The 55,834-nt window shown below is 72.8% G+C and carries 58 protein-coding genes (2 of these 58 cut by a window edge); 18 read left to right on the top strand and 40 right to left on the bottom strand.

The genetic code is table 11. The annotated features are described in order from the left end of the window. On the bottom strand, positions 1-72 hold the beginning of the coding sequence (locus tag L1785_RS17070) for an ABC transporter ATP-binding protein (RefSeq protein WP_236090491.1). Its footprint begins 1,716 nt before the window's first position; only the first 72 of its 1,788 coding nucleotides appear in the window; it begins with the start codon at positions 70-72; its stop codon lies beyond the left edge, outside the window. 99 nt (positions 73-171) lie between these two features. Here L1785_RS17070 and L1785_RS17075 point away from each other — a divergent pair, with 99 nt between their 5' ends. Both L1785_RS17075 and L1785_RS17080 read left to right on the top strand, forming a co-directional pair. Next, on the top strand, positions 172-609 hold the full coding sequence (locus L1785_RS17075; RefSeq protein WP_372461880.1) for a DUF3817 domain-containing protein: 438 nt from the start codon (positions 172-174) through the stop codon (positions 607-609). A gap of 297 nt (positions 610-906) precedes the next feature. Next, positions 907-1,620, top strand: coding sequence for a YceI family protein (locus L1785_RS17080; RefSeq protein ID WP_236090492.1), 714 nt, complete (start codon positions 907-909; stop codon positions 1,618-1,620). Between the two features lie 86 nt (positions 1,621-1,706). On the opposite strand, the gene L1785_RS17085 is transcribed toward L1785_RS17080, so the two are convergent. The 4 genes from L1785_RS17085 to L1785_RS17100 all read right to left on the bottom strand — a co-directional run bounded on the left by L1785_RS17085 (position 1,707) and on the right by L1785_RS17100 (position 5,971). Next, positions 1,707-2,234, bottom strand: coding sequence for a GNAT family N-acetyltransferase (locus L1785_RS17085; protein WP_236090493.1), 528 nt, complete (start codon positions 2,232-2,234; stop codon positions 1,707-1,709). 46 nt (positions 2,235-2,280) lie between these two features. Further along, positions 2,281-3,051, bottom strand: a complete 771-nt coding sequence (locus L1785_RS17090) for a hypothetical protein (RefSeq protein ID WP_236090494.1) — start codon at positions 3,049-3,051, stop codon at positions 2,281-2,283. Continuing rightward, positions 3,048-5,024, bottom strand: coding sequence for a PrsW family glutamic-type intramembrane protease (locus L1785_RS17095; protein WP_236090495.1), 1,977 nt, complete (start codon positions 5,022-5,024; stop codon positions 3,048-3,050). Before L1785_RS17095 ends, L1785_RS17090 begins: the two co-directional genes overlap by 4 nt. 68 nt (positions 5,025-5,092) lie before the next feature. Then, positions 5,093-5,971: an SURF1 family protein gene (locus L1785_RS17100; protein ID WP_236090496.1), complete on the bottom strand. Its 879-nt coding sequence runs from the start codon at positions 5,969-5,971 to the stop codon at positions 5,093-5,095. Between the two features lie 200 nt (positions 5,972-6,171). Here L1785_RS17100 and L1785_RS17105 point away from each other — a divergent pair, with 200 nt between their 5' ends. From L1785_RS17105 to L1785_RS17125, 5 genes are read left to right on the top strand one after another with little or no spacing between them, the layout of a single operon-like run. Continuing rightward, positions 6,172-8,673, top strand: a complete 2,502-nt coding sequence (locus tag L1785_RS17105) for a phosphoketolase family protein (RefSeq protein ID WP_372461881.1) — start codon at positions 6,172-6,174, stop codon at positions 8,671-8,673. Between the two features lie 10 nt (positions 8,674-8,683). Further along, positions 8,684-10,834, top strand: a complete 2,151-nt coding sequence (gene pta / locus L1785_RS17110; protein ID WP_236090497.1) for a phosphate acetyltransferase — start codon at positions 8,684-8,686, stop codon at positions 10,832-10,834. Next, positions 10,831-12,051 carry an acetate/propionate family kinase gene (locus tag L1785_RS17115; RefSeq protein ID WP_236090498.1) on the top strand — a complete coding sequence of 407 codons (1,221 nt, stop codon included), beginning with the start codon at positions 10,831-10,833 and terminating at the stop codon, positions 12,049-12,051. Before pta ends, L1785_RS17115 begins: the two co-directional genes overlap by 4 nt. Further along, positions 12,048-13,004 (top strand): DUF4031 domain-containing protein, encoded by a 957-nt coding sequence (locus tag L1785_RS17120; protein ID WP_236090499.1) that lies wholly within the window; start codon positions 12,048-12,050, stop codon positions 13,002-13,004. The genes L1785_RS17115 and L1785_RS17120 overlap by 4 nt, the downstream gene beginning before the upstream one ends. Before the next feature lie 53 nt (positions 13,005-13,057). Beyond that, positions 13,058-13,675: a SanA/YdcF family protein gene (locus L1785_RS17125; protein ID WP_236090500.1), complete on the top strand. Its 618-nt coding sequence runs from the start codon at positions 13,058-13,060 to the stop codon at positions 13,673-13,675. 31 nt (positions 13,676-13,706) lie between these two features. On the opposite strand, the gene L1785_RS17130 is transcribed toward L1785_RS17125, so the two are convergent. The 3 genes from L1785_RS17130 to L1785_RS17140 form a co-directional block, all read right to left on the bottom strand. After that, a complete protein-coding gene (locus L1785_RS17130; RefSeq protein ID WP_236090501.1) occupies positions 13,707-15,344 on the bottom strand; it encodes a succinic semialdehyde dehydrogenase in 1,638 nt (545 codons plus the stop codon). Between the two features lie 99 nt (positions 15,345-15,443). Further along, positions 15,444-15,965: a GNAT family acetyltransferase gene (locus L1785_RS17135; protein ID WP_236090502.1), complete on the bottom strand. Its 522-nt coding sequence runs from the start codon at positions 15,963-15,965 to the stop codon at positions 15,444-15,446. Next, positions 15,962-17,086: a GuaB3 family IMP dehydrogenase-related protein gene (locus tag L1785_RS17140; RefSeq protein ID WP_236090503.1), complete on the bottom strand. Its 1,125-nt coding sequence runs from the start codon at positions 17,084-17,086 to the stop codon at positions 15,962-15,964. Before L1785_RS17140 ends, L1785_RS17135 begins: the two co-directional genes overlap by 4 nt. A gap of 200 nt (positions 17,087-17,286) precedes the next feature. On the opposite strand from L1785_RS17140, the gene L1785_RS17145 reads away from it, so the two are divergent. Both L1785_RS17145 and L1785_RS17150 read left to right on the top strand, forming a co-directional pair. Continuing rightward, positions 17,287-18,009, top strand: coding sequence for an exonuclease domain-containing protein (locus L1785_RS17145; RefSeq protein ID WP_236090504.1), 723 nt, complete (start codon positions 17,287-17,289; stop codon positions 18,007-18,009). Between the two features lie 73 nt (positions 18,010-18,082). Beyond that, the gene (locus L1785_RS17150; RefSeq protein WP_236090505.1) at positions 18,083-19,645 is read left to right on the top strand and encodes a carboxyvinyltransferase; all 1,563 of its coding nucleotides are present in this window, start codon (positions 18,083-18,085) and stop codon (positions 19,643-19,645) included. An 87-nt stretch (positions 19,646-19,732) separates the two neighbouring features. Here L1785_RS17150 and guaB read toward each other — a convergent pair whose 3' ends face one another. Further along, entirely contained in the window at positions 19,733-21,259 is a 1,527-nt protein-coding gene (guaB, locus tag L1785_RS17155) for an IMP dehydrogenase (RefSeq protein ID WP_236090506.1), read from the bottom strand. Positions 21,260-21,327: 68 nt separating this feature from the next. Then, positions 21,328-22,527 carry a MerR family transcriptional regulator gene (locus L1785_RS17160; protein WP_236090507.1) on the bottom strand — a complete coding sequence of 400 codons (1,200 nt, stop codon included), beginning with the start codon at positions 22,525-22,527 and terminating at the stop codon, positions 21,328-21,330. Between the two features lie 191 nt (positions 22,528-22,718). Here L1785_RS17160 and L1785_RS17165 point away from each other — a divergent pair, with 191 nt between their 5' ends. Next, positions 22,719-23,006 carry a WhiB family transcriptional regulator gene (locus L1785_RS17165; protein WP_236090508.1) on the top strand — a complete coding sequence of 96 codons (288 nt, stop codon included), beginning with the start codon at positions 22,719-22,721 and terminating at the stop codon, positions 23,004-23,006. A gap of 223 nt (positions 23,007-23,229) precedes the next feature. Here L1785_RS17165 and groES read toward each other — a convergent pair whose 3' ends face one another. After that, positions 23,230-23,526 (bottom strand): co-chaperone GroES, encoded by a 297-nt coding sequence (gene groES / locus L1785_RS17170; protein ID WP_236090509.1) that lies wholly within the window; start codon positions 23,524-23,526, stop codon positions 23,230-23,232. A gap of 375 nt (positions 23,527-23,901) precedes the next feature. Between groES and L1785_RS17175 the strand changes: the two genes are divergently transcribed. After that, complete coding sequence (locus tag L1785_RS17175) at positions 23,902-25,164, top strand: class I SAM-dependent methyltransferase (RefSeq protein WP_236090510.1); 1,263 nt, start codon at positions 23,902-23,904, stop codon at positions 25,162-25,164. Beyond that, the gene (locus L1785_RS17180; protein ID WP_236090511.1) at positions 25,161-26,318 is read left to right on the top strand and encodes a glutamate--cysteine ligase; all 1,158 of its coding nucleotides are present in this window, start codon (positions 25,161-25,163) and stop codon (positions 26,316-26,318) included. Before L1785_RS17175 ends, L1785_RS17180 begins: the two co-directional genes overlap by 4 nt. Positions 26,319-26,469: 151 nt before the next feature. On the opposite strand, the gene L1785_RS17185 is transcribed toward L1785_RS17180, so the two are convergent. Continuing rightward, entirely contained in the window at positions 26,470-27,090 is a 621-nt protein-coding gene (locus tag L1785_RS17185; RefSeq protein ID WP_236090512.1) for a malonic semialdehyde reductase, read from the bottom strand. Between the two features lie 183 nt (positions 27,091-27,273). Between L1785_RS17185 and tsaD the strand changes: the two genes are divergently transcribed. Further along, positions 27,274-28,317: a tRNA (adenosine(37)-N6)-threonylcarbamoyltransferase complex transferase subunit TsaD gene (tsaD, locus tag L1785_RS17190; RefSeq protein WP_236090513.1), complete on the top strand. Its 1,044-nt coding sequence runs from the start codon at positions 27,274-27,276 to the stop codon at positions 28,315-28,317. A 6-nt stretch (positions 28,318-28,323) separates the two neighbouring features. Here the strand turns inward: tsaD and L1785_RS17195 are convergent, their stop codons facing one another. From L1785_RS17195 to L1785_RS17230, 8 genes are all read right to left on the bottom strand, one after another. Beyond that, entirely contained in the window at positions 28,324-28,851 is a 528-nt protein-coding gene (locus L1785_RS17195) for an HAAS signaling domain-containing protein (protein ID WP_372461882.1), read from the bottom strand. Between the two features lie 30 nt (positions 28,852-28,881). Further along, a complete protein-coding gene (locus L1785_RS17200; protein ID WP_236090515.1) occupies positions 28,882-29,241 on the bottom strand; it encodes a PadR family transcriptional regulator in 360 nt (119 codons plus the stop codon). An 80-nt stretch (positions 29,242-29,321) separates the two neighbouring features. Further along, positions 29,322-30,143: a sulfurtransferase gene (locus tag L1785_RS17205; protein WP_236090566.1), complete on the bottom strand. Its 822-nt coding sequence runs from the start codon at positions 30,141-30,143 to the stop codon at positions 29,322-29,324. Positions 30,144-30,199: 56 nt separating this feature from the next. After that, positions 30,200-30,895, bottom strand: coding sequence for a ribosomal protein S18-alanine N-acetyltransferase (rimI, locus tag L1785_RS17210; protein ID WP_308113364.1), 696 nt, complete (start codon positions 30,893-30,895; stop codon positions 30,200-30,202). Beyond that, positions 30,892-31,611 carry a tRNA (adenosine(37)-N6)-threonylcarbamoyltransferase complex dimerization subunit type 1 TsaB gene (tsaB, locus tag L1785_RS17215; protein ID WP_236090516.1) on the bottom strand — a complete coding sequence of 240 codons (720 nt, stop codon included), beginning with the start codon at positions 31,609-31,611 and terminating at the stop codon, positions 30,892-30,894. The genes rimI and tsaB overlap by 4 nt, the downstream gene beginning before the upstream one ends. Positions 31,612-31,676: 65 nt before the next feature. Further along, positions 31,677-32,234 (bottom strand): tRNA (adenosine(37)-N6)-threonylcarbamoyltransferase complex ATPase subunit type 1 TsaE, encoded by a 558-nt coding sequence (gene tsaE, locus L1785_RS17220; RefSeq protein WP_236090517.1) that lies wholly within the window; start codon positions 32,232-32,234, stop codon positions 31,677-31,679. Beyond that, complete coding sequence (alr, locus tag L1785_RS17225) at positions 32,231-33,544, bottom strand: alanine racemase (protein WP_236090518.1); 1,314 nt, start codon at positions 33,542-33,544, stop codon at positions 32,231-32,233. Before alr ends, tsaE begins: the two co-directional genes overlap by 4 nt. A 2-nt stretch (positions 33,545-33,546) precedes the next feature. Beyond that, positions 33,547-34,482, bottom strand: a complete 936-nt coding sequence (locus L1785_RS17230) for a pseudouridine synthase (protein ID WP_236090519.1) — start codon at positions 34,480-34,482, stop codon at positions 33,547-33,549. Between the two features lie 56 nt (positions 34,483-34,538). Between L1785_RS17230 and L1785_RS17235 the strand changes: the two genes are divergently transcribed. Continuing rightward, entirely contained in the window at positions 34,539-35,030 is a 492-nt protein-coding gene (locus L1785_RS17235) for a glutathione peroxidase (RefSeq protein WP_236090520.1), read from the top strand. Positions 35,031-35,059: 29 nt separating this feature from the next. Here the strand turns inward: L1785_RS17235 and L1785_RS17240 are convergent, their stop codons facing one another. Then, a complete protein-coding gene (locus tag L1785_RS17240) occupies positions 35,060-36,109 on the bottom strand; it encodes a Fic family protein (protein ID WP_236090521.1) in 1,050 nt (349 codons plus the stop codon). A gap of 122 nt (positions 36,110-36,231) precedes the next feature. After that, positions 36,232-36,765 (bottom strand): MarR family winged helix-turn-helix transcriptional regulator, encoded by a 534-nt coding sequence (locus L1785_RS17245; protein WP_236090522.1) that lies wholly within the window; start codon positions 36,763-36,765, stop codon positions 36,232-36,234. Positions 36,766-36,814: 49 nt separating this feature from the next. Between L1785_RS17245 and L1785_RS17250 the strand changes: the two genes are divergently transcribed. After that, positions 36,815-37,540 (top strand): SDR family NAD(P)-dependent oxidoreductase, encoded by a 726-nt coding sequence (locus L1785_RS17250; RefSeq protein WP_236090523.1) that lies wholly within the window; start codon positions 36,815-36,817, stop codon positions 37,538-37,540. Between the two features lie 213 nt (positions 37,541-37,753). On the opposite strand, the gene L1785_RS17255 is transcribed toward L1785_RS17250, so the two are convergent. Next, complete coding sequence (locus tag L1785_RS17255; protein ID WP_236090524.1) at positions 37,754-39,529, bottom strand: bifunctional ADP-dependent NAD(P)H-hydrate dehydratase/NAD(P)H-hydrate epimerase; 1,776 nt, start codon at positions 39,527-39,529, stop codon at positions 37,754-37,756. Between the two features lie 87 nt (positions 39,530-39,616). Here L1785_RS17255 and L1785_RS17260 point away from each other — a divergent pair, with 87 nt between their 5' ends. Further along, a complete protein-coding gene (locus L1785_RS17260; protein WP_236090525.1) occupies positions 39,617-40,648 on the top strand; it encodes an LLM class F420-dependent oxidoreductase in 1,032 nt (343 codons plus the stop codon). Positions 40,649-40,789: 141 nt separating this feature from the next. Here L1785_RS17260 and L1785_RS17265 read toward each other — a convergent pair whose 3' ends face one another. Together L1785_RS17265 and glmS are read right to left on the bottom strand one after the other, a co-directional pair. After that, complete coding sequence (locus L1785_RS17265; protein WP_236090526.1) at positions 40,790-41,140, bottom strand: holo-ACP synthase; 351 nt, start codon at positions 41,138-41,140, stop codon at positions 40,790-40,792. 277 nt (positions 41,141-41,417) lie between these two features. Continuing rightward, positions 41,418-43,307, bottom strand: coding sequence for a glutamine--fructose-6-phosphate transaminase (isomerizing) (gene glmS, locus L1785_RS17270; RefSeq protein WP_236090527.1), 1,890 nt, complete (start codon positions 43,305-43,307; stop codon positions 41,418-41,420). Between the two features lie 98 nt (positions 43,308-43,405). On the opposite strand from glmS, the gene coaA reads away from it, so the two are divergent. Further along, positions 43,406-44,401, top strand: coding sequence for a type I pantothenate kinase (gene coaA, locus L1785_RS17275; RefSeq protein ID WP_236090568.1), 996 nt, complete (start codon positions 43,406-43,408; stop codon positions 44,399-44,401). Positions 44,402-44,404: 3 nt separating this feature from the next. Here the strand turns inward: coaA and L1785_RS17280 are convergent, their stop codons facing one another. From L1785_RS17280 to rplM, 4 genes are all read right to left on the bottom strand, one after another. Further along, entirely contained in the window at positions 44,405-45,115 is a 711-nt protein-coding gene (locus L1785_RS17280) for a DedA family protein (RefSeq protein ID WP_236090528.1), read from the bottom strand. Between the two features lie 194 nt (positions 45,116-45,309). Then, positions 45,310-46,671, bottom strand: a complete 1,362-nt coding sequence (gene glmM / locus L1785_RS17285) for a phosphoglucosamine mutase (protein WP_236090529.1) — start codon at positions 46,669-46,671, stop codon at positions 45,310-45,312. Positions 46,672-46,891: 220 nt separating this feature from the next. Then, positions 46,892-47,377, bottom strand: a complete 486-nt coding sequence (rpsI, locus tag L1785_RS17290) for a 30S ribosomal protein S9 (protein ID WP_236090530.1) — start codon at positions 47,375-47,377, stop codon at positions 46,892-46,894. Between the two features lie 39 nt (positions 47,378-47,416). After that, a complete protein-coding gene (rplM, locus tag L1785_RS17295) occupies positions 47,417-47,866 on the bottom strand; it encodes a 50S ribosomal protein L13 (protein ID WP_236090531.1) in 450 nt (149 codons plus the stop codon). Positions 47,867-48,352: 486 nt separating this feature from the next. On the opposite strand from rplM, the gene L1785_RS17300 reads away from it, so the two are divergent. After that, the gene (locus L1785_RS17300; RefSeq protein WP_236090532.1) at positions 48,353-48,766 is read left to right on the top strand and encodes a DUF5709 domain-containing protein; all 414 of its coding nucleotides are present in this window, start codon (positions 48,353-48,355) and stop codon (positions 48,764-48,766) included. Positions 48,767-48,783: 17 nt separating this feature from the next. Here the strand turns inward: L1785_RS17300 and truA are convergent, their stop codons facing one another. The 11 genes from truA to L1785_RS17355 all read right to left on the bottom strand — a co-directional run. Further along, positions 48,784-49,698, bottom strand: a complete 915-nt coding sequence (gene truA / locus L1785_RS17305) for a tRNA pseudouridine(38-40) synthase TruA (RefSeq protein ID WP_236090533.1) — start codon at positions 49,696-49,698, stop codon at positions 48,784-48,786. Positions 49,699-49,761: 63 nt separating this feature from the next. Continuing rightward, positions 49,762-50,523 (bottom strand): ROK family protein, encoded by a 762-nt coding sequence (locus tag L1785_RS17310; RefSeq protein WP_236090534.1) that lies wholly within the window; start codon positions 50,521-50,523, stop codon positions 49,762-49,764. 161 nt (positions 50,524-50,684) lie between these two features. Beyond that, on the bottom strand, positions 50,685-51,200 hold the full coding sequence (gene rplQ, locus L1785_RS17315; protein ID WP_236090535.1) for a 50S ribosomal protein L17: 516 nt from the start codon (positions 51,198-51,200) through the stop codon (positions 50,685-50,687). A 66-nt stretch (positions 51,201-51,266) separates the two neighbouring features. Next, a complete protein-coding gene (locus L1785_RS17320; protein ID WP_236090536.1) occupies positions 51,267-52,277 on the bottom strand; it encodes a DNA-directed RNA polymerase subunit alpha in 1,011 nt (336 codons plus the stop codon). Between the two features lie 164 nt (positions 52,278-52,441). Further along, positions 52,442-52,846, bottom strand: a complete 405-nt coding sequence (gene rpsK / locus L1785_RS17325) for a 30S ribosomal protein S11 (protein ID WP_236090537.1) — start codon at positions 52,844-52,846, stop codon at positions 52,442-52,444. Between the two features lie 66 nt (positions 52,847-52,912). After that, positions 52,913-53,287, bottom strand: a complete 375-nt coding sequence (gene rpsM / locus L1785_RS17330) for a 30S ribosomal protein S13 (protein WP_236090538.1) — start codon at positions 53,285-53,287, stop codon at positions 52,913-52,915. A 157-nt stretch (positions 53,288-53,444) separates the two neighbouring features. Continuing rightward, the gene (gene rpmJ / locus L1785_RS17335; RefSeq protein WP_009740505.1) at positions 53,445-53,558 is read right to left on the bottom strand and encodes a 50S ribosomal protein L36; all 114 of its coding nucleotides are present in this window, start codon (positions 53,556-53,558) and stop codon (positions 53,445-53,447) included. A gap of 125 nt (positions 53,559-53,683) precedes the next feature. Beyond that, positions 53,684-53,905 (bottom strand): translation initiation factor IF-1, encoded by a 222-nt coding sequence (gene infA / locus L1785_RS17340; RefSeq protein WP_024286981.1) that lies wholly within the window; start codon positions 53,903-53,905, stop codon positions 53,684-53,686. Positions 53,906-54,238: 333 nt separating this feature from the next. Next, complete coding sequence (locus tag L1785_RS17345) at positions 54,239-54,652, bottom strand: hypothetical protein (RefSeq protein WP_236090539.1); 414 nt, start codon at positions 54,650-54,652, stop codon at positions 54,239-54,241. Between the two features lie 76 nt (positions 54,653-54,728). Next, the gene (locus tag L1785_RS17350) at positions 54,729-55,625 is read right to left on the bottom strand and encodes a type I methionyl aminopeptidase (protein WP_236090540.1); all 897 of its coding nucleotides are present in this window, start codon (positions 55,623-55,625) and stop codon (positions 54,729-54,731) included. 3 nt (positions 55,626-55,628) lie between these two features. Next, positions 55,629-55,834: the final stretch of an adenylate kinase gene (locus L1785_RS17355; RefSeq protein ID WP_236090569.1), read on the bottom strand. It continues 352 nt past the right edge of the window; the window shows 206 of its 558 coding nt (coding positions 353-558); its start codon lies off the right edge, out of view; the stop codon is at positions 55,629-55,631.

Below are 55,834 nucleotides of genomic sequence, written 5' to 3' on the forward strand. Positions count from 1 at the left end.
CTGCCAGGTGAGCAGCCGGGTCGCGGACGTGAGCGGCGGGGTGCCGGGTTCCGGCGGAGGGAGGGGGCGCACGTCGACAACGGTACGAGCCGCCACTGACACGGAGCCACGGATTATCCACAGGACGTGCGCCACGCCGGCGCGCGCCCGCGCGGGCATATCCTCGGACACGTGACAGCAGAGAACCGGACCCAAGCGCCGGCCCCGACCGATGGCCCGACCACGGGCCCGAGCGCGGAGGCCGCCGCGACCGCCATCCGCAAGGCCCGCGGCGCCGTCTCGCGCTACCGCTTCATGGCGCTCGTCACCGGCGCCATGCTCCTGGTGCTGTGCGTGGAGATGGGCATCAAGTACGGCGTGGGGGCCGTCACCGACGTCTCCGGCGTCGTCCCGTTCATCGCGTGGGTGCCGTTCGCGCACGGCTGGATCTACGTGCTGTACCTGGTCACGGTCGCAGACCTGTGGTCGAAGATGCGCTGGGGCTTTGGCCGACTGGTCACGATGGTCCTGGCCGGCGTCGTCCCGGTGATGTCGTTCGTCCTGGAGCGCAAGGTCCACGCCGAGGCCGGGACCAAGCTGGCCGCCCTGGAGCAGCGCTACCTCGCCTGACCCGGACGCGCCCATGGCGCGCCGCCCTGCCGCCCTTGTGTCGCCGAGGCCGTGTCACCTGGAGTACACGTTGTGCACTCGAGGTGAGCGCCCGGAGTCACAACGACTCCGCCTCGGCAGCGCCGGGGACGATCTCGATCCGTTGAACCACAGCGCCGTGGATGCCGTTCTCAGGCTGGGAACGACATCCATGTCGTTTTCGCGTCGGGAAGTTCACTGACGTTTGCCAGGGACTTCTCAGACTGACAGAGCAGGCTGTACGCGCTCGTCAAACATTCAACCAAGCAGGAGGCGCCAATGTCAGCACCAGCCCCCGCCGACCCCACTTCGACGCCCGGCCGCCGCCCGGGCCGCATCATCGTCTGGGCGATCGTCGCCGTCGTCGTCCTCGTCGCGCTCGTCTTCGGCGCCACCCGTCTCTACGCGAGCCAGCAGACGGGCGACGACGTCGCGGCGCCCGCCGTCGGCACCGAGGCGCCCGTGACCGCCGAGCCGGACGAGCTCGACGGCACGTACACCGTCGGCGACGGCTCCGAGGCCGGCTACCGCGTGGACGAGGTCCTCGCCGGCCAGGACGTCACGGTCGTGGGCCGCACCCAGACGGTGACGGGCTCGGCGACGATCGCCGAGGGCCAGCTCACCGAGGCCACGATCGAGGTCGACATGGCGAGCATCGAGACCGACGAGTCGCAGCGCGACGCCCAGTTCCAGAGCATCCTCGGCACGGGCGAGTTCCCCGCCGCGACGTTCGAGCTCGCCTCGCCCGTCGACGTGAGCGCCGTCGCCGACGGCGAGACCATCACGGTGGAGGCGCCTGGCACGATGACGATCATGGGCACGTCGCAGGACGTCACGGCGACCCTCCAGGTCCGCCTCACGGAGGGTGGCGCCGAGGTGAGCGCCCAGATCCCGGTCGTCTTCGCCGACTACGGCGTCACGGCCCCGGACCTCGGCTTCGTGACGGTCGAGGACGACGGCTTCGTCGAGGCGGAGCTGACGCTCACCAGCTGAGCGTCTACGCACGCCGGAGAGGCCGGTGCGCCCGCCCGGGCGCACCGGCCTCTCGGGCAGCACCGGTCACTCTGCGCACGGCCCGCTCAGGCGAGGGCCATCTCCAGCTCCGCCCCGACCGACGCCTCCACCCGCTTCCCGGTCAGGACGAACCCGCACCTGCGGTACGCAGCCTGCGCGCGACCGTTGTCCTCGTGCACGTGCAGCCGTACGTCGTCCAACCCGAGCGAGCGCGCCCACGCCACCGCCTCGGCGAGCAGCGTCTCGACGACGCCGGTCCCGCGGTGGCGAGGATCCACGTAGACGCCCACCAGCGACGCCCGTGCGCCCCGCGCTGCGTTCCCCGGGTCGTCGGACCGGCCGGCGGAGCTCACCAGCACGGTCACCGTCCCGACCCAGTCCCCGTCGACGACCGCGACGACCTGGCACGCGGCATCCCCCGCGGCGGCGCGCGCGGCGCGCTCCTGCCAGAACGCGTCGGGCCGCGCGAGCGCCTCCTCGTACGAGTCCACGAAGGCGATCGCGGCCACCTCGTCCTGCAGCGCCCGCAGCCGCAGGTCCCTGACCTGCTGCCACTCGTCGGCGCGCACACGGCGGACCACAGGTTCGCTCACGCGGCGCGTCGTGCCACCGCAGCGCTCGCTTCCCGTCGGTGGACCGTCATGCCGCCGGCCCCGGGCCCCGCAGGTCGCTGAGCGCGGCGGCGAGCCCGGGGCCGAGCAGCGTGACGATCTCCTCCCCCGGCTCGCCCGGGTACGGCAGGTTCTCCACGAACGACACCCGGACGAGCTCGTCCACCGCCGGGTCGCTGCCGAACGCGGCCTCGACGTGGTCGAGCACGGACCGGACCTCGGCCGCCGGGTCGTCGGGGACGGGGCCGGCTTCCGGCGACGGGTCGCCCGTCAGCAGCCCCACCTCACGCTGCACCACCTCGCCGAGGAAGGGGTGCGCCAGCACGATGTCGTGGTAGCCGTACCGGTTCTCGTCCGCGAGCCGGCGGAGCGCCGGGACCGCGGCGACGAGCCCGGCCACGAACGCCTCGACCGCCGCGGGCTGCCGCACGTCCCGCTGCGCGTCCAGAGCGGTCCGCAGGCCCGGCCCGAGCGCGCGGGTGACGTGGTCGTGCTCCTCCCCCGGCGACGGGTAGTGCACGAGCACGTCCTCGATCACCCCGTCGACGTCCAGGTCCGTGCCTCGCCACTCCTCGAGGACGTCGCCCATCACGACGATCACGCCGGCCACCGCGGCGTCCCCGTCCCGCAGGCGCGCGAACAGGTCGCGGGCCGCCTCGGCGACGGTCCAGGCAGCCGGGTCCAGCGGCGGCAGCCCGGCCTCGGACGCGAGCCACTCGCGGTCGCGCGCGGCGGCGTCCGCCAGCCCGGGCACCACGGGGACGAGCGCGGCCAGCAGCCGCTCGGTCGACGTGCTCACGGCACCTGCCTCAGGATCTCGCGCAGCTCCGTCTGGAGCTGCCTGGCCCAGGCGACGTCCGCCCGGGTGGCTGTCTTCTCGTTGGCTCGCAGCCAGTTGTTGAGCCCGTTCAGGATGTCCCGCGACTTCTGGACGTGGTCCTGACCGTGGGTCGCCTGACCGCTGCGGATCTCCCAGCGTGCCGCATCCATCGTGGTCCCGTCACCTGCACGGCGCGGGTTGTTCGAGCCCTTCCACAGCTGGTCCACGATGTTGCGCAGCTTCCAGTTCCGCACCTGCGGCTTGGGCCGGGGCGCCGACGGCGGAGGCGGCCCGCCCCCTGAGCCCGAACCGGACCCGGACCCGCCCGACGAGCCGCCGCCCCCAGGGCCGACCGCCTGCGCCAGCAGGATCCCGGCGAGCCCGAGCGTCGTCGTGACCCCGAGCGCTGTGGTCAGCGTGGGGACGAGGATCACGCCGCCCGTGGACAGCACGACCAGCCCGGCGGGCGGGAAGAAGATCAGGCCCGCGAGGATCAGGGCGATCCCGCCGTACAGCAGCAGGTCGCTCAGCGCGTCGAGCACGTGGAAGTTGGACACCACCGCGTCGTCCGGACCGGTGCCGCCCAGCCACGCGACGACGGCGAGCAGGCCCGCGCCGAGCGCCCCGGTCCCCACGGCCAGGCGGAACCCGACGTGCCCGAGGTGAGCTCCGTCGTCGGACCGGAGCGCCGGGCGCAGCGCCCGGACGAGCGCGACCTGCTGCCAGACGAGCCACGCCATCCCGACGCCGAACAGGACCAGGACCACGGGGAACCCCGGGCGCACCCCGAACCCGAAGGCGAACAGGGCCGGCATCAGCAGCACGAGCCAGACGAGGAGCGGCCACCACCGGCGGAGCAGGTCGCGCGGCGCGGCACCCCTGGTCAGGGCGGCGACGGGGCGCACCCGCGCCCACGCCTCGCGCGTGGCGCTCGCCCGCACCCGGCCGGCGAGGTCGCGCGCCCCGTCGAGGACCGCGTCGGGCAGCGGCCCGCCGTCGCCCGCCTCGAGCAGGACGGCCCGCCGACGGCGGACGAACCGCCACGCGACCAGCGTGCTCCAGCCGGGCCGCAGCCCCGCGTACCGGAGCAGGTCGCGCGCGTGCAGGCCGTCCAGGAGCTCCGGGTGGGCGGCGGCACCCCGGCGCAGGACGCGCAGGTCGTACCAGGCCGCCAGGGCGAGGGCGAGCACCGGCCACAGCCCGCGCAGCCCCTGGGCGGCCACGTACGGGGCGGCGGCCAGGTCGCCGAAGAACGAGGTGCCGGACCCCGAGATGTCGTAGTTGGTGGCGGCGTGGTCGGCGCACGCGAGCACGAACGGCAGCGCGCCCCACAGGCGGGCAGGCCCGCGGGAGCGCAGGAACCAGCCGACGCCGAGGCCCGCCAGCGCTGTCCACACCAGGTGGTGGAACGGCTCGACGCCCCCGTCGAAGCCCAGGAGGCCGCCCTGCGAGACGGGCGAGGGCAGCCATTGCCCGGACGCGACGGCGGGCGTGGGCACGTACGGCGGGGCGAGGCTGGGGAAGAGCCACCCGTCCGGGGTCGCGATCGCCCGGCCCGGCTCGTCTCCGAACCGCATCAGCGCCTCGAGCAGGCCGAACCCCGCGCCCAGCCCGGCGCCGAGAACGAGATGGTCGGACAGCCCCCACTGCAGGCGCGTGCGCACGTGCCAGGCCACCAGCACGAGCGGGACGATCTTGACCGCCTCCTCGATCACCGGGTCCACCGTCCAGGACGCGACCTGCACGACCTCGTACAGGGAGTCACCGGTGATCGCGGCGCGGGTCCGCGTGTACGCGAGCTGGAGCACCACGGACAGCGGCCCGCAGAAGTACAGCCCCGTCCCGAGGGCGAGCAGGTGCGCGCCGAAGGCGGTGGTGCGGGTGAAGGACGTGAGCACGCAGAGCTGGAGCACACCCCAGGCCGCGGCGAAGACCAGCGCGAACGCGAGCACCCCTCGATCCTGGGGGGCCTGGGCCCGACACGCCAGGGACCCCGGCGGCGTGGCGGGCGATCCGGGTGTCAGCCCGGCAGGCCCGCGATGCCCGTCCCGGGGTCGTCGGCGCGGCCGCCGCGCCGGCCGCCCGCCATCTCGTCCCGCACGAGCCGCACCCACAGGACGACGGCGAACCCGCCGAACACCCACCACTGCAGGGCGTAGAACGCGTTCTGCAGGTTGACGTCGCTCCCGCCGTCGATGACCGGCCGCGGCAGCTGGCCGAGGCCGTCGGAGGTGGGCGAGGCGACCAGGTAGCCGGAGTAGATCGGCCCGCCCCACTCCTGGACGAGAGCGCCGAGGGCGATCCGGTCCACCTGCCCGTCCGGCAGGGGTGCGGCGTCCGACGTCGCCTCGCCGGCCTGCAGCCAGCCGGTGACCCGCACCTCGCCGGACGGCACGTCGACGGGGCTGGTGGCCGACGGCACCCAGCCGCGCACGACGGCCACGACGGGCGCGCCGGACAGCCCGGCCCACGAGTCGCCGCCCGTCCCGTCGTCGGACACCCGCAGGGGGGTCAGCACGAGGTAGCCGGTGCGGCCGTCGAGCGCGCGCCCGGCCACGAGCCGCTGGCCCGCCGCCTCGTAGGTGCCGGTCACCCAAGCCTGCCGCCCGACGAGCTCCCCGGGGAACGTCTCCTGCGGCGCCAGCAGCTCGCCGAGCGCCGCCGGCCCGGTGGCCGCCGCCTCGGCAGCCTCCTGCTGGGCCGCGAGCGCCGCACGTTCGTACGCGCGGTCGAGCTGCCACACGCCGAGCCGCCCGCAGAGCGCGGCGGCGAGGAGGAGCAGCACCAGGATCCCGAGCAGGCGCGGCCGGCGTGCCACCTCCCAGAAGGTCCGGCGCCCGCTGCCCGACGGCGCGGCAGGCGCCCCGGTGGACGTCACGGACACAGTCGGAGAAGGCATGACCTCACGGTAACCGCGCGACCCGTCCGCGACAGAATCCCTGCCGGAATCCCCTGGTCGAGCGGGCAGCTTCGTCGACCTGACAGCCCGGCAGATCGACGTCACCCCGGTAGCCTGGTGCACCGCGGCCCGATCTGATGTCGAATGAAAGACGCAGCCATCCAGGCCGCACACCCTGGCGACAATCAGGAGCGTGTGTGATGACGACGACGACCGTCCCGAGCACGACCGAGAGCACCCGAGGCACCGCCTGGCGCGCGATGGGCGCCGCCGAGCCGAGCGTCGAGGCGCTGGAGCGGATCGACGCGTGGTGGCGGGCGGCGAACTACCTGTCCGTCGGGCAGATCTACCTGCTCGACAACCCGCTGCTCCGTGAGCCGCTGACCCGGGACCACGTCAAGCCGCGCCTGCTGGGCCACTGGGGCACCACGCCGGGCCTGACCTTCCTCTACGCGCACCTGAGCCGGGCGATCAAGGAGCGGGAGCAGTCCACGGTCTACGTCACCGGTCCGGGCCACGGCGGCCCCGGCCTCGTGGCGAGCGCGTACCTGGAGGGCACCTACTCCGAGACGTACTCCGACATCACCCCCGACGCCGAGGGCATGAGGCGCCTGTTCAAGCAGTTCTCGTTCCCGGGCGGGATCCCGAGCCACGTGGCGCCGGAGACGCCGGGGTCGATCCACGAGGGCGGCGAGCTCGGCTACGCGCTGTCCCACGCGTACGGCGCCGTGTTCGACAACCCCGACCTGCTGGTCGCGGCGGTGGTGGGTGACGGCGAGGCCGAGACCGGCCCGCTCGCCACGTCGTGGCACTCGAACAAGTTCGTCAACCCGGCGCAGGACGGCGTCGTGCTGCCGATCCTGCACCTCAACGGGTACAAGATCGCCAACCCGACGGTACTGGCCCGCATCAGCCACGACGAGCTGCACGACCTCATGGTCGGCTACGGCCACAAGCCGTACTTCTTCGAGGGTGGGTACGACGACTCGGAGTCGGACATCGACTGCCACCGCCGCTTCGCGAAGCTGCTCGACGAGGTGCTGGACGAGATCGCCGCGATCAAGGCCCGCGCGGCCGAGGGCGACCTGACCCGCCCGATGTGGCCGATGATCGTGTTCAAGACGCCCAAGGGCTGGAGCGGGCCGGCGACGATCGACGGCAAGAAGACGACCGGCTCGTGGCGCGCCCACCAGGTGCCGCTCGCGAACGCGCGCGACACGAAGGAGCACCTGGCGGTGCTCGAGAGCTGGCTCAGGTCCTACCGGCCGGAGGAGCTGTTCACCGAGGACGGCAGCATCCTGCCGGACATCGCCGCGCTCACCCCGACCGGGACCCTGCGGATGAGCGACAACCCGCACGCGAACGGCGGCCTGCTCCTCAAGGACCTGCGCCTGCCCGACTTCCGCGACTACGCGGTGGATGTCCCGGTGCCGGGCGGCAGCGTGTCGGAGGCGCCGCGTGTGCTGGGCACCTACCTGACGGACGTGGTTCGCCTGAACCCGACGAACTTCCGCATCTTCGGCCCGGACGAGACGGCGTCGAACCGCCTGCAGGCGGTGTACGACGTGACGGACAAGCAGTGGAACGCGGAGTACCACAGCCCCGAGGTGGACGAGCACATGGCTCGGGCGGGCCGCGTCATGGAGATGCTGTCCGAGCACCAGGTGCAGGGCTGGCTGGAGGGCTACCTCCTGACCGGTCGGCACGGGCTGGTGACGAGCTACGAGGCGTTCATCCACATCGTCGACTCGATGTTCAACCAGCACGCCAAGTGGCTCAAGGTGACGAACCACATCCCGTGGCGCCGTCCCATCGCGTCGCTCAACTACCTGCTGTCGAGCCACGTGTGGCGCCAGGACCACAACGGGTTCAGCCACCAGGACCCGGGCTTCATCGACCACGTGGTGAACAAGAAGGCCGAGATCGTCCGGGTGTACCTGCCGCCGGACGCGAACACCCTCCTGTCCACCTACGACCACTGCCTGCGCAGCCGCCAGTACGTCAACGTGGTCGTCGCGGGCAAGCAGCCGGCGCCGAACTTCCTGACCATGGACGAGGCGGTCGCGCACTGCACCCGGGGCCTCGGCATCTGGGAGTGGGCCGGCACCGAGGTCGCGGGCGAGCAGCCGGACGTGGTGCTCGCCGCTGCCGGCGACGTGCCGACCCTCGAGGTCCTGGCCGCCGCCGACATCCTGCGCCGTGAGCTGCCGGGCCTGAAGGTCCGCGTGATCAACGTGGTGGACCTGATGCGCCTGCAGGACGCGAAGGAGCACCCGCACGGCCTGACGGACAAAGAGTTCGACGGCCTGTTCACCACGGACCGGCCGATCATCTTCGCCTACCACGGCTACCCCTGGCTGATCCATCGCCTCACCTACCGCCGCAACGGGCACACGAACCTGCACGCCCGCGGGTACAAGGAGGAGGGCACCACAACGACCCCGTTCGACATGGTGATGCTCAACGACATGGACCGCTTCCACCTCGTGATCGACGTCATCGACCGGGTGCCGTCGCTGGGCAGCGCCCAGGCGGGCCTGCGCCAGAAGATGATGGACGCCCGCCTCGAGGCCCGCGCGTACACGCGTGAGCACGGCGAGGACAAGCCGGAGGTGCGCGACTGGGTGTGGCCCGACGCGCAGGACCGGTCGGCCTCGGAGCAGGTCGCCGCGACGCTCGGGACCGGTGGCGACAACGAATGACGAGGACCGAGTGACAACGACGCGCAGCATCGTCATCGCCTCCCCCGAGGGCGAGAGCGGCAAGTCGACGATCGCGCTCGGCGTGCTCGACCTGCTGGTCCGTCAGGTCCAGCGGGTCGGGGTCTTCCGGCCGGTCTCGCGCGTCCCGGCGGGCAGGCTGCCCGACGCCGACGCCGACGCGGCGCCGGGCAACGGGACGGGCGGCGCGAGCGAGCGCGACTACGTCCTGGAGATGCTCCTGGAGCACGACGGCGTCGACGTGCGGTACGAGGACGCCGTGGGCGTCACGTACGAGGACGTGCACGCCGACGCCGAGGCGGCGCTGTCCCGGATCGTGGCCCGGTACCACGCGGTGGCGGCGCGGTGCGACGCCGTCGTGGTCCTGGGCTCGGACTACACGGACGTCGCCGGCCCCACGGAGCTCGCGTTCAACGCGCGCATCGCGGCCAACCTGGGCGCTCCGGTGCTTCTGGTCGTGTCGGGCCGGGAGCGCACGCCGGAGGCCGTGCGGGCGCTCGCCGAGGTGAGCCTCGCGGAGCTGCGCGCCCACCACGCGCAAGCGGTGGGCCTCGTCGTGAACCGCTGCGACGCCGACGGCGACGCGGTCCGGGCAGAGCTGGCCGCGGGGCTCGCGGACGGTGCCGACGGCAGCCTGCCCGTCTGGACCATCCCCGAGGAGCCGTTCCTCATGGCCCCGACCGTCGCGCAGCTCCTCGAGGCGGTCGACGGCGAGCTGGCGCTCGGCGACCCCGAGCTGCTCGGGCGCGAGGCGCTCCAGGTCCTGATCGGCGCCATGAACTTCGAGCACCTGCTCGAGCGGCTCACTGACGGCGCGGTGGTCATCACGCCGGGCGACCGCACCGACATCCTCGTGGGGCTGCTCGCCGCGCACGCGGCGCCGTCGTTCCCGTCGCTCGCCGGGATCGTGCTCGGCGGCGGCTTCTACCCGGAGGGCATGGTCGCCGAGCTCGTCACGGCGCTCGACCCGAAGGTCCCCGTGATCCGCACGAAGCAGGAGACGTACCGCGTGGCGCGCGCGACGGCGAAGACGCGCGGGCGCGTGTCGCGGACCTCGACCCGCAAGATCGACACCGCGCGCGCCCTGTTCGAGCGCCACGTGGACGGCGCCGAGCTGGCGGCGCGGCTCGACGTGCCGCCGCCCGAGGTCGTCACCCCGCTCATGTTCGAGTACCAGCTCATCGAGCGGGCGCGGGCCGACCGCCGGCACGTCGTCCTGCCCGAGGGGGACGACGACCGCATCCTGCGCGCCGCGTCCACGGTGCTGGCCCGCGGGATCGCGGACCTGACGATCCTCGGGGACGAGGTCACCGTGCGCGGCCGCGCCGCGGCGCTCGGCCTCGACCTGTCGGGCGCGACGGTCATCTCGCCCACCGACCCGGTCTACGTGCGCCGCTTCGCCGAGGAGTACACGCGGCTCCGCGCCCACAAGGGCATGACCGTCGAGCGGGCGAGCGAGATCGTCACCGACGTGTCGTACTTCGGCACGATGATGGTGCACCTCGGCCTCGCGGACGGCATGGTCTCGGGCGCCGCGCACACCACGGCGCACACCATCCGGCCGTCGTTCGAGATCATCAAGACGGCTCCGGGCGTCTCGGTCGTGTCGTCCGTGTTTCTCATGTGCCTCGAGGACCGCGTGCTCGTGTACGGCGACTGCGCCGTCATCCCCGACCCCACGTCGACCGAGCTCGCCGACATCGCCGTCTCGTCCGCCGCTACCGCCGCGCAGTTCGGGGTGTCGCCACGCGTCGCGATGCTGTCGTACTCCACCGGCTCGTCCGGGTCGGGCGCCGACGTGGACAAGGTGCGGGCCGCGACCGAGCTCGTGCGGGAACGGGCTCCCCAGCTGTCCGTCGACGGGCCGATCCAGTACGACGCCGCGATCGACGCCTCCGTCGCGGCCTCCAAGCTGCCCGACTCGACCGTCGCCGGGCGCGCGACCGTCTTCATCTTTCCGGACCTCAACACCGGCAACAACACGTACAAGGCCGTGCAGCGCTCGGCCGGGGCGGTGGCGGTGGGGCCCGTGCTCCAGGGCCTGAACAAGCCCGTCAACGACCTGTCCCGGGGAGCCCTCGTGCAGGACATCGTCAACACCGTGGCCATCACGGCGATCCAGGCGCAGGGAGCCGCGCGATGACCGCCGCGTCGTCGGGCACCGTCCTGGTTCTGAACTCCGGCTCGTCCTCGCTGAAGTACCAGGTCGTCGCGCCGAGCTCGGGCGAGGTGCTCGCCTCGGGCATCGTCGAGCGGATCGGCGAGGGGAGCGGCCACGTGAAGCATGTGGCCCACGGCGCGGTCGTCAAGCGGGAGCAGCCCGTCGCCGACCACGCCGAGGCTTTGCGGCTGGTGCTCGCCCTCTTCGACGAGGCAGGGCCGTCTCTGGCCGACGCCGGGGTCCGGGCCGTGGGGCACCGCGTGGTGCACGGCGGTGCTCTCTTCTCGGCGCCGGTCGTGGTGGACGACGCCGTCGTCGAGGAGATCCGCTCCCTGATCCCGCTCGCACCGCTGCACAACCCGGCGAACGTGACGGGCATCGAGGTGGCGCGCGAGCTGCTCGACGTGCCGCACGTCGCCGTGTTCGACACCGCGTTCTTCGCGTCCCTGCCGCCCGCCGCCGCGACGTACGCGATCGACGCGAAGGTGGCCGCCGAGCACGGCGTGCGACGGTACGGCTTCCACGGGACGTCGCACCAGTACGTGTCGGCCGCGGTCGCCGCGCACCCAGCTGTGTCGTCCCGGACGGTCGGCAGGCCCGGCCCGCTGCGGCAGGTCGTGCTTCACCTGGGCAACGGCGCGTCGGCGTCGGCCGTGCTCGACGGCGTCGCGGTCGAGACCTCGATGGGGCTCACGCCCCTGGAGGGGCTCGTCATGGGCACCCGTTCGGGCGACCTCGACCCGGCGATCGTGTTCCATCTGGTCCGCAACGCGGGCCTGTCCGTCGACGAGGTGGACACGCTGCTCAACAAGGGTTCCGGCCTCAAGGGGCTCGCGGGGGTCAACGACATGCGCGAGCTGCAGGGGCTGATCGCCTCCGGCGACTCGCAGGCGGCGCTCGCACTGGAGGTGTACCTGCACCGGCTGCGCAAGTACGTCGGGGCGTACGCCGCCGTGCTCGGCGGGGTCGACGTGCTCACGTTCACGGCGGGCGTCGGCGAGAACGACGCCCGCGTGCGCGCCGGGGTCGTCGCGGGGCTCGGGTTCCTCGGGCTCTCGGTGGACCCGGCACTCAACGACGAGCGGTCGAGCGAGGCGCGGGTGGTCTCGCCGGACGGGTCGGCGGCGCTCGTGATGGTGGTGCCGACGAACGAGGAGCTGGCGATCGCCCGTCAGACCCTGGAGCTGGCCCGACGGTGACCGTCCTCATCGACCCGCCGGCCTGGCCGGCGCACGGCACGCACTTCTCACACCTCGTCTCGGACACCTCCCTGTACGAGCTGCGGACCTTCGCCCGCGCGGCCGGCGCCCCGGACCGCGCCCTGGACCTCGACCACTACGACGTGCCCGCCGAGCGGTACGACGATCTCGTCGAGGCGGGCGCCGTCCCGGTGGACGGCCGCGAGCTCGCGCGACGCCTCGGCGCCTCCGTGCTGCGGGTCTCCGGGGCGGAGCGGGGCCGCGCGTCGCGCGCCGCCCTCGCGGCCCGCTGGTCGACCCTCGGCCCGGCGCCGGAGGGGTCGCCCGCGCACGCCGCCGCCCCCGAGGCCTGGGCAGCGGCGGGCGAGGACCTCCTGAACCGCTGGCGCGAGCCGCACCGCGTCTATCACACGCGGCTCCACCTGGCGCAGGCGCTCGACGCGCTCGACGTCCTTCTCGGCGATCTCCAGGCGGCCGGGACTCCCGTCGACCCACTGACGGCCTGGCAGGCGCGCGTGGCGCTGTGGTTCCACGACGCGGTGCACGACGGCGAGGCCGGCCGGGACGAGCAGCGGTCGGCGGACCTGGTGCGGACGCTGCTCGGGCGGCCGACGTCGGGCGGCGTGCTCGACGAGGTCGCCCGGCTCGTGCTCGTGACCACCGACCACGACCCCGCGCCGGGCGACCTCGCCGGCGCGCTGGTGAGCGACGCGGACCTGGCGGTGCTGGGGTCGCCGCCGCGCACGTACGAGCGGTACACGGCGCAGGTGCGGGCGGAGTACGCCCACGTCCCGGAGGTGAGTTTCCGGGTCGGGCGCGCCGCCGTGCTGGAGGGCCTCCTGGCGGGCGGCCCGCTGTTCCGCACCCCGGCGGGGGCGGAGCGCTGGCAGGCCAGCGCCGAGGCGAACCTGCGCGGGGAGCTGGCAGACCTGACCACCCCGATGCCGGGATAGTCACTCCGTCCGGACAGACCGACGACCTCGCGGCAGGCGGTAGCGTGCCCGGCGTGGACCTGACCCGCGTGCGCACGCCCGCCCTGATCACCGCCGGGGCCCTCACCCTCGCCTTCGTCGTCCCCGTGACCTGGGTGCAGGCCGTCGGGCAGGCGCGCGTCCGAGCGCGCGTCGCCGACGTGGAGAAGGTCGACGCGATCGTCGTGCTCGGCGCGGGCCTGCGGCCCGACGGCACGCCGTCGACGTTCCTGCGCCGCCGGGTCGACGCGGCCGCCGAGCTGTACGCGTCGGGCGTCGCACAGACCGTCATCCTCAGCGGCGACGCCCACACCCGCTCCGACGGCACGACCTACGACGAGCCCGCCTCGATGCGCGACCACATCGTCGGCCTCGGTGTGCCCGAGGCAGCGCTCGTCCTCGACCGGGAGGGCTTCGACACGACCGCGACCTGCCGCCGCGCCGTCTCGGTCTACGGCGCGACGACGGCCGTCGTGGTCACCCAGGACTACCACCTGCGGCGGACGCTCTACTCCTGCGCCGAGGCGGGGCTCGACGCCGTCGGCGTGGGCGTGGGCGCGCGCAGCGAGCGCCTGCTGCACTGGGCGTGGTGGCACGTGCGCGAGCTGCCGGCGAGCTGGAAGGCCGCGGCCCGGAAGGTCATCGGGGCCTGAGCAGGACGCCTCGGTCAGGAGGGCCGCAGACTCATGGCATCCGCAGGCGCCGCATCACGTCCAGCGCTGCCGTGAGCACGCGGCTCGGGGTCTCCCCGCCCGCCCCGTAGAGCCGGTCGACGCCGAGGCCCAGGCGGGCGCCGCGGTCGACGACGACGGTCTGCGTCTCGGTGAGCGCGTCGATCGACGCTGCCCCGTGCCGTCGGCCCAGGCCGGACGCCTTGGTGCCGCCCATCGGCGCGGCCACGGAGGACCAGGTCATCGCGTAGCCGTCGTTGATCGCCACGGTCCCGGTCTCGATGCGGGTGGCGAGCCGGCGCCCGTGGCCGACGTCCCGCGTGTAGACGGAGGCGTGCAGCCCGTACTCGCTGTCGTTGATCGCACGCAGCGCCTCCTCGTCGGAGGCCACCCGGGTCACGGCGACGACGGGCCCGAACGTCTCCTCGCGCGTGCACAGGGCGCCGGCGGGGACGCCGTCGAGCACGGTGGGGGCGTAGAACCAGGGCCCGATGTCGCTGCGGTGCACGCCGCCGGCGAGCACCCGCGCGCCGCGCGCCAGCGCGTCGTCGACGTGGGCCACGACCTTGGCGAGCTGCTCAGCGGACGCGAGCGAGCCGACGTCGGCCGTGTAGTCGAGGCCGGCGCCGAGCCGCAGCGCTCGGACCGCGGGCACGAAGGCGGCGAGGAACTCGTCGGCGACGTCCTCGTGCAGCACGAGCCGCTCCGCGGACACGCAGAGCTGGCCGGAGTTGCCGAAGCACGCCCGCAGCACGGACGGGACGGCCGTGGCGACGTCCGCGTCGGCCGCGACGTAGAGCGCGTTCTTGCCGCCGAGCTCGAGCGTGGCGCCGACCAGCCGCTCCCCCGCGCGCGCCGCCACCCGGCGCCCCGTGGCGGTGGACCCGGTGAACGCGACGTGGTCGACGTGCTCGATCAGCTCCTGGCCGACGTCCGCGCCGCCCGCGACGACCTGGAACAGGCCCGCGGGCAGCCCGGCGTCCTCGAGAGCCTCGGCCGCCCAGAGCGCGGTGAGGGTGGTCTGGGGGTCCGGCTTGAGGACGACTGCGTCGCCTGCCAGGAGCGCGGGCAGCGCCTCGGCGAGCGCCAGGGTGAGGGGGTAGTTCCACGGCGCGATGACGCCGACGACGCCGACGGGCCGGCGGTGCACCCGCACGCCGGTGAGCAGCGGGAGGCTGCCGGGGACGCGCCGCGGGGCGAGGTAGCGAGGCCCGCGCACGGCGTAGTGCCGGGCCACCTGGGCCACGTCGGCGACCTCCTCGAACGCGGAGCGGCGGGCCTTGCCGGTCTCCATCTGGACGAGGTCGAGCACGTCGGACTGGCGCTCCAGCACGATGCGGCCGAAGCGCCCCAGGACGCCGGCGCGCTCGCGCACGGGCACGTGCGCCCAGGACCGCTGCGCGGCGCGGGCGCGCTTCGCCGCGAGGGCGACGTCGCCGGGCGAGGACAGCGGCAGCGTGGCGAGCGGCGCACCCGTGAACGGGCAGATCGAGCGGTGGGTCCCCGCCTCCTCGGCGGAGGAGATCCGTGCGATCAGCGGTGCCACGACGTCGGGCTCCAAGAGGTAGGTGGCCTCGGGGTGCTCGGGGTCGATCAGCCCGCCGACGGCACCCCGGCTCGCGGCCTCGTTGCCTGCTGTGTCGTCGATCATGGCCGTCACCATACGCGCAAAATCCAGCGTCATGCTGAGCACCACAGACGAAACTTCGTTACCAGTGAATGTCTTTCACGCGACACGCAGGTGACGTGCTCAGAACCAGCGTCCCAGGACCGTCGTCTCCTGGTCGGCATAGCCGAGTCGCTCGTAGAAACCCACGACCTTCGCATTCGCCGAGCGCACCATGAGCTGGACCTTCCGCGCCCCCCGCGCGGCCAGCCACGCCTCACCGGCCACCACCGCGGCGCGGCCGAGCCCGGCGCCCTGGCGGCCGGGCGCGACCGCCACGTAGTAGAGCCAGCCGCGGTGGCCGTCGTGACCGGCCATGACGGTCGCGACGACGGCGCCCTGCTCGGTGCCGTCCTCCTGCGTCCCCTCCGCGGGCGCCTCGGCGTGCGCGACGAGCACCGTCGAGGTGTCACCGGCGCGGGCATCCGCGAGGTCCACGTACGGGTCGTTCCAGGGCCGCGTCAGGCCGCACTCCTGCCAGAGCGCGACGACCTGCTCGACCTCGGCGTCCGCGATCTCGCGGAACGTCAGCCCGCCCACGGCGAGCCCCTCCTCGGCGACGACGCCGCCCGGGGCGCCCGGGACGACGTCGGACGCCGAGCTCATCGAGGCTGGTACGGCGAGACGACGACCTCCACGCGCTGGAACTCCTTGAGGTCGGAGTAGCCCGTGGTCGCCATCGCGCGCTTGAGCGCGCCCACGAGGTTCAGCGTGCCGTCCGCCTGCTTACCCGGGCCGAAGAGGATCTCCTCGAGCGTGCCGACCGTGCCGACCTCGACGCGCTCGCCGCGCGGGAGCTGGGAGTGGTGCGCCTCGGGACCCCAGTGCCAGCCCTTGCCCGGCGCCTCCGAGGCACGGGCCAGGGCCGCTCCCACCATCACGGCGTCGGCGCCGCACGCGACCGCCTTGACGACGTCGCCCGACCGGCCCACGCCGCCGTCGGCGATGACGTGCACGTAGCGGCCGCCCGACTCGTCGAGGTAGTCGCGGCGCGCGGCCGCGACGTCCGCGACCGCCGTCGCCATCGGTGCGTGGATGCCCAGGCTGACGCGCGTGGTGTGCGCGGCGCCGCCGCCGAAGCCGACGAGGACGCCTGCGGCGCCCGTCCGCATGAGGTGCAGTGCCGCGGTGTAGGTGGACGCTCCGCCGACGACGACCGGCACGTCCAGCTCGTAGATGAAGCGCTTGAGGTTCAGCGGCTCGGCGTTGCCGCTCACGTGCTCCGCGGAGACGGTGGTGCCGCGGATGACGAAGAGGTCCACGCCGGCGTCGACGACCGTCTTGTAGAACTCCTGCGTGCGCTGCGGCGTCAGCGCTCCCGCGACCGTCACGCCCGCGCTGCGGATCTCACGCAGGCGCTGCGTGATGAGCTCCTCCTTGATCGGCTCCGCGTAGATCTCCTGCATGCGGGCGGTGGCGGCGTCGGCCGACAGCCCGGAGATCTCGGCCAGCAGCGGCTCGGGCGACTCGTAGCGGGTCCACAGGCCCTCGAGGTCGAGCACGCCGAGGCCGCCGAAGCGCCCGAGGGCCACGGCTGTGGCCGGGCTCATCACGGAGTCCATGGGTGCCGCGACGATCGGCAGGTCGAAGTGGTACGCGTCGATCTGCCACCCGACCGAGACGTCCTTCGGGTCGCGGGTACGGCGGGACGGCACCACCGCGATGTCGTCGAAGGAGAAGGCGCGCCGACCGCGCTTGCCACGTCCGATCTCGATCTCGTTGCTCACCGGGACAGCCTACCGACCCGCGCTGCCCCGGCGTCGGTTGTCACGGTATGTCAGCGCTCACGGCTACCCTCTCCTGCGGTTCCGCTCCGGGCGCGTGCCTCGTTCCTCGGCCCCCACCCTGCGCTGCACCTTTCGTCGATGTCAGTGGCGGATGGAAGAGTGCGTCCCGGACGGACCGGACCGAGGGAGAGGAGCGCACCATGGACAGGACCTGGATCCGGATGCCCCTGCTGGGATTCGACACGGAGACCACGGGGGTCGACGTGGCGAACGATCGCATCGTCACCGCGGCGCTGGTGCTGCGGGTTCCGGGCGTGAGCACCGACGTGCGCACGTGGCTGCTCGACCCCGGGGTGGAGATCCCGGCCGAGGCCGCCGCGATCCATGGCATCTCGACGGAGCACGCGCGCGCCCACGGCGTCGCGCCGGCCGGAGCGCTCGACGAGATCGCGAGCGAGCTGGCCCACCACCTCGCCCAGGGCGTGCCGGTGGTGGCCTACAACGCGGCCTTCGACCTGTCGCTGCTCGACGCCGAGCTGGTGCGGCACGGGCTGCCGACGCTGCCCGAGCGGCTCGGTCGCCCGGTCGCGCCGGTCGTTGACCCGCTGGTGATCGACCGCTGGAAGGACCGCTTCCGCACCGGAAAGCGCCGCCTGGGTGACCTGAGCGAGTGGTACGGCGTGACCAACGAGGGCGATCTGCACACGGCCGACGTCGACGTGCTTGCCACGCTCGACGTGCTGGAGGCGCTCGTGCGGCGGTTCCCCGAGCTCGCCCGGACGTCGCTCGAGGAGCTGCACCGCGAGCAGATCGGCGCGCACCGCGAGTGGGCGGAGAGCTTCAACGACTGGCGGCTTCGCCAGGGACTGCCCGGACCAGAGGCTTCGTCACTGTGGCCCGCGCAGAACGCACGGAGCGCATAACAGTCGTATAAAGAGGGGCCGTAGGCAGGTTCTGACAGGGCGCGTATCTCAGATATGAGATACGCTCTCTGTCATGACCGTCGTCACCGATGCCCTTCCCACCGCGACCGCCACGCCGGCGGTCGACGCCGCGCAGGTCGGAGCGCTCGTGCGCGGCGCCCGCCAGAACCGCGGGCTCACGCAGGCACAGCTCGCCGAGCGCCTCGGCACCAGCCAGAGCGCGGTGCACCGCATCGAGCAGGGCCGCCAGAACCTGAGCCTCGAGCTGATCGGCCGCATCAGCGCCGCCCTCGACTCGGAGATCATCTCCGTGGGCGCCCCCAAGCGCTCGCACCTGCTCGTCGAGGGCGGGCACCAGCTCGAGGGCCGGATCGAGGTCAACTCGTCCAAGAACGGCGCCGTCGCGCTCCTGTGCGCGTCGCTCCTGAACTCGGGCCGCACGGTGCTGCGGGGCGTGGCTCGCATCGTCGAGGTCGACCGGATCGTCGACGTGCTGCGGTCCGTCGGTGTGCGTGCCACGTGGGCACCGAACGGACGTGACCTCGAGATCGTCCGCCCGGCCACCCTTGACCTGGCGAACATCGACGTCGACGCCGCCGTGCGGACACGTTCGATCATCATGTTCTTCGGCCCGCTGCTCGGCCTGGAGCCCACGTTCGAGCTGCCCTACGCCGGCGGCTGCGACCTGGGCACCAGGACCGTCGAGCCGCACATGATCGCCCTGCGCCGGTTCGGACTGGACGTCACCGCGACCGCCGGCACCTACCGCGCGACCGTCACGCCCGGCACGGGCGACCTGTCGATCGTGCTCACCGAGCGCGGCGACACCGTGACGGAGAACGCCCTCATGGCCGCCGCCGGCCGCGACGGCGTCACCACGATCCGCAACGCCAGCCCGAACTACATGGTCCAGGACCTGTGCTTCTACCTGGAGCTGCTGGGCGTCCGCATCGAGGGGATCGGCACCACCACCCTCCGCGTCCACGGGCGCCTGGGCATCGACGCGGACGTCGAGTACGCCGTGTCCGAGGACCCGGTCGAGGCGATGAGCCTGCTCACCGCCGGCATCGTGACCAGCTCCGAGATCACGGTGGCCCGCGTACCGATCGAGTTCATGGAGATCGAGCTCGCCACGCTCGCCGAGATGGGCCAGCGGTACACGCTGAGCGACGAGTACCTCGCGCGCAACGGCCGCACCCGGCTCGTGGACGTCACCGTGCACCCGAGCGAGCTGCGGGCGCCGATCGACAAGATCCACCCCATGCCGTTCCCGGGCCTGAACATCGACAACCTGCCGTTCTTCGCCGTGATCGCGGCGTCCGCGACGGGCACGACGCTCATCCACGACTGGGTGTACGAGGGTCGCGCCATCCACCTCACGGACCTCACCCGCCTCGGCGCGGACGTGCGGCTCATGGACGCGCACCGGCTGCAGATCACGGGCCCGACGCGCTGGTCCGGGGCCGAGGTGAGCTGCCCGCCGGCGCTGCGCCCGGCCGTCGTCATCCTGCTCGCCATGCTCGCGTCCAAGGGGACGTCCGTGCTACGCGGCGTCGACATCATCGCCCGCGGCTACGAGCAGCTCACCGAGCGCCTCATCGAGCTCGGCGCGCACATCGAGACGTTCCGGGACTGACCCCCGGATCGCTGTGGGTATGGATGGGGCGGGTATTCCGGTGGGAAAAACCGCCCCCGCCAAACCCACCGCGGCATTAGCGGCGGCTCAGCGACCGCCGTAGTTCGGCGCCTCGACCGTCATCTGGATGTCGTGCGGGTGCGACTCCTTGAGCCCCGCCGCGGTGATCCGGACGAACTTGCCGCGCTCCTGCAGCTGCGGCACCGTGTGCGCGCCGACGTAGAACATCGACTGGTGCAGGCCGCCCACGAGCTGGTGCGCCACCGCGCCGAGCGGACCGCGGTATGGCACCTGGCCCTCGATGCCCTCGGGGACGATCTTGTCGTCCGTGTCCACGTCGGCCTGGAAGTAGCGGTCCTTCGAGTAGGACTTCTTGCCGCGGGAGGCCATCGCACCGAGCGAGCCCATGCCGCGGTAGTGCTTGTACTGCTTGCCGTTGACGAACACGAGCTCTCCGGGCGACTCGTCGCAGCCGGCGAGCAGCGAGCCCAGCATCACGGTGTCGGCGCCGGCCACGAGGGCCTTGGCGATGTCGCCGGAGAACTGCAGGCCGCCGTCACCGATGACCGGCACGCCCGCCGGCCGGGCGGCGAGCGACGCCTCGTAGATCGCCGTCACCTGCGGCACACCCACGCCCGCGACCACGCGCGTCGTACAGATCGAGCCCGGTCCGACGCCCACCTTCACCGCGTCGGCGCCCGCGTCGACCAGCGCCTGCGCTCCTGCACGCGTGGCGACGTTGCCGCCGATGACCTGGACGCCGGCGAACGCCGGGTCCTTCTTGAGCCGCGTGATCATCTCGAGCAGGAGGCGCGCGTGGCCGTTCGCGGTGTCGGCGACGAGCACGTCGACGCCTGCGTCGCGCAGGGCGCCCGCGCGGTCCATCGCGTCGCCGAAGAAGCCGATCGCCGCGCCGACGCGCAGGCGACCCTCGCCGTCCTTCGTGGCGTGCGGGTACTGGTCGGCCTTCGTGAAGTCCTTGACGGTGATCAGGCCCCGCAGGCGGCCGGAGCCGTCCACCAGCGGCAGCTTCTCGATCTTGTGCTTGGCGAGGAGCGCGGCCGCGTCGTCGCGCGTGATGCCCACCGGCGCCGTGATGAGCGGCATCGGGGTCATGACCTCGCGTACCTTGCGGGACTCGAACTCGGCCGGGGAGACGAACCGCAGGTCGCGGTTGGTGATGATGCCGACGAGCTTCCCGTCAGCCTCCACGACCGGCAGGCCGGACACGCGGTACGTGCCGCACAGCCGGTCCAGCTCCGCGAGCGTGGCCTGCGGGCCTACTGTCACCGGGTCGGTGATCATCCCGGACTCCGAGCGCTTCACGCGGTCCACGTGAAGCGCCTGGTCCTCGATGGACAGGTTGCGGTGGATGATGCCGATGCCACCGTGGCGGGCCATCGCGACCGCCATGCGGGACTCGGTCACGGTGTCCATGGCCGCGGAGAGCAGCGGGATGCGGACGTCGATCTCACGGGTCAGCCGCGACGTGGTGTCGACCTCGCTCGGGATGACGTCTGTCTCGTTCGGCAGCAGCAGCACGTCGTCGTACGTGAGGCCGAGGAATGCGAACGGGTCGCGCGCAGCAGTCTCGAAAGAGGTGGTGGGCTCCATGTCAGGAGTCTACGCTGCGGCGTCCCGCCGTTTCCCGCGGGTGTGACGGGCGCGACGGGTTGCGTGCGTCACCCGCGGAGCACCGCGAGCACCTCGTGCAGCAGCCCGTTGAACGACCTCAGCTGCTGCACGGTGGGCCCGAACGGCAGGGCGGTCGCGGCCGCGTCCCGTCGCAGCCCGACGAAGATCGGCAGGTCCGGATAGCCCTCGTGCACGGCGTGCACGACGTCCAGGTCGGGCCGGTTCTGCGTCGTCGCGAGCACGACGGCGGCGGGCCGGACCATCGTGACGAGCTCCACGGAACGGTGCGTGCTGGCCGGGCCCGTGACGATCTTCGCCATGCTGCCCTGGGCTGCCAGCGCGGCGGCGAGCGCGTGCGCCGACAGGGGCACGACCTCGTCCGGCGCGGCGAAGACCAGCACGATCTTGCGCATGCGGCTCGGGTGGTTGGCGGGCGGGCCGCCCGACTCGACGATCGCCCGCTCGAACTCCTCGGTGTAGTGGCGCAGTGCCCTCAGCGCCGCGGTCGCGAGCACGACCTCGGGCACCTCGCCCGGGCCCGCGAGCACCGTGCGCTGCGCGATGCGCAGCCACGCCGGCTCCACGAGGTCGGTCCACCAGGCGGCCGGGTCGTCGCCGGGCGCGAGCACGAGCAGCGCGTCGCACTGCGTGCGTTCGAATGCGAGGGCCGCGTCGACCAGCGCCGAGACCCGCACGGAGGACGGCGCACCGGCAACGGCGCGCAGCGACGGCGCGGTGCCGCCGGCCCCGCCGGGCAGGGCCCGCAGGTGAACGCGCCGTTGCGGCTCCTCGCCCACGCCGCCCGACGCCGGACCGGTCACCCTCGCGATCGCGTCGCCACGCGCCGGGCCCGCCGAGGCGGACCGGGAGGCGTCCTCCCGCACCGAGGTGCCGAGCTCGTCGAAGTCCTCGCCGTCGCCCCGCGCACCCGGCTGCGGCAGGCCCTCGGCGTCGGCGACCGCGCCGAGCTCCTCGGCGCCCGCGGCCTTGGCCTGCTTCGCCGCGTCGACGGGCGCGTACCCCTCGGTGATGAGCCGCCGCATGACGAGCAGGCGCGCGACGTCGTCCGGTGTGTAGCGACGGTGCGAGCCGGCTGTGCGCCCGGACGGCCCGAGCCCGTACCGCCGGTCCCAGGTACGCAGCGTGGCGGGCGCGACACCCAGGCGCTTGGCGACGGCCGCCACGGCGAGGCCGGGGTTGGATGCGCGTGACCCGCCCGTTGTCTGGGCGGGCCGCGAGGGAGTCATGCGTCGATTCTGCCGATGGCGGGGGGCGATCGCCACCGCGCGACCCGGCGCGCCGTGATCTGCATCGAATTCGGCGGGCACGCGAACAAATCCGGTCAGCCCCTGGCGCGTTTTCCGACCGGTTCGAATCGGTCCACGTGACACGATCACGCCCCTTGAACAACTTCTGCACAACTTGTAGGTTGTTCGACATGACGGAGATCTCGAGGCTTCCCGGACCGGTCATGGAGCTGTGGGAGTGGCAGTACCAGGGGGCGTGCCGTGACGCGGACGACACCCTGTTCTTCCACCCCGAAGGTGAGCGCGGCTCCACCCGCCGCCGCAGGGCCGAGGCCGCCAAGGCCATCTGCCGCACCTGCCCCGTGATGATGCAGTGCCGCGAGCAGTCGCTCCGCGTGCGCGAGCCGTACGGGGTCTGGGGCGGCCTGAGCGAGGACGAGCGGGCGGCGATCCTCGCCGGCAAGGCCGTCGGCGCCTGACGCGCCGCTCGTCGCGGACCACCGAGGAAGCGCGGCAAAGAAGCGCGCGCCGAGGTAGAACCTGCCGAAGTAGAAGCTGCCGAAGTAGTACCGGACGGTGCACGACGACCGGGCGACGGAGCCCTGGTCCCCTCCGGTCGAGCTCGTCGCCCCGTGCACAGTCACTCCGTGCACGAGGGCCCCGCACCATGACGGTGCGGGGCCCTCGGTGACCGGGAGAGGGTCAGGCGACGACCACGGCGAGGATGTCGCGCGCGGAGAGGACGAGGTAGTCCTCGCCCGCGTACTTGACCTCGGTGCCGCCGTACTTGGAGTAGATCACCTTGTCACCGACGGTGACGTCCAGCGGCACACGGTTGCCGTTGTCGTCCACGCGGCCCGGGCCCACGGCCAGGACCTCGCCCTCCTGGGGCTTCTCCTTGGCGGTGTCCGGGATGACCAGGCCGGAAGCGGTCGTGGTCTCGGCCTCGAGAGCCTTGACGACGATCCGGTCCTCGAGCGGCTTGATGGGGACCGACACGTCGGACCTCCTCTTTCGTGAGCAGATCGTTGATCAGCTGCGTTGGGTTGATGAAGGGTCGAGCGTTCGGCGGTCCGCCGTCGTCGCGGGTGCCGGCGGGCACGAACATCTCGCGGCACCGCCACCTACCCCGGCTGGCCGGACGGAGGCGGCGATGACACCCCAAATCTAGGTCGGCGCTAGCACTCGGTCAAGGCGAGTGCCAACCGGCACGTCGGCGAGGGGGCCGTGTCGCGCCGCGGGCGCGGTCCGTGATGTGCTGGGGGCGTCAGAGCGCGGCGCGAGCCACGGGTCGTGTCCGTTTCTGGCAAAGATGACCCAAGAGACCCCCACGGGGTCTCGCCAGACGCCGGAACTACGTGGAAAGATCTGCCCATGGATGCGGCGATTCTGAGCAAACTTCTCAGCCCGGACGGTTGGGCGCTGCTCTCGGCCCTGCCGGCCTACGACGAGCGGCTCGCGATGCGCACGGCCACGCGGCTGCGGGAGGCAGGGATCTCTCCCGACCTCGCCGCCGCCGCGCTCACCCAGTCGCGCCTGCGCACCAGGGCGCGCGCCAAGTTCGGCGACTTCGCCGACGGCATGCTCTTCACAGCCGACGGCCTGGAGCAGGCGACCCGGCTCCTCGTCGCCGCGCTGCACGCCCGCCGCTACCTCGAAGCGGGCGTCACCACGGTCGCGGACCTGACGTGCGGGATCGGCGCAGATGCCATGACGTTCGCGGGCACTGGCCTGCGCGTCCTCGCCACCGAGATCGACGAGGTCACCGCGGCCATCGCCACGGTGAACCTGCGCCATTTTCCCGAGGCCGAGGTACGCCACACGGACGGCCTCACGCTCGACCTCCTCGCCGAAGGCGTGGACGGCGTCTACGCCGACCCGGCGCGCCGCACCCGCGGCGGGCAGCGGATCTTCGACCCGCGCGCCTACTCACCGCCGCTCGACGCGGTGTGGGCGCTGCGCGAGACCATCCCCGCCGTCGGCATCAAGGTCGGCCCGGGCATCCCGCACGAGGGCCTGCCGGACGACGCCGAGACCCAGTGGGTCTCCGTCGACGGCGACGTCGTCGAAGCCGGGCTCTGGTTCGGCCCGCTCGCTCCCGAGGGGCCCGGCCGCACGGCCATGGTCCTGCGTACGGTGACCGACGCCGACGGCAAGGAGCACACGCTCAGCCGCACGGTCCGCCGTCTGCCCGGCGCGGCCGAGCAGCCCGAGGTGGGCGCCGTCGGCCAGTTCCTCTACGAACCGGACGGCGCCGTCATCCGCGCCGGCCTCGTCGCCGACGTCGCGGCGGAGCTGGGCGGCCGCCTGGTCGACCGCACCATCGCCTACGTGACGACGGACACGCCGGCACCGCTCCCGGGCACGGACTCCGGCGAGCCCGGCACCGACGCCGCCGTCGCGACGGGGTACCGCGTGCTCGACACCATGCCGTTCGGGCTCAAGCGCCTCAAGGCGTACCTGCGCGAGCGCAACGTCGGCCGCATCACGATCAAGAAGCGCGGCACCGCGGTGGTGCCCGAGCAGCTGCGGACACAGCTCGTCCTCGCGGGAACGGAAGAGGCGACGATCGTGCTCACGCGCGTGGCGGGCTCCCAGCAGGTGCTCGTCGTCGAGCCCCTCGGGAGCGCCGCATGAGCAGTCCCCTACGCCTGCCGTGGGGCACCTCGGCCCGGTCGTCGGTGGGCCTCGAGTGGGAGCTCGCGCTCGTCGACGCCGACTCCGGCGACCTGCGCCAGACCGCCGCCACCGTCCTGGACGTCCTCGCGCCCGACGGCGACAACCCGCGGATCAAGGCAGAGTTCATGCGGAACACGGTCGAGCTGGTCAGCGGCGTGGCCCGCACGGTCGGCGAGGCCGGTGCGGACCTGGCGCAGTCGATGGACGACGTCCGCGCCATCACGGACCCGCAGCGTGTGGAGCTCATGTGCGCGGGCACCCACCCGTTCGCCAGCTGGACCGCGCAGAAGGTGACGCAGAAGGACCGGTACACCCGGATCATCGACCGCACGCAGTACTGGGGCCGCCAGCTCCTCATCTACGGGCTGCACGTGCACGTGGGCGTGGAGGACCGCGCGAAGGTGCTCGCGCTCCTGCGCGGCATGCTCCCGTACGTCGCGCACCTGCAGGCGCTGTCCGCGTCCTCCCCGTACTGGGGTGGGATCGACACCGGCTACGCCTCGAACCGGAGCCTGCTGTTCCAGCAGATCCCCACCGCCGGGCTGCCGTACCAGTTCGAGACGTGGGAAGAGCTCGAGGCGTTCGCCGGGGACATGATCCACGTCGGCGTCGCGGACTACTTCAACGAGATCCACTGGGACATCCGCCCGTCGCCCGGCTACGGCACCCTCGAGGTCCGGGTCTGCGACGGGCCGACGAACCTCGCGGAGCTGCTGTCGATCGCCGCGCTGGTGCACTGCCTCGTGGAGCACCTGTCCACGCAGCTCGACCAGGGTCGCGACCTGCCGAACCTGCCGCAGTGGTTCGTGCGCGAGAACAAGTGGCGCGCCGCCCGCTACGGCATGGACGCGATCATCATCCTGGACGCGGAGGGCAACGAGGAGCTGGTCACGGACGCGGTCGGCAAGCTCCTCGTCGAGCTCGAACCGGTCGCGGAGCGGCTCGGCTGCGCCGACGAGCTCGCCGGGGTGTGGGAGATCGTCCGCGGCGGGGCGTCGTACCAGCGGCAGCGGGCGGTCGCGGCAGCGAACGGCGGGGACCTGGAGGCGGTGGTGCACTCGCTCGTGCGCGAGATGCGAGTCGGCCACCCGCTCCCGCTCCCGCCGAGGTAGGACCGCGCCAAGGAGGACCGGGGGCCTCGTTCTTTCGTGAGGCCACGCTCACTCTGTGTTGACATTGTCAACACAGAGTGAGCGGCCTCAGGCGAACGGTCGCACCCCTCGGCGGCAAGAACCAGCGCGGCGCGTCGTCGCGCCGGCGCCGTCAGAGGACCTGCGACACCTGCTCGAACGCCAGGCGCGGCGCGCGCGGCCGGTGCGTGCCCTCGCCGTCGGCCACGCCGACGTTGACGACCAGGAGCGAGCGCCAGCCGTTCCCGGCGAAGAACTCGGCGTCGATCTCGTCGAAGTTGCCGTTCATCGGTCCGGCGGCGAGGCCGGCGGCGCGCAGGCCGACGACGAAGTACCCCGCCTGGAGCAGCGCGTTGGTGCGGCCCATGTGGAGGCGCGTCTCCTCCGACTGCGCGAAGTTCTCGCGCATGCCGGGCATGTGCGGCGCGAGGACGTCGAGGTGCTCGTGGAACGCGGGGTCGTAGCCCAGCACCAGCGTCACGGGCGCATTGGCGACGCGCTCCTTGTTGCCGTCGGGCACGCGCGCGACGAGGCGCGCGCGGGCCTCGGGCGTGCGCACGACCAGGACGCGGAGCGGGCTGCTGTTCAGGCCTGTCGGGCCCCACTTGACGAGGTCGTAGACGGTGGCGAGCTGCTCGTCCGTCACGTCGGCGTCGGTGAACGTCGCCGTCGTGCGGGCGGTGCGGAACAGGCGGTCGGCGGTGGCGTCGTCGATCGCGAGGCCGGGGTCGAGCAGGGTGCTGGTGTCGGTCATGTCCCGGGCAACGACCCGCCGCCGGAAAGTAGTCCGGTTTTCAACCGTGACGTCACACACATCGTTGCCTCGGCATTCTTGCCGGGATGCGCGGCCGCGCGACCACCGCACGGGGGTGAGCGGCCCACGGGAGGCGCGCGACCGGCGTCGGGCAAGCCGGTGAGCTCGCGGGATAATGGGCGCATGGCTGATCCCCTCGTCCTCGGCATCGAGACCTCCTGCGACGAGACCGGCGTCGCGCTGGTGCGCGGTGACGAGCTCCTCGTGGACGCGGTCGCGAGCTCGATGGAAGAGCACGCGCGGTACGGCGGGATCATCCCCGAGGTGGCGTCGCGCGCCCACCTCGAGGCGATGGTTCCCACCATCCAGCGCGCACTCGGTGAGGCCGACGTCGACCTGTCCCAGGTGGACGCCATCGCCGTCACCGCAGGGCCGGGTCTCGTCGGCCCGCTCACCATCGGCGCGAGCGCCGCGAAGGCCCTGTCGATCGGGCTGAACAAGCCGCTGTACGGGGTCAACCACGTCATCGGCCACGCGGCGGTCGACGTGCTCGTCGACGGGCCGTTCCCCGAGCGCACCATGGCGCTCGTCGTCAGCGGCGGGCACAGCTCGCTGCTGCTCGTGGAGGACATCGCCACGCGCGTGATCGAGCTCGGCTCGACGCTCGACGACGCCGCCGGCGAGGCCTTCGACAAGGTCGGCCGCCTGCTCGGCCTGCCCTACCCGGGCGGCCCGCACGTGGACCGCCTCGCGCGCGAGGGCGATCCCCAGGCGATCCGCTTCCCGCGCGGGCTCACCGCCGCGAAGGACCAGCAGAAGCACGCGTACGACTTCTCGTTCTCCGGCCTCAAGACAGCCGTCGCCCGCTGGGTCGAGTCGCGCGTCGACGCCGGCCAGGAGGTCCCCAAGGCCGACGTCGCGGCGTCGTTCGCCGAGGCCGTCGCCGACGTGCTGACGGCGAAGACGATCGCCGCGTGCCGCCGTCACGGCGTGGACACGCTGGTGGTCGGCGGCGGGTTCTCCGCGAACTCCCAGCTACGGGAGATGGCGGCGAAGCGGTGCGCCGAGTCCGGCATCAACCTGCGCATCCCGCCGATCCGCTACTGCACGGACAACGGCGCGATGATCGCGGCCCTCGGCTCCGCCGTGGTGCGGGCGGGCGTGGCGCCGTCGGACCTGGGCATCCCGGTCGACTCGTCGATGCCGCTCACGACCGTCACGGTCTGAGCGGGCTCAGTCCCGCAGCGCGCGCCACGCCCGGGCGCCCAGCAGGAAGGCGACCACGCCGACGACGAGGCAACCCACGTACCAGCCCCAGTGGGGCGCGAAAGAGATCGAGCCGCCACCGGCGGTCGACACCACCCGGACGTCGACCCCGAACACGCTGCTGATGTCGGCCTTACCGCCGCCTACCGCATCGAGCGCCTCCGACGCACCGATGCCGTAGGCGAACCAGCAGTACACGGGGAAGCCGAACGCGACGAGGGCGGCGAGGACGGCGCCGTCGTTCCACCGCGGGCGCGGCTCGGGGAGCTCGCTCAGGTATCGGGCGGCCAGGCGCGCTGGGCGTCCGAGATCGGCCAGGGCGGCGGCCATGCCCGTGTCGCGCGCGGTGGCCATCACCTCGCCTCGCAGCTCGGCGAGGATCTGCTTGCGCCGCCGGCCGGGATAGTCCTGCAGCGCGCTCTCCAGGCGCAGCAGGTACCACTCGAGGCGGATCCGGTCGGCGAGGGACGTGTGCGGGGCGGACGAGGCTGACATGCTCACTGGTACCTCCGGTGGGTCGCGGGGTCAGGTGGTGTGCGGTGCCGGCTCAGCCCGGTCCGGGGCGGGGCCGAGCATGTCCGTCACGACGGCGGCCAGCTCGCCCCAGGCCCGGTGGGCGCGGTCGAGCTCGGCGCGGCCGACGTCGGTCGGGGCGTAGTACTTGCGCGCCGGGCCCGACGATGAGGCGACGAGCCGCGAGGCGACCCAGCCGTCCCGCTCGAGCCGGGCGAGCACCGGGTAGAGCGTCCCGGTGGACAGGTCCTCGAGGCCTGCCTCTCGCAGGGTCGTGACCAGCTCGTACCCGTAGGACTCGCCGCGCGCCCGGAGCGAGCCGAGGACGAGCATGGGCAGGACGCCCTTGAGGAGCTGGGTGTCTCCGGTCATAGCAATAAGGCTACACCGGGTATTCGGTGTTGCCTAGTACTGGGTGAGACCAGATCTCGCGATGGGTCGGAAGAGGTCCGCTAGGGCTTTGCGCCCGTCGCGACCGGCCGCGCCGAGTCGTTCGACCACTGCGACCACGACCCCGCGTACAACGCCGCCTCGACCCCGAGGGTCGCGAGGGCCGCCACCTCGTGCGCGGCCGTCACGCCGGAGCCGCAGTACACGCCGACAGGCCCGGGCCCCAGCGCCGAGGCCGCCGCGAACCGCTCGCGCAGCGTGTGGTCGGCCAGGAAGCGGGCGTCCGGGCCCAGGTTGTCCGCCGTGGGCAGCGACACCGCACCCGGGATGTGTCCCGCCTGCGGATCGACGGGCTCGGTCTCGCCGCGATACCGCTCGCCCGCGCGGGCGTCGAGCAGCACGCCGTCCCCCGCGGCGAGCGCGGCGGCATCGTCGGCGGTGATCACCGGCAGGCCGCCGGGCTCGGCCTCGAACGTGCCGCGCTCGGGCGTCACGTCGCCCGACTCGAGCGGCAGCCCGGCCGCGGCCCACGCCTCCAGCCCGCCGTCGAGGATCCGCACGTCCGACGCGCCGAAATAGCGCAGCAGCCACCAGGCGCGGGCGGCCGAGGTCCCGCCGACGGCGTCGTACACGACGACGCGCGCGCCCGCGCTCACGCCCCAGCGTCGCGCGGCATCCTGGAACGCGGACGCCGACGGCAACGGGTGCCGTCCCGCCTCGGGCGAGGCCGGCGCAGCGAGCTCCGTCTCCAGGTCGACGTAGACGGCGCCCGGGAGGTGCCCGGCCTCGTAGCGGGCCCGGCCGTCGGTGACACCGAGCGCCCAGCGCACGTCGAGCACGAGCGGCGCGCCGGGTGCGGGGTCGGCCTCCGCCCCGTCCGACATCGAGCCCAGACCGAGGTCCGCCGCCAGCCCGGCAACCGTCTCCAGCACGGCATCCCTCACGCCGCGTCTCCCTTCGTCCCGGCGGCACCTTCGGCCGCACCGTCATCGACGGCCGCGCCTTCACCGTCCGCGCCGCCGCCGGACACACCCCCGTGCTCGGACGCACCGCCGTCGCCGGACACATCCTCGTCGGAGTCGGTGATCTCTTCCGCCCGCAGATCGAGCCGCATCGTGTAGGCGTCCTTGTTCTCGGGCTGGTAGTACCGCTTGCGCACGCCCAGGCGCTCGAAGCCGAACCGCTCGTACAGCGTGAGCGCCGGGTCGTTGTCGACGCGGACCTCCAGCAGCACGGCCTCCGCGCCGAGCTGCCGTGACCGGTCGACCAGCGCCTGCAGCAGCGTCCGCCCGACGCCCCGGCGCTGGTAGGCGGGGTCCACGCCGATCGTCATCACCTGCGTGACGTCGCCGTCGAACCACAGCCCCGCGTAGCCCACGACCGGCTCCGGACCCGCGGCGGTCTTGCCGGTGCCGGGCTCCCCCGCGTCCGTGGCGACGACGTACCAGCGCCCCAGCCCTGCCAGCTCCTCCGCGAGCATTCCGTACGTCCACGCGCCGCGGCCGAACAGCAGGCGCTCGAGCTCCAGCACGCGGTCGAAGTCGGAGGCTCGCAGCGGCCGGAGCTCCACCCCGTCCGACTCCGACCCCCACGGCGCGCCCTCGTACACCACGTCACCTCCCACCGTGCTGCTCACACCGTGACCCCTGTCGCGGGGATCACCCTGTTCGTCGGCTCCTGCACGTCGGGACGGCGCAGGTAGAGCGGTTCTGCCGGCTGGTCGAAGTCCTCCGCGCGGCGGGCGAGCGCGATGCGTGCCAGCACGGTCGCGTCGGGGACGAGCGGGGCGTCGTCGGCCACCGGGAGGAAGTCGGCGTAGAGCATGGCGCCCTCTCCCACGACGACCACGGGCCCCTCCACGAGCTGGTCCTGCGCGACGAAACCGGCGCGAGCCACGTCCGGGCCCGCGAGCGTCTCCACGACCGGCACCCCGTGGGGGCCCTCGTGCGCGATCACGCGGTAGCGCGCCCAGTAGATCTCCCGGCGCCGTGCGTCCGACGTCGCCAGGATCTCGTCGCCCGGAGTGAGGCCGAGGTCGCTCACCGCCTGCACCGCGAGCGCGTCGAGGCTCGGCACGCCCAGCACGGGGACGCCGAGCGCGAGCCCCAGGGTGCGGGCCGTGACGAGGCCCACGCGCAGCCCGGTGAACGGGGCGGGGCCGGTGCCGGCCACGACGGCGGTCAGCTCCGATCGGTCCACGCCGGCCTCGGCGAGCACCTGGGCGATCAGGGGCGCGAGGGACTCGGCGTGCCGGCGGCGCTCTTCGGACGCGCGCGACGCGAGCCGCCCGCCGTCCTCGCCGACGAGCGCGACGGTGACGGCTGCTGAGGTGTCGAGGGCAAGTACGGGCACAGCCCCAGCCTAGTTCGGACCCGCCGCCCGGCCCCCTCCGCCGAGCGCCCCTCCGGACGGATCGACTAGGCGATCGGAGCGAGCGCCGCGAGGTCGATGCCCGCCCACCGCCGCCCCACGCCGCGGATGGTCACGCGCCGCACACCCGCCTCCGGGTCCTCGGCGCCGAGCGCCACGGCTCCCCGGGGCCGCACCAGGTCGATCTCGAGCCGGTCGTCCGTCAGCGCCTCGGCCAGACCCCGGCCCCACTCGACCACCGTCACCGACTCGTCGAGAGTGGAGTCGAGGTCGAGCGCGTCGAGCTCACCGAGGGAGCCGAGCCGGTACGCGTCCACGTGCACCAGCGCCGGCCCCAGGGTGCCGTCGGCGCGCGGCAGCGGCGGGTGCTCGCGCGCGACGATGAACGTCGGCGAGGCCACCTGGCCGCGCACGCCGAGCGCAGCACCGAGACCCTGCGTGAGCGTCGTCTTCCCGGCACCCAGGTCACCCGTGAGGATCACGAGGTCCCCGGCACGCAGCAGCCCGGCCAGCGCCGCCCCGAAGGCGCGCGTCGCCTCGGCGTCGGGCAGCTCCAGCGTCACCGTCTCGCCCGGGGCGAGCTCCGGCGTCGTCCCACCTGTCATGACCACGCTCCTCGCGCCGCGAACCCGCTCAGATCCATCGTGTCAGCGCCCGCCTCGTGCAACCCCGTGTAGACGCGCGGGACGCGCGCGCCCAGACGCGTGACGATCTCGTAGCTGATGGTGCCCGCGGCCTGGGCCCAGTCCTCCGCGCCCGGGCCGCCGGCGTGCGCGAGGCCGTCGCCGGCCCCGAAGAGGGTGACCACGTCGCCCGCCTGCTCCGTGGCGTACGGGCCCAGGTCGAGCATGATCTGGTCCATGCAGACCCGGCCGGCTACGCGGACCACGCGGGCCGTGCCCGGGCCCGCGTCGGGCCCGGCGACGTCGCCGAGGCCGCCGCCGACCAGCACAGGGCCGCCCGGACCGAGCGCCCCGCCCGACGCGTGCCGCGGGATCCCGTCCGCATATCCCAGCGGGACGACGCCGAGCACCGTCTCCTGGGTCGTCGTGTAGTGGTGGCCGTACGAGACGCCCGTGCCGGCCGGGACGCGCTTGACCGTCGCGAGCCGCGCCTCGAGCGTCATCGCGGGCCGCAGCCCGTAGTCGCCGGGAGGCCCGAGCTGCGGCACGGGCGACAGCCCGTAGACCGCCAGCCCTGGCCGGACGAGGTCGTAGTGAGTCTGGGGGTTCGTCACGGTCGCGGCGGAGTTCGCCATGTGCCGCACCTCCGGGTCGAAGCCGGCCGCCTCCACCGCCCGCACCACGTCGTCGAACACGTCGAGCTGGGCGCGCACGGTCGGGTGCCCGGGCTCGTCGGCCAGCGCGAAGTGCGACATCACGCCGACGAGACGGATCACGCCCTCCGCCTCGAGCGCCGCCGCCCGGTCCAGAGCGGCGGCCAGGTCGCCCGGCACGAGGCCGTTGCGGCCCAGGCCGGTGTCGACCTTGAGGTGCACGCGGGCAGGGCTGCCGGCAGCGCGAGCACCCGTCGCGACCTCGTCCAGTGCCCACGCCGCCGCGACCGCGACGTCGACGTCGGCCGCGACCAGGTCCTCGAACGGCGCACCGGGCGCGTACAGCCAGGTCAGCACGCGGGCCTGGGCGGGCGTGACGCCCTCGGCGCGCAGCCGCAGAGCTTCGGCGACCTGCGCCGTGCCGAGCCACGTCGCCCCGCCCGCGAGCGCCGCGCGGGCGCTCGGAAGCAGGCCGTGCCCGTACGCGTCGGCCTTGACCACGGCCATGACCTGCGCGGTGGACGCGGCGGCCCGCAGGGCGCGGACGTTGTCACGGATCGCCGAGAGGTCGACGACCGCGCGTGCCGGGTAGCCCGGCGAGAACTCGGGCGGCGCGCCGCGGAGGGGGTAAGCGCTCACGGTCACCGATTCTCGCACCCCGAGCCCCACTCCGAGAGGGTGCGCCGCGACTCGAAGCGGCGCGCTTCCCCCGTCAGCGGGTCGGTGAACTCCAGCGACCGGGCGAGGAGCTGCAGCGGGCGGGCATGGTCGTCGGGGTCGGTCTCGCGCAGCTCGGGCCAGAACGGGTCGTGCAGGATCGGGACGCCGAGCGACGCCATGTGCACGCGGAGCTGGTGCGTCTTGCCCGTGTGCGGCTCCAGCCGGTAGAGGCCGAGCCCGCGCGACTCGTCGCGCCCGGTCAGGGTCACGAGCGACTCCGCGTTCGGCTCGCCCTGGACCTCCTGCGCCCGGGTGACGCCCCGCAGCTTCACGATGCGGCTGCGTACGACACGCGGCGCCGCGAGGCCCGGTGACAGCGGCGCGACCGCCTCGTACACCTTGCGCACCTCGCGGCGCGCGAACAGCTCCTGGTACGCGCCGCGGACCTGCGGGCGCACGGTCAGGACGAGCACGCCCGCCGTCGGACGATCCAGGCGGTGGACGGGGCTGAGCGCGGGAAGGTCCAGGGACCGGCGCAGCCGCACCAGGACCGTCTGGGTGACCCAGCGTCCGCGCGGCATGGTCGCGAGGAAGTGCGGCTTGTCCACCACGAGCAGGTCGTCGTCCCGGTGGAGCACCTCGGGCTCGAACGGGACGACCTCCTCCACGGGCGGGTCCCGGTACAGGTAGAGGAAGCCGCGCGGCTCGTACGGGGTGTCGTCGGTGAGGGGCGCGCCCGCGCCGGTGACGACCTCGCCGGCGGCCACCTTCTCCAGCAGCCGCGCACGGTCGTCCGGGAACCGGTCGAGCAGGTACGCGAGCGCACGCGGGTAGCGCGCCACCGTGGCCGGGTCGTGCGGCAGGACCAGGCGCGTCGGGTTCAGGCCGTCCCGCACGGGCAGGGGGGCGGGAGTCACGCTCCCACGGTAACCCCGCCGGACGGGCCTACCCGCCGCTTGCCGGAAGGCGCAGAATGTCCCGGGTGAGCATCTACGACATCCCGTTCCAGCGCATGGACGGCACCACGACCACCCTCGCCGACCACCGCGACGACGTCGTCCTCGTCGTCAACGTCGCGTCACGCTGCGGACTCTCGCCGCAGTACGCGACGCTGGAGGAGCTGCAGAGGAAGTACGCGGAGCGCGGCTTCACCGTCATCGGCTTCCCGAGCAACCAGTTCTTCCAGGAGCTCTCCTCCAACGAGGCGGTGGCCGAGTTCTGCTCGGCCACGTACGGCGTCACGTTCCCGGTCGTCGACCGGGTCCGCGTGAACGGCCGCCACACGCACCCGCTGTACACGGAGCTCAAGAAGGCCGCTGACTCGACCGGCCACTCCGGCCGCGTGCGCTGGAACTTCGAGAAGTTCATCGTGCTGCCCGGCGGCGAGGTCCACCGCTTCGCGCCGGCGACGGTCCCCGACGACCCCGCCGTGATGGACCTCATCGAGGCGAACCTGCCGCACTGACGGGAGTCCTACGGGTCGACGAGGCGCTCTCAGCCGACCCTGTGCCAGGTGGCACTCCTGCCCGTCCCGTCCACCTGGACAGCACCCTCGGCCCGCAGGGCGTCCAACGCCAGGCGGATCGTTGCATCGCTGACGCCCGGGAGCGCTGCGCGGACGTCGGCGATGCGGAACGACGACGGAGCGTGCCGACGTACGTACAGGCGGACCCGATCCTGCTTGCTGCCCGCGGAGCGTGCCGTCGTCGTCGCACGCTGGAACTGGTCGTACGAGCCGCGCACGACCTCTACGAAGTACCTCAACCACGGCCAGGGGTCGTGTGCGCCTTCGTGCCACCCGGCCGTGGAGCCCTGGAGCGCTTCGTGATACGTGTCGGCGGACGCGGCAATCGACGACTCGAGGGACACGTACCGAGTCACCTCGTACCCTCCGTCCTGCAGCAGGGCGTTCGTCAGGGCGCGGGCGATCCGGCCGTTCCCGTCGAGGAACGGGTGGATCGTTAGCAGGTCGAGCGCGAAGAGGCCCACGAGCAGCACGGGATGGTGGCGGTCTTCCCTGCTCGCAGCGGTGTAGCGCCCGACGAGCTCCTCCATGTACCAAGGGGTGCGGGCCGCCGCCACGGGCGTGAACCGCTTGACGTGCGTGCCGTCCGGGAGGCGGTCCACGACGACGTTCTCGGTCGTCTTGAAGCCACCACCAGGTACGTCCGTGTAGGAGAACAGCAGACGATGCAGGTGCAGCACCAGCCCGACGTTCAGGGGCTTCCAGTCCTCGCGGTAGAGGTAGTCGAGTGCCGCACGGTAGCCGGCAAGCTCCTGCTCGCTGCGGTCGCGGAGCGAGACGTGCTCACCACGCAGGATGAGGTCGGCCCGCTCCCGGCTCTCGACGACGATCCCCTCGATCGCCGATGACGCCTCGATGCTCGCCACCCTCGCCCGCTCTGCAAGACTCGTGAGGAGCGCGGGGAGCTTGTCGCGGTAGAGGGCCTCGCTCCCCCGTCCGGTATCGATGACACGCAGGTCGCTCACCACCTCGAACGGCACACGGCCGATCAAGGTGTCAAGTTCGACGAACGACCGCACGGCTACCTCCCAAGTAACATGCTGAACATACTAATCCGAGGGCGATCTTAGTATGTTTAGCACGTTCGGTTGTGAGGTTAAGCCGACCGAGAGTGCCTGCTTCTTCTTGCGGTGGGGATCATTCAGCCGTCCTCACGACCGTCGCCGGCCACGCTGGCGGCCAGCCGCCGGAGCAGGCTGCTCAGCAGCTCACGTTCGGCCGGGTCCAGGGCGGAGACGAGACCTTCCTCGTGGGCGAGCAGGCCGCCCACCACTCCCTCGACGAGGCGGTGCCCGGCCGGCGTGAGCGTCACCGCGACGGCACGCCGCGAGACAGGGGATGGCGCCCGCTCGACGAGGCCGCTGCGTTCGGCCCGCGCCACGCGCTGCGAGATCGCCCCGGCAGTGACCAGGGTCTGAGCGGCGAGCTCGCGCGTCGTGAGCGTCCAGGGATCGCCCGACCGCCGGAGCGTGCTCAGCAGGTCGAGGGTGCCAGGGTCGACGCCGAGCCGGTCGAGCGTGCGACGGCGGTCGTCTGCGAGCGCCTTGGCGACCCGCCACAGCGGGGTGATCACGCCGATCGACGAGGTCGGCACTCCGGGCAGCTCCCGCCGCCATGCGGCGGCGATGGCCTCGGCCGGCAGTGCCGACGTGCTGTCGAAGGGGTACTCGGGCAAGGTGACCTCCGGTAGCCTACGTTTAGGCCTAAACATAGCGGAGGTGCAGATGGGCAAGCACGTTCTCGTCACCGGCGGGTCGGGCGGCATCGGCCGCGCGGTCGCGCAGTCCTTCGCCACGCGCGGCGACGACGTCGTGATCACGGGTCGCGACGCAGAGGCCCTCGCGCGAGCCGCCGTGGCGACGGGCGCGCGCGATGCCCCCTGCGACGTCCGCGACCCCACCGCGGTCGAAGCCCTCGTGGCCGGGCTGGGCCGTCCCGTCGACGTGCTGGTCACACTCGCCGGCGGGAACACCGACTTCGACACACCGGGCGCGAAGCCGACGGACCTCCCCGGGATCGCGGACGCCTGGCTGGCCAACCTTGGGGCGAACCTCCTCAGCACCGTCCTGACCGTGTCGGCCGTCGTCCCGACGATGCCCTCGGGGGGAGCGATCATCACGGTCGGCTCGATCGGCGCGGAGTACGCCTCCACGTCGTACGGCGTCGCAAAGGCGGCGGTCCAGGCGTGGACCGCAGGCCTGGCAGCCGACGTCGGCCCGCGTGGCATCACCGCCTGCTGCGTGGCACCGGGCTACATCGAGGGCACGGGGTACTTCCGAGGCCGCCTCGCCCCTGAGCGCCGCGAACGGCTCGTCGCGGCCACGCACGACAAGCGCCCCGGTACTCCGGACGACGTCGCCGCCCTCGTGCTCTTCCTCGCCTCCGAGGGCGCCCGGCACCTCACCGGCCAGACCCTCCACGTGAACGGCGGCGCCCACACGACGCGCTGATGCACCGCCTAGGAGGCGACTTCCACGTCGAGGCCGCTCACCGTGTGTCGTCTGTGTCAACACACAGTGAGCGGCCTCCGAACGGGCCACCTTCGCGGAACTCGCCCCGCCGCCCCTCTCCCGGTTCGTCTCGCGCGCCGACCAGGACGTGAGTCGCGGAAACGGCGCCAGTTCCGCAACCCACCTCCTGGTCGGCGGAGGGCCCGGCCCCGCTCACGCCCCGGCGAGCACGTCGGCGATCGCCGCCGGGAGCGCGTCGGCCACGTCGAGCGCGACCACCGGCCCTCCGGCCCGGGCCCCGGTGCCGGCCCCAGCCCGCGCCTGGGCATCGCCCGACCCCCCCGACACCGCCCACGCCGCGCGCCCGTGCAGCAGCACCGCGGCGGCGGCGAGCTCGGCCGCCAGCCCCGGCCGGGCCAGCACGTCGGCGGACCGGGACGCGAGCAGCGTGCCGAGCAGCCCGGCAAGCACGTCCCCGGCGCCGGCGGTCGCGAGCCAGGCCGGCCCGTCGGCCTGGGCGAACACGCCGTCCTGCCCGGCGATGACGGTGACCGACCCCTTGAGGAGCACGGTCGCTCCGGTCGCCTCGTGCGCGGCACGCGCCCAGCGCAACGGCTCGGCTTCGACCCCGGCCCGGTCGACGCCGTGCCCGAGCCGCTGCATGAGTGCGGTCAGCTCGCCCGCGTGCGGGGTGATCACCACGGACGGCGGGCAGCGGTGCTCGACGAGCTCGATGGCCCCGGCGTCGACGACGGCGGGCACGGCTCCCCCGGTCACGTCGGCCGACAGCAACCCGGTCACGGCCGCGAGCGCCCCGAAGATGCGGCGTCCCTGGTCGTCGGCGGCGTCGTCGTCGGCGGGCACGCCCGGCCCGAGCACCCAGGACTGGACCCGGCCGCCCGTCGTGACGACCTCCGGCCGGCGCCCGAGCACGAGCGCGCCGACGCTCTCAGGCCCGAGGTAGCGGACCATGCCCGCGCCCGCGCGTGCCGCGCCGGACACGGCGAGCACGGCCGCGCCAGGAAACGCCTCGGTCCCGGCGACGACGCCGACGACGCCGCGCGTGTACTTGTGGTCGCGCGGCCCCGGCACACGCAGCAGGGCTGCCACGTCGCGGGCCTCCAGCCGTCGTACCGCAGGGCCCGACGCCGGTGACCGGCCGGGTGCACCGCCCCCGGTCACGCGTCGGTCGCCCAGGCCGAGGCCGAGGTCGACCACCTCGACGATTCCCGCGAGATGAACCGCGGGCGGCAGGACGAGCCCGGGCTTGAGGGCGCCGAACGTCACGGTCCGGTCCGCAGGCAGCACCGGGCCGGCCACTGTGCCGTCGTCGACCCCGATGCCGCTCGGGACGTCGACCGCGACGACCCACGGGCGGGGCGCCCCGTGGGGGAGCGCGGCGCGGGCGTCGGCGAGCGCCCGAACAAGGCCGCCGGCCGGCGGGCGCAGCACCCCGTGGGCGCCGATCCCGACGAGCCCGTCGAGCACCACGTCGGCCTCGGCCACCTCCGCCACGACCACGGGGACCCGGACGTCGAAGAGGCTCACGACCCGGCCGCCCGCGGCCCGCAGAGCAGCGAGCCCCGCGTCGTGCACCCGGGGGGCGGCGAGCACCGCGGTCACAGCCAGGCCGCGCCGTGCCAGCAGCGCCCCGGCGAACAGCGTGTCGCCCCCGTTGTTGCCCGCACCGACGAGCAGTACCGCACGCGCCCCGCGCACGTCGCCGCGCGCACCCGCGCCCCTCGCACCCGCGCCCCGGCGCCCGGCCCCCGGGCCACGCACGGCTGCTTCGCCGGGCAGGCCGTCCGAACCAAGCCCTCCGCGGAGGCGGGGCGGGCTTCCCGGGGCGAGCGACCGGCGTCGGGCAGCGACGTCCCGCAGCACCGTGGCGGCGAGGGCGTGCGCCGCCCGGGACATGAGGGGCTCGCCGGCCGCGAGGAGCGGCTTCTCGGCTGCCCGGACGTCAGGTGCGGTCCACGCCTCGATCATGGACACATGATGCCCCGCGCACGTCACTTTCCCGTGACGGTGCGGATCTGGGCAACGGCAGCCGAACCACCGGATTACTCTCGGTCCATGCGATTCGGACTCTTCATTCCGCAGGGATGGCGCGTCGACCTCGTCGACATCGCGCCGGAGCACCACTGGGAGACGATGCTGGGGCTGCTGCACCATGCGGACAACGCCGCCGCGGGTGAGGCGATCCCCGGCGGCGAGTTCGCCTGGGAGAGCGTGTGGGTCTACGACCACTTCCACACCGTGCCCCAGGTGACCACCCAGGCCACGCACGAGGCATGGACCCTCATGGCGGCGTTCGCGGCGGCATCGCAGCGCGTGCGCCTCGGCCAGATGTGCACCTGCATGGCGTACCGCGAGCCGACGTACCTCGCGAAGGTCGCCTCGACGGTCGACATCATCTCCGGCGGGCGCGTCGAGATGGGCATCGGCGCCGGCTGGTACGAGCACGAGTGGCGGGCCTACGGGTACGGCTTCCCGACGGCGGGCGAGCGCCTCCGCGCGCTCGACGAGGGCGTGCAGATCATGGCACAGATGTGGCGCGAGGGCTCGGCCACGCTGGACGGGAAGCGGTATCAGGTCGACGGCGCGCGGTGCTACCCGCAGCCGCTGCAGCAGCTCGAGGGCCGGCCGTCGATCCCGCTGTGGATCGCCGGCGGCGGCGAGAAGAAGACGCTGCGCATCGCGGCGCAGTGGGCGCAGTACACGAACTTCGACGGCTCGCCGGAGGGCTTCTCGCACAAGTCCGCGATCCTGGAGCAGCACTGCCGGGACGTCGGCCGGGACTTCGGCGAGATCACGCGGTCGGCGAACTACAACGTGGTGATCGGCGCGACCGAGAAGGAGGTGGCGGACAAGCTCGCCTGGATCGAGTCGCACCTGCACACGTGGGTGCCGGAGAAGGCGGAGCAGGCGATCGCCACCTGGCGCAACAACCACCTGTCGGGCACGCCCGAGCAGATCGTCGAGAAGCTCCAGGGGCTCCAGGCCCTCGGCCTGGAGTACGCGATCACGTACTTCCAGGAGGCGGCCTACGACCGCTCGGGGATCCAGCTCTTCGAGAAGCAGGTCATCCCGGCCCTGCAGGGCTGACGCTGCGGTGGGGGGGGGGGGGGGGGGGCGCGCCGCCCCCCCCCCCCCCCCCCGCGCCCCCCCCCCCCCCCCCCCCCCGGGCCGGGGGGGGGGGGGGGGGGGGGGGGGGGGGGGGGGGGCCCCCCCCCCCCCACGCTCGCATCAGCCCTCGGCCACGACCATCGCGGACGCGATCCCGGCGTCGTGGGAGATCGACAGGTGCCACGCGACGACGCCGAGCTCGGCAGCACGGGCCGCGACCGTCCCCGACAGCTCGACGACGGGCGGGCCGCCGACGACGCGGTGCACGGTCGCGTCGTGCCAGCGCATCGTGCCCGGGGCGCCGAGCGCCTTGGCGATCGCCTCCTTTGCGGCGAACCGCGCGGCGAGGGACGAGGCCGGCAGGTCCCGCTCGGCGACGGTGAACAGCTTCTCGCGGAGCCGCGGGGTGCGCTCCAGGGTCTCCATGAACCGGTCGACGTTGACGACGTCGATGCCCACCCCGATGATCATGGGCCCACCCTACGGCGCGACGAGCCGCGCCCGGCCGGCCTGAGAGGTTTGTACGCTCCGCCCGTTTCCGTTGCTAGAGTAAAGAACGCGCCTGCGTGGCGTGATCGCTTGCTCAAGTGGAGGCACCCGTGTCCGAGGACGACGACAAGCTGCCCTTTCCCACAGTTCTCGTCACCGTGTTCGGCGTGGTCGTCGTCGTGCTGCTTGCGGCACTGGTCTACGCGCTGCTCCAGTGACGCCGGCGACCCCTGACGTGCCGGCAGCCGGCGTCGCACCGTCACTCGACCGTGACGGACTTCGCCAGGTTGCGCGGCTGATCCACGTCCAGGCCCTTGGCGTTGGCGAGCGCCATCGCGAAGATCTGCAGCGGCACCACGGCGAGCAGGGGCTGGAGCAGCGTCGGCGCCTGCGGGATCCAGAAGATCTCGTCGGCGTACTGGCGCACGACGTCGTCGCCGTCCTCCGCGATGACGAGCGTGCGGGCACCGCGCGCCCGGATCTCCTGGATGTTGGAGACCACCTTGGAGTGCAGGGAGTCCCTGCCCCGCGGCGACGGCACGACGACGAAGACCGGCTGACCCTCGTCGATGAGCGCGATCGGCCCGTGCTTGAGCTCCCCGGCGGCGAAGCCCTCGGCGTGGATGTACGCGAGCTCCTTGAGCTTGAGCGCACCCTCGAGCGCTACCGGGAACCCGACGTGCCGGCCGAGGAACAGCACCGACTTCGCGTCCCGCATGGACCGCGCCGTCGCGCGGACGTACTCGCCGCGCTCGATGACGGTCTGGATCTTGCGGGGCATGTCGCGCAGGTCGTCGAGCAGCGTCGCGATCTCGTCGGGGAACTTGTTCCCGCGCAGCTGCGCGAGGTAGAGGCCCAGGAGGTACGCCGCAGTGATCTGGGCGAGGAACGCCTTCGTCGACGCCACCGCGACCTCGGGCCCGGCGTGCGTGTAGAGCACGGCGTCGGACTCGCGCGGGATGGTCGAGCCGTGGGTGTTCACGATCGAGATGACCTTCGCGCCCTGGACACGCGCGTGACGCACGGCCATGAGCGTGTCCATCGTCTCGCCGGACTGCGTGACGGCCACGACCAGCGTCTTCTCGTCGACGATCGGGTCGCGGTAGCGGAACTCGTGGGCGAGCTCCACCTCGACGGGGATGCGGCACCAGTGCTCGATCGCGTACTTGGCGACGTGACCGGCGTAGGCCGCGGTGCCGCACGCGACGACGATGATCTTGTTGACCGCCCGCAGCACGGACTCGTCGATGCGCAGGTCGTCGAGCACGAGCTTGCCCGACGCGTCCGTGCGGCCGAGCAGGGTGTCGGCCACGGCGTGCGGCTGGTCGTGGATCTCCTTGTCCATGAAGGAGTCGAAGCCGCCCTTCTCCGCGGCGGCGGCGTCCCAGTCGACCGTGAAGCGCTTCGCCTCGGCGGGCTTGCCGTCGAAGTCGCACACCGCGACGGACGTCGGCGTGATCGTGACGATCTGGTCCTGGCCCAGCTCCAGCGCCTCGCGGGTGTGCGCGATGAACGCGGCGACATCGCTCCCGAGGAAGTTCTCCCCCTCGCCGAGACCCACGACGAGCGGCGAGTCGTGCCGCGCGCCCACCACCGTGTCCGGGGCGTCGGCGTGCACGGCGAGCAGCGTGAACGTGCCCTCGAGCCGGCGGGCGGCCTCGGCCATGGCCTCCGTGAGGTTGCCGGTCTTCCGGTACGCCTTCGCGAGCAGCTGCGCGGCGACCTCGGTGTCGGTCTCGGAGCGGAACTCGACGCCGTCGGCCAGCAGCTCGTTCTTGAGCGTCCCGAAGTTCTCGACGATGCCGTTGTGGATGACGGCCAGCCGGTCGTCGTCCGCGAGGTGCGGGTGGGCGTTCGCGTCGGTGGGGCCGCCGTGCGTCGCCCAGCGCGTGTGCCCGATGGCGGCCGTGGCCGGCGGCAGCGGGTGCTCGGCGAGCTCCTCGACGAGGTTGGAGAGCTTCCCGGCCTTCTTCGCCATGGCGACGCCGGCCAGCCCGGGCGCCACGAGCGCGACGCCGGCGGAGTCGTACCCCCGGTACTCCAGGCGCCGGAGGCCCTCGAGAGCGATGTCCAGCGGCGTGCCCGACGGCGTCGCGCCGCTCCCCGCAGCCGCTGAGCCCAATCCTGTGTATCCGACGATCCCGCACATGCCGGGGAGTCTAGTTCAGCGCTCCGGAAGGGCCGATGACGCGGCTCACAGTCGCCCGGGCGACCTGCCCTGTCTGGTACTGGGTCTCGTGGGGCACAATCGTGCGGGTGGTAAACCAGTTCTCGACCACGGACCTCGGTGAGCACCTGCTGTCGTCGGCGCCGGCATCACCGTACGTGGACCTCGACCGCGCGGCATGGAGCAAGCTCTCCGCGTCCACGCCGCTCCCGCTGACCGACGAGGACGTCGAGCGCCTGCGGGGTCTTGGCGATCCCATCGACCTGGCCGAGGTCGACGCGATCTACCGCCCTCTGTCCCGCCTGCTCAACCTGTACGTGACGGCGACGACCGGCCTGCACCAGGCGACCTCGACCTTCCTGCGCGAGGACCCGCCGCGTACCCCGTACGTCATCGGGGTCGCCGGGTCGGTCGCCGTCGGCAAGTCGACGACGGCGCGTGTCCTGCGCGAGATGCTGGCGCGCTGGCCCGAGACGCCGCGCGTCGAGCTGATCACCACCGACGGCTTCCTCTACCCGAACGCGGAGCTCTCCCGCCGGGGCCTCATGGAGCGCAAGGGCTTCCCCGAGTCCTACGACCGCCGGGCCCTGATCCGCTTCCTCTCCCGGGTCAAGGCGGGCCAGGCCGAGGTCCGCGTCCCCCTGTACTCGCACGTCATCTACGACATCGTGCCGGGCGAGGAGGTCGTGGTGCGCAAGCCGGACGTCCTCATCGTGGAGGGCCTGAACGTGCTGCAGCCCGCCCGGCCGAGCGCCGTCGACGAGTCGACCGTGGCGGTGAGCGACTTCTTCGACTTCTCGATCTACGTCGACGCCCGCACGCGCAACATCCGCCAGTGGTACGTGGACCGGTTCCTCGAGCTGCGCCGCACCGCGTTCTCCCGCCCGGACTCGTACTTCCGCCGGTACGCCGCGCTGACCGACGAGGAGGCGACCGAGCGCGCGCTGTCGATCTGGGAGTCGATCAACGCCCCGAACCTGGAGCACAACATCCTGCCGACCCGCGGGCGGGCCACGCTGGTGCTCACGAAGGGCTCGGACCACACGGTCCAGCGCGTCCGCCTGCGCAAGCTGTAGCGGTCAGGCCGCCCGGTCGTCGCCGCCGAGGGTGTCCCGTCCGGTCACCTCGGGCGGCACGGTCACCTTCTCGGGCTCGGCCTCCGGCTCCGCGTCGTTGCCGCCGGTGATCCACATGACGATCTTGTCGATCACGAAGCCGAGCGCGACGCCCAGGACGACGCCGAGGCCGATGGCCAGGAGCGGCTCGTGCCCGAGCCACCGTGCGGCGACGAGCCCGATCAGCGTCGAGTAGATCGCCCACATGACGGCGGCGACGGCCGCGATGAGCATGAACGGGCGGCGCGGGTAGCCGACGGCGCCGGCCGTCATGTTGACGGCCACGCGGCCGATCGGCACGTAGCGCGCCGCGAGGATGAACGAGGCGGCCCGCCGGGCCAGCGCGCGCTCTGCCCAGGCGACGGCGCGGCGGCCACGCGGGCCTCGGAGGAACGGCACCCGCTCCGTGCCGATCATGCGGCCGATCTGGTAGGCGATCTGGTCGCCGGTCCACGCGCCGAGCGCCGCCGTGACGAGCACCAGCCAGAGCTCCGGCGTGCCCGAGTGCGAGGCGGCGACCGTCAGCGTGATGACGACGGACTCGCTCGGCAGCGGCGGGAAGAACCCATCGATCGTCGCGAAGCCGAACATGGCCGGGTACACCCAGGGCGACGCTGCCAGGGCGAGGATCCAGGACTCCAGCGAGTCCAGGAAGACGGTCAGGGCGTCGAGCACGAGTCCTCGGTTCGTCGGCCGGGCGCGCCCGGGCTGAGTGCGGCGCCGACCCGGTGCCGCACCATCAAGCGTATGCAGGCGAGAGCCATGGTGGGCACCAGGGACAACCCTGCAACGACCCGGATTCCCGAAACGTTCATCCCTGAACGAAAGGTTCACCCGCGGTTCACACAGGCCCGCGCCAGAACGGCACGTCAGAGCGCGAGGCGCTCCCGTACGACCTCGGCCAGCTCGGCCGCAACGGACTCCGCCTGGTCCTGGGACCCGGCCTCGACCATGACGCGCACGAGCGGCTCCGTGCCCGAGGAACGCAGCAGGACGCGGCCCGTCCCGCCCAGCAGCGCCTCGGCCTTGGCGACGGCCGTCTGGACCCCCACGTCGGTGGTGGCGCGCCCCTTGTCGACGCCCTTGACGTTGACGAGGGTCTGCGGCAGGCGCGGCACGTCGGAGGCGAGGTCGGCGAGGCGCCGGCCGGACGCCTTGACCCACGCGGCGAGGTGCAGTGCCGCCAGGACGCCGTCGCCCGTCGTGGCGTGCTCCGCGAGGATGATGTGGCCCGACTGCTCGCCCCCCAGGCCGTACCCGTGGGCGCGCATCTCCTCGAGCACGTAGCGGTCGCCCACGGCGGTCTGCACGGTGTTGATGCCGACGTCCCGCATCGCGAGGAGAAGGCCGAGGTTGCTCATGACGGTGACGACGAGCGTGTCGCCCGGCAGGCGACCGTCGGCCTTGAGCGCGCTCGCCAGGATGCCGAGCACCTGGTCGCCGTCGACGATCGTGCCGGTGTGGTCGACGGCGATGCAGCGGTCCGCGTCGCCGTCGAACGCGACGCCGAAGTCTGCCTCCGAGGCCACGACCACTGCCTGCAGCTGCTCCGGGTGCGTGGACCCGCACTTCTCGTTGATGTTGCGGCCGTCCGGGCTGGCGTTCATCACGACGACGTCGGCGCCGGCCGCGCGCAGGGCCTCCGGGCCCACCTCGCTCGCCGCGCCGTTCGCGCAGTCGATCGCGATCCGCAGGCCCTCGAGCGGGCGGTGCTCGAGCGTTGTGCTCACGCTCGCGGTCAGGTGCTTCACGTACTGCGCGACGGCGGCGCCGGCGTCCACGCGGATCCGGCCGACGTCGGCGCCGACGGGCCGGTCCCACGGCTCGTCGAGCCGGGCGGCGATCGCGTCCTCGACGTCGTCGTCGAGCTTGAGGCCGCCCCGCGCGAAGAACTTGATCCCGTTGTCCGGCATCGGGTTGTGCGACGCGGACACCATGACCCCGAGATCGGCGTCCAGCTCGCTGACGAGGTACGCCAGCGCCGGCGTGGGCAGCACGCCGAGGATCAGCACGTCGACGCCCGCGGCGGCGAGGCCTGCGGACACCGCGCCGGCGAGGAACTCGCCCGACGCGCGGGGGTCACGGCCCACCACGGCACGCGGGCGGTGCCCGGCCCCGACCTCCGCGGCGAGCACGCGCGCGGCGGCGCCGCCCAGCGCGAGCGCGAGCTCCGCGGTGACGTCCTGGTTGGCGAGACCGCGCACGCCGTCCGTGCCGAATAGCCTGCTCATCGAGTCTCCTTCTGAGTCATTGTTCCCGGTCCACCGTAGCGGGCTCCGGGTGTGGTGTACCCGGAGGGCCGCTGAACGGGGATGGCCCCGCCGGACACGTCCGGCGGGGCCATCGCTGCAGCACAGAGCGCGATCAGCGGGGTGCTGCCAAGCACTTCCTACAGTTCCGCTCCAGGCGCGTGCCTCGTACCTCGGCCCGCACCCTTCGCTGCACCGTACGTCAGCGCTTGCTGTACTGCGGCGCCTTGCGGGCCTTCTTGAGACCAGCCTTCTTGCGCTCGACCACGCGGGCGTCGCGGGTCAGGAAACCGGCCTTCTTGAGCGCCGGACGGTTCGCCTCGATGTCGATCGCGTTGAGCGCACGGGCGATGCCGAGGCGCAGCGCGCCGGCCTGGCCGGAGCTGCCGCCGCCGTTGATGCGGGCGATGACGTCGAAACGACCCTCGACCTCGACGAGCTTCAGCGGGGAGTTGACCAGCTGCTGGTGCACCTTGTTCGGGAAGTAGCCCTCGAGGGTGCGGCCGTTGATCTTCCACTGGCCGGTGCCGGGGACGAGGCGCACGCGCGCCACGGCCTCCTTGCGACGCCCGAGGGCCTGGCCCGGGGCGGTGATGGACTGGCCACGCGTCGCGGGCGTGGTCGTCTCGGTGGTGTAGGTGCTGGGCGTCTCGCCGTCCAGCTCGATGTCAACCGTGGTCTCTGCCACTGTGGTGTCCTCGCGTCCTTCGCGTCGTCAGCAGCGGCCTCAGGCCTGCTGCGAAACCTGGGTGATCTCGAACGGCTTGGGCTGCTGCGCCGCGTGCGGGTGCTCGGCACCCGCATAGACCTTCAGCTTGCTGATCTGGGCACGGCCGAGGGAGGTCTTCGGCAGCATGCCGCGGACAGCCTTCTCGATGGCCTTGCGCGGGCTCTTGTCCAGCAGCTCGCCGTACGCGATGGAACGCAGACCGCCCGGGTAACCGGAGTGGCGGTATGCGAGCTTGGTCTCGCGCTTGGTGCCGCTCAGGGCGACCTTCTCCGCGTTGATGACGATGACGAAGTCACCGCCGTCGACATGCGGGGCGAAGGTCGGCTTGTGCTTCCCGCGCAGGAGTGTGGCGACCTGGCTGGCCAGGCGGCCCAGGACGACGTCGGTCGCGTCGACGACGTACCAGTCATGCTGGACGTCGCCGGGCTTCGGGGTGTACGTACGCACGGTTCGTAACCTTTTTCGTGTTCGGTGTCGTCGGGCGAGAAGCGGCGCCCGATGAGTCAGTAGTTGTGCGCGGGATCTCAGGTGACGTCCGGGCCAGACGCCGGCACGCGAGTGGGCGCGCTGCCGGTGCAGGACGTCGGAGGGAAAGCACAACGACTCAACAGAGTACCTGGCGGGACTCGGAGCGGTCAAAGCGGAGCTCGTCACACGAGGTATGCCACACCCGGCGTGGCGCGCGGCCGGTCCCGGACGGCTGAACAGGGCAGGCGAGCGGGGGCGGCGCGGACCGCGCCACACCCCGCTCGCAACCCCCCGTCGACCGGCCCCGGCGCACCCCTGTACAGCCGGGACTCCCTGAGCCTGACGAGAGCGTACAGACCGTCGTGACATGCGCAAACGACAGCTGTGATATTGGTTGCCCGACGGCGACCCGCCCGGCTGCACGACGCGCGTGCATTGCGGTCGTCGCAGTGCCACGGTAGGGGTATGACCTCCGACACCCCCGCCACGACGCCCGACCCGGAGACCGGCGCCGAGGGCGACACCGACCAGCTCCAGCCCGACGACACCCTGATCTACCGGGGCAGCGACGACGTGCTCGACGAGGGCTACTCCCCGCCCGACCGCCCGCGCGGCAACCACTGGGGCGAGACCCCGTGGGAGGAGGTGCACGGCGAGTCCCTCGACCAGCGCCTGGCCGAGGAAGAGCCCGACTACTGGGAGGCCGATCCCCTCGACCGTCCCGACACGACGCGCGCCGGACGCCTCGTCTCCGACAACGACGCCGACCCCGGCGAGGAGGGCGGACGCGAGAACGACCTGTACGGCGGCGACGCCGGGATCGACGGCGCCGGCGCGAGCGCGGAGGAGGCCGCGGTCCACTGGGTCGACGAGCCCTGACGGGGCTCCGGCCCTCCTCACGCCTGTGTCGCGGGGGCCTCGTCCCAGACGTCCTCGTCCATCCGCATCGCGCGGATCCGGTCGGCCCGGGCCGCGAGCTCGGCGTCGGGCGGATAGCTGATCGCCTCGAGCACGAGGCCGTGCGGCGGGACGACGACCGCACCGGCGTCGCGCCGTCGGGATGCGAGCAGCTCCGCGGGCCAGGCAACCGGCCGGCGCCCCTCCCCCACGGCGATCGAGGCCCCCACGAGCGCGCGCACCATGTTGTGGCAGAACGCGTCGGCGCGGACCTGGGCGACCGCGAGCCCGGCGTCGGGGCCGTCCTGCGGGCGGGACCAGGACAGGTGCTGGAGCTCGCGGATCGTCGTGGCACCGGGCCGCGGCTTGCAGTAGGCGGCGAAGTCGCGCACCCCGATGAGCGGGCGGCAGGCCTCGTCCATGGCGGCGACGTCGAGCGGGCGCCGCGACCACAGCACGTGCGTGCGCCGAAGCGGGTCGCGCAGCGTGGGGTCGTCGGCGATGCGGTACGCGTAGCTGCGGTGCAGCGCTGAGAACCGGGCGTCGAAGCCCACCGGCGCCGGGACGGCACGCCGCACCACGACGTCGGGGGGCAGCACTCCGGCCAGCCGCGTGACGAGCGCGTCGCCGGGCTCCCGGTCCGACCGGCCGGGCATGGCGAGCCAGCGCTCCGCCGGCACGTCGACGTGCGCCACCTGGCCGCGCGCGTGCACGCCCGCGTCCGTGCGGCCCGCCACGGTCAGGCGGGGCACCGGCAGGCCCAGGGGGCCCGTCCGCAGGATCGTCGCCAGGCCTTCCTCGAGGGCGCCCTGGACGGTGCGCAGGCCGGGCTGCCGGGCCCAGCCGGCGAAGCCGGTGCCCTCGTAGGCCAGGTCGAGCCGCACGCGGACGGTCGGGCGGGTGGTCGTGCTCACGCGCCCATCCTCCCCCACGCGGGCGCCCGGCAGGCAGGCCTCGCCGGCCGCGAGCGGGCCGCCTCAGCTCGCCTGGGGCAGGTCCCAGGCCCGTGCTCCGCCCACGAGGGCCGCGGAGTTGGGCACGACGACGACGTCGTCGCCGAGCCGCGCCAGCGCCGATGCGGTGATCCGCCGCGAGTTGCCGCCCCCGATGTACAGGCGGTCCCACAGGAAGACCGGCCGCAGGCCGTCCACCATCGTCACGACGCGCCTCGACCAGAGGGCGTCGCCGAGCCGACGGCGTTCGGGCTCGCCGATGTACTGGTCATACGTGAGGCCGCGGCGCAGCGGGGCGCGCGACCACTCGAGGTGCGGGGCGAGCCTCCCGCCGTGGAACAGGGCCGATCCCAGCCCGGTGCCGAGCGTCAGCACCAGCTCGAGCCCGGAGGCAGCGACCACCCCAGCGCCGTGCACCTCCGCGTCGTTGAGCACGAGGGCCGGGAGCCCGAGTCGCGCCCCGACGGCCGCCTGCATGTCGAAGTTCGTCCACGCCTCGCGAAGGTCCGGGTCGACCCGCGAGCGAGGACCTGAACGAGTGATGTAGTGCGGTGTGTGGACGACGACGCCGCTGCGGATCATGCCGGGCATGCCGACCGTGACGCGGCTCGCGGGCGGCAGCTCCCCGGCGATCTTCGCGATCGTGTCGACGAGGAGCCCTGGTGGCAGCGGGTACGGCGTCGGGACCCGCAAGGGGCTGGCGTGGGCGGTGCCGGCCGCGTCGAGGACGGCGGCCTTGATGCCACCGCCCCCGCAGTCGACGGCGAGAGTGAGCGTGTCGTGCATGCCGCCACTGTACGAACACCGGACGGGACGTGAGGCCCGTCGGACCGCGCGCCCCGCGCGAGGTCGACCGCCCCGCGCGACCCTGCCGGCCTGCCCCGGGCGCGACGAAGGGCCCCGCGCCGCCCGAGGGCGGGGCAGGGCCCTTCACGGGAAAGGGAGGCTCAGGCCTCCTTCTTCTCCTCGGTCTCCTCGGCCACCGGCGCGTCCTCGACGGGGGCGTCCTCGACGACCTCGACGGGCGCGTCCTCGACCGGGGCGGCCTTGGCGGCCTTCTCCGTGGCCTTGGCGGCCTCGCGGACGACGGCCTGCTTCGGGCTCACGGCCTCGGTCACGAGCTCGATGACCGCCATGGGGGCGTTGTCGCCCTTGCGGGTGCCGATCTTGGTGATGCGCGTGTAGCCACCGTTGCGCTCGGCCATGGCCGGGGCGATCTCGGTGAAGAGCGTGTGCACCACGCCCTTGTCACGCACGACCGTCAGGACCCGACGGCGGGCGTGCAGGTCGCCGCGCTTGGCGAACGTGATGAGACGCTCGGCGAGCGGGCGCAGCCGCTTGGCCTTGGTCTCCGTCGTGGTGATGCGGCCGTGCTCGAAGAGCGCCGTGGACAGGTTCGCGAGGATCAGGCGCTCGTGAGCCGGGCCACCGCCGAGCCGCGGACCCTTGGTGGGGGTAGGCATTGCTTGTGCTCCTTAAAAGTGGTTCCGCGCCGCCGCGGGCCCGTGGGCCCGCGGCGGCGGGACGTATCAGAACTGCTCGTCGCTGTACGCGGCCTCGTCGTCGGCCTCGAAGTACTGGGCGCCGGACGGATCGAAGTCCAGCGGCGAGTCCTTCAGGCTCAGACCGAGCTCGGCGAGCTTCTCCTTGACCTCGGTGATCGACTTGGCGCCGAAGTTCCGGATGTCGAGCAGGTCCGCCTCGCTGCGCGCGACGAGCTCACCCACCTGGTGGATGCCCTCGCGCTTGAGGCAGTTGTACGAACGGATCGTGAGGTTCAGCTCCTCGATCGGCAGCGCGAGGTCCGCGGCGAGCGCGGTGTCCGTCGGCGAGGGGCCGATCTCGACGCTGTCGGCCTCGATGTTGAGCTCACGGGCAAGGCCGAACAGCTCCACAAGGGTCTTGCCGGCCGAGGCGAACGCGTCGCGAGGCGAGATCGCCTGCTTGCTCTCGACGTCGACGACGAGCTTGTCGAAGTCGGTGCGCTGCTCGACTCGGGTGGCCTCCACCTTGTAGGTGACCTTGAGGACGGGCGAGTAGATCGAGTCGACCGGGATCCGGCCGATCTCCGCGTCGAACTGCTTGTTCTGCGCGGCGGACACGTAACCACGTCCACGCTCGACGGTCAGCTCGATCTCGAGCTTGCCCTTCTCGTTGAGCGTGGCGATGTGCAGGTCGGTGTTGTACACCTCGACGCCCGCCGGCGGAACGATGTCCGCGGCGGTCACCGCACCAGCACCCTGCTTGCGCAGGTACATCACGACCGGCTCGTCCTCCGTGGAGGAGACGACCAGGTTCTTGATGTTGAGGATGATCTCGGTCACGTCCTCCTTCACACCCGGCACGGTGGAGAACTCGTGGAGCACCCCGTCGATGCGGATGGAGGTCACCGCTGCGCCCGGGATGGACGACAGCAGCGTGCGACGCAGCGAGTTGCCGAGCGTGTAGCCGAAGCCAGGCTCGAGCGGCTCGATGGAGAAGCGGGAACGGTACTCCGAGATGACCTCTTCGGTCAGCACGGGGCGCTGTGCGATCAGCACGGTGGGTGTCCTTTCAGTGTGCGTCCGCCATATGACGCATCACGGCTCGCGATCTCTCGCGGCCTCACAGGGCTAGGTCTGCCTGTGAGACAGGGTTTCGCCGCGGTGGCGGTGCGCCCCCGGGGCCACCAGGGCCCTGCAGGCGCACCGCTCCGCGAGGAAGATCAAACGCGGCGACGCTTCGGGGGGCGGCAGCCGTTGTGCGCCTGGGGCGTCACGTCCTGGATCGACCCGACCTCGAGGCCGGTCGCCTGGAGGGAGCGGATCGCGGTCTCACGACCGGAGCCCGGGCCCTTGACGAACACGTCGACCTTCTTGACGCCGTGCTCCTGAGCGCGGCGCGCAGCCGACTCGGCCGCGAGCTGCGCGGCGAACGGCGTCGACTTGCGGGAGCCCTTGAAGCCGACGTGGCCGGCGGACGCCCACGAGATCACGGCGCCCGACGGGTCGGTGATCGAGACGATCGTGTTGTTGAACGTGCTCTTGATGTGAGCCTGGCCGAGCGGGATGTTCTTCTTGTCCTTGCGGCGCGGCTTGCGCGCGGCAGTCGCGCGAGTCTTGGGAGGCATGTGCTGGTTCTCTCCTGGGTCTGATCGGACCGGGGCGGGCTCGGTGGCCCGCTCCACGGACTGCTATCAGCGGGCCTTCTTCTTGCCCGCGACGGTGCGCTTCGGTCCCTTGCGGGTGCGCGCGTTGGTCTTCGTGCGCTGACCGCGCACCGGCAGCCCGCGACGGTGACGCAGACCCTGGTAGGTACCGATCTCGACCTTGCGGCGGATGTCGGCCGCGACCTCACGGCGGAGGTCACCCTCGAGCTTGAAGTTCGCCTCGAGGTAGTCACGCAGCGTGACGAGCTCGGCGTCGCCGAGGTCCTTCACGCGGACGTCCGGGCTGACCCCGGTCGCGGCCAGCGTCTGCTGGGCGCGGGTACGGCCGACGCCGTAGATGTAGGTGAGCGCAACCTCGAGCCGCTTGTCGCGGGGGAGGTCGACGCCGATAAGACGTGCCATGTGCCTTCCGGCTCCTGTACTTCGTCGGAGGTCTGCCGCACCGCCCTCCCGCGTGGCCGCGGGCCCCGGCCTCCGGACCGAGGGTTCCCCTCCTGCGACGGAGGTTCGTGGTGGTGCGCTGGTGGTGGCTGCCGCCACCTGGTGACTCAGATCGAGATCAGCCCTGACGCTGCTTGTGGCGCAGGTTCTCGCAGATCACCATGACGCGACCGTGCCGGCGGATCACCTTGCACTTGTCGCAGATCTTCTTGACGCTCGGCTTGACCTTCATCGGATTCATTCCTCCGCCGTCGCTCGGCCCGGTCACCCGGCCCGACGGCGGCAGTGTCGTGGGTTGTCGATCGCGCGGCTGCGCGACCGGTCACCCGGACTGTGCAGCCCCGGATCGGGGACTGACTACTTGTAGCGGTAGACGATCCGGCCGCGGGACAGGTCGTACGGGCTGAGCTCCACCACCACGCGGTCCTCGGGGAGGATCCGGATGTAGTGCTGCCGCATCTTGCCCGAGATGTGCGCGAGAACCCTGTGGCCGTTCGCCAGCTCCACGCGAAACATCGCGTTCGGCAGAGCCTCGACCACGCTGCCCTCGATCTCGATGACACCGTCCTTCTTTGCCATATCCTCCGCTAACTCTCGTCTGGACTGCTCCCACGCCCGTGCGACGACCACGCGGGATTCCCGCGGCTCGTCGGTCAGGACGTGGATGTCGCGTGCACCCGTCCGCCGCCTGGGGCGGCGCCGGCGTTCGCAGCGCCTCGCACCGCGCACGTGCGCGGGCGGGCAGTGTTGATGAACGCCGGAAGAACGGACTACACCCAGCGATCTAGCCTACGTCATCGTCGCAAGCATTCAAAGCGGAGGCCGACGCCGGAGGGCCGCCCCGGCGCGTGAGCCTCACCACGGCCGACGCCTGGTCGGGAACCCTGCCCCGCGACGGGCGGCCGGGAGCGGTCAGCTCCACTCGAACAGGTCGTAGACCACGCCGGGCGGCCCGAAGTGCATCGCCGGCCAGTCGGCCAGCGCCACCACGACGATCCACGGGACCCAGCCGAGAACGAGCCCGATCCCCAGGGCGAGAACCTCGGTACGCCCGTGCCGGTGCCACATCCACGCGCCACCGACCCACGTGGCGCCGCCGAGCAGGAGGACCCAGAGCCACACCGGCAGACAGGACACGAAGCCGAGAACGGCGCCCGCCCAGAGGAACGGGCTGCCCGCGAGGCGGCGGGCCCAGAGGCCGAGCCACGGGCCGAGGCGGCGGAGCAGGGACGACGTCGCAGCAACCACGTCACGCCAGGACCGGCGGGTCGCCGAGCGCGGACGAGGCGGCTCGAGGGCGGGCGAGGCGTGGACGTCGTCGGTCACCAGGCCGAGTGTAGCCCTACTGACCGTTCCAACAATAGGGCCCTGCCTGAGCCTGAGCGACCCTCGGGACGAGACGTCAGAGAGACGCGATCGTCACGCCGAGCGCCGCAAGGCGCTCCGCTCCCCCGTCGGGCGCAGTCAGCACGACGATCCCGCCCGGGAGGATGGCGACCGAGTGTTCCCAGTGGGCCGCGCGCGACCCGTCCTCGGTGACGACCGTCCAGTCGTCCTCGAGCACCCGGGTCTGGTCGGTGCCTCGGGTGACCATCGGCTCGATGGCCAGGCACATGCCCGGGCGCAGCTTCGGGCCGGCGGTCGACGTGCGGTAGTTGACCACGTCCGGCGGCTGGTGCATCGCCGTGCCGATGCCGTGACCGACGTAGCCCTCGACGATGCCGTACTCGGCACCCGTCGCGCCGCCCGCCAGGTCGACGGCCGCCTCCACGGCGACCCCGACGTCGTTCAGGCGCCTGCCGCTCGCGAGGGCGGCGATTCCTGCCCACAAGGCGGCCTCCGTTGCCCGGACGAGCGCGACGTCGTCGGCGTCGACGCCCGGGACGCCCGGCCCGCCGCCCTGGGGATCGGGGGGCACGTCGTGCGAGACCGGGCCGTCCGGGCCGAGGACGAAGCTCACGGCGGAGTCCCCGTGCCACCCCTCGACGATCGCGCCGCAGTCGATCGAGACGAGGTCACCCACCGCGAGCACCCGGTCTCCCGGGATGCCGTGGATGACCTCGTCGTTGACCGACGTGCAGATCACTGCCGGGTACCCGTGGTACCCGAGGAAGGAGGGGGTGGCGCCCGCCTCGGCGATCACCTTCGCGGCCACCGCGTCCAGGTCCGCGGTGGTCATGCCCGGACGGGCCGCCTCGCGGACGGCGGCGAGCGCGTCGGCGACGACCAGACCGGCGCGCCGCATGAGGCGCACCTGGTCCGGCGTCTTGTACTCGATGCGCTCTCGCCCGAAGACCATCGCTCAGCCCAGCTGGGTCGCGAGGGACTTCACGATGCGCTCGGTGACCTCGTCGATCTCGCCGATGCCGTCGACCTGCACGAGCAGGTTGCGCTCCGCGTACGCGGCAGTCAGCGGGGCCGTCTGCTCGTCGTAGATGTCGAGGCGCCGCGCGACGGCCTCCTCGGTGTCGTCCTCGCGGCCCTCGATCTCGGCGCGCTTGACGATGC

The organism is Antribacter soli (assembly GCF_021568775.1).
In the GTDB taxonomy this organism is placed as follows: Bacteria; Actinomycetota; Actinomycetes; order Actinomycetales; family Cellulomonadaceae; genus Antribacter; species Antribacter soli.

Bases quoted from the DNA above. Each gene is read 5' to 3' on its own strand.
- glmS (WP_236090527.1), bottom strand. From the start codon at position 43,307: ATGTGCGGGATCGTCGGATACACAGGATTGGGCTCAGCGGCTGCGGGG.
- L1785_RS17100 (WP_236090496.1), bottom strand. From the start codon at position 5,971: ATGCCTTCTCCGACTGTGTCCGTGACGTCCACCGGGGCGCCTGCCGCG.
- rpsM (WP_236090538.1), bottom strand. From the start codon at position 53,287: ATGGCACGTCTTATCGGCGTCGACCTCCCCCGCGACAAGCGGCTCGAG.
- infA (WP_024286981.1), bottom strand. From the start codon at position 53,905: ATGGCAAAGAAGGACGGTGTCATCGAGATCGAGGGCAGCGTGGTCGAG.
- L1785_RS17135 (WP_236090502.1), bottom strand. From the start codon at position 15,965: ATGAGCTCGGCGTCCGACGTCGTCCCGGGCGCCCCGGGCGGCGTCGTC.
- rpsK (WP_236090537.1), bottom strand. From the start codon at position 52,846: ATGCCTCCCAAGACTCGCGCGACTGCCGCGCGCAAGCCGCGCCGCAAG.
- tsaD (WP_236090513.1), top strand. From the start codon at position 27,274: ATGGCTGATCCCCTCGTCCTCGGCATCGAGACCTCCTGCGACGAGACC.
- L1785_RS17300 (WP_236090532.1), top strand. From the start codon at position 48,353: ATGACCTCCGACACCCCCGCCACGACGCCCGACCCGGAGACCGGCGCC.
- L1785_RS17145 (WP_236090504.1), top strand. From the start codon at position 17,287: ATGGACAGGACCTGGATCCGGATGCCCCTGCTGGGATTCGACACGGAG.
- L1785_RS17185 (WP_236090512.1), bottom strand. From the start codon at position 27,090: ATGACCGACACCAGCACCCTGCTCGACCCCGGCCTCGCGATCGACGAC.
- L1785_RS17180 (WP_236090511.1), top strand. From the start codon at position 25,161: ATGAGCAGTCCCCTACGCCTGCCGTGGGGCACCTCGGCCCGGTCGTCG.
- L1785_RS17205 (WP_236090566.1), bottom strand. From the start codon at position 30,143: ATGTCGGACGGGGCGGAGGCCGACCCCGCACCCGGCGCGCCGCTCGTG.
- rpmJ (WP_009740505.1), bottom strand. From the start codon at position 53,558: ATGAAGGTCAAGCCGAGCGTCAAGAAGATCTGCGACAAGTGCAAGGTG.
- L1785_RS17130 (WP_236090501.1), bottom strand. From the start codon at position 15,344: ATGATCGACGACACAGCAGGCAACGAGGCCGCGAGCCGGGGTGCCGTC.
- L1785_RS17150 (WP_236090505.1), top strand. From the start codon at position 18,083: ATGACCGTCGTCACCGATGCCCTTCCCACCGCGACCGCCACGCCGGCG.
- L1785_RS17080 (WP_236090492.1), top strand. From the start codon at position 907: ATGTCAGCACCAGCCCCCGCCGACCCCACTTCGACGCCCGGCCGCCGC.
- L1785_RS17160 (WP_236090507.1), bottom strand. From the start codon at position 22,527: ATGACTCCCTCGCGGCCCGCCCAGACAACGGGCGGGTCACGCGCATCC.
- L1785_RS17250 (WP_236090523.1), top strand. From the start codon at position 36,815: ATGGGCAAGCACGTTCTCGTCACCGGCGGGTCGGGCGGCATCGGCCGC.
- L1785_RS17175 (WP_236090510.1), top strand. From the start codon at position 23,902: ATGGATGCGGCGATTCTGAGCAAACTTCTCAGCCCGGACGGTTGGGCG.
- L1785_RS17265 (WP_236090526.1), bottom strand. From the start codon at position 41,140: ATGATCATCGGGGTGGGCATCGACGTCGTCAACGTCGACCGGTTCATG.
- tsaE (WP_236090517.1), bottom strand. From the start codon at position 32,234: ATGACAGGTGGGACGACGCCGGAGCTCGCCCCGGGCGAGACGGTGACG.
- rplQ (WP_236090535.1), bottom strand. From the start codon at position 51,200: ATGCCTACCCCCACCAAGGGTCCGCGGCTCGGCGGTGGCCCGGCTCAC.
- guaB (WP_236090506.1), bottom strand. From the start codon at position 21,259: ATGGAGCCCACCACCTCTTTCGAGACTGCTGCGCGCGACCCGTTCGCA.
- L1785_RS17115 (WP_236090498.1), top strand. From the start codon at position 10,831: ATGACCGCCGCGTCGTCGGGCACCGTCCTGGTTCTGAACTCCGGCTCG.
- L1785_RS17200 (WP_236090515.1), bottom strand. From the start codon at position 29,241: ATGACCGGAGACACCCAGCTCCTCAAGGGCGTCCTGCCCATGCTCGTC.
- L1785_RS17350 (WP_236090540.1), bottom strand. From the start codon at position 55,625: ATGGTCTTCGGGCGAGAGCGCATCGAGTACAAGACGCCGGACCAGGTG.
- L1785_RS17195 (WP_372461882.1), bottom strand. From the start codon at position 28,851: ATGTCAGCCTCGTCCGCCCCGCACACGTCCCTCGCCGACCGGATCCGC.
- L1785_RS17310 (WP_236090534.1), bottom strand. From the start codon at position 50,523: ATGCACGACACGCTCACTCTCGCCGTCGACTGCGGGGGCGGTGGCATC.
- glmM (WP_236090529.1), bottom strand. From the start codon at position 46,671: ATGAGCAGGCTATTCGGCACGGACGGCGTGCGCGGTCTCGCCAACCAG.
- L1785_RS17255 (WP_236090524.1), bottom strand. From the start codon at position 39,529: ATGATCGAGGCGTGGACCGCACCTGACGTCCGGGCAGCCGAGAAGCCG.
- L1785_RS17235 (WP_236090520.1), top strand. From the start codon at position 34,539: ATGTCCCGGGTGAGCATCTACGACATCCCGTTCCAGCGCATGGACGGC.
- L1785_RS17165 (WP_236090508.1), top strand. From the start codon at position 22,719: ATGACGGAGATCTCGAGGCTTCCCGGACCGGTCATGGAGCTGTGGGAG.
- L1785_RS17260 (WP_236090525.1), top strand. From the start codon at position 39,617: ATGCGATTCGGACTCTTCATTCCGCAGGGATGGCGCGTCGACCTCGTC.
- L1785_RS17105 (WP_372461881.1), top strand. From the start codon at position 6,172: ATGACGACGACGACCGTCCCGAGCACGACCGAGAGCACCCGAGGCACC.